The organism is Nocardia sp. NPDC051570, from assembly GCF_044454005.1.
In the GTDB taxonomy this organism is placed as follows: Bacteria; Actinomycetota; Actinomycetes; order Mycobacteriales; family Mycobacteriaceae; genus Nocardia.
Genome location: NZ_JBITDI010000008.1, coordinates 145,597 through 201,631 on the forward strand (window position 1 = coordinate 145,597; position 56,035 = coordinate 201,631).

The 56,035-nt window shown below is 67.6% G+C and carries 55 protein-coding genes, 2 pseudogenes and 1 riboswitch (2 of these 58 running past the window's edge); of the genes and pseudogenes, 28 read left to right on the plus strand and 29 right to left on the minus strand.

The genetic code is table 11. The features are described from left to right. On the plus strand, positions 1-1,126 hold the 3' portion of the coding sequence (locus ACIA76_RS21610) for an NRAMP family divalent metal transporter (RefSeq protein WP_397153633.1). Its footprint begins 626 nt before the window's first position; the window shows 1,126 of its 1,752 coding nt (coding positions 627-1,752); its start codon lies off the left edge, out of view; it ends in the stop codon at positions 1,124-1,126. A gap of 348 nt (positions 1,127-1,474) precedes the next feature. Here the strand turns inward: ACIA76_RS21610 and ACIA76_RS21615 are convergent, their stop codons facing one another. Beyond that, positions 1,475-1,771, minus strand: a complete 297-nt coding sequence (locus ACIA76_RS21615) for a hypothetical protein (RefSeq protein WP_397153634.1) — start codon at positions 1,769-1,771, stop codon at positions 1,475-1,477. A 392-nt stretch (positions 1,772-2,163) separates the two neighbouring features. Here ACIA76_RS21615 and ACIA76_RS21620 point away from each other — a divergent pair, with 392 nt between their 5' ends. The 3 genes from ACIA76_RS21620 to ACIA76_RS21630 all read left to right on the plus strand — a co-directional run bounded on the left by ACIA76_RS21620 (position 2,164) and on the right by ACIA76_RS21630 (position 5,453). Next, positions 2,164-2,499, plus strand: a complete 336-nt coding sequence (locus tag ACIA76_RS21620; protein WP_397153635.1) for an Lsr2 family protein — start codon at positions 2,164-2,166, stop codon at positions 2,497-2,499. Positions 2,500-3,212: 713 nt separating this feature from the next. After that, positions 3,213-4,514, plus strand: coding sequence for a diguanylate cyclase domain-containing protein (locus ACIA76_RS21625; RefSeq protein ID WP_397153636.1), 1,302 nt, complete (start codon positions 3,213-3,215; stop codon positions 4,512-4,514). 150 nt (positions 4,515-4,664) lie between these two features. Further along, positions 4,665-5,453 carry an SAM-dependent methyltransferase gene (locus ACIA76_RS21630; RefSeq protein WP_397153637.1) on the plus strand — a complete coding sequence of 263 codons (789 nt, stop codon included), beginning with the start codon at positions 4,665-4,667 and terminating at the stop codon, positions 5,451-5,453. A gap of 5 nt (positions 5,454-5,458) precedes the next feature. Here ACIA76_RS21630 and ACIA76_RS21635 read toward each other — a convergent pair whose 3' ends face one another. After that, positions 5,459-6,508, minus strand: a complete 1,050-nt coding sequence (locus ACIA76_RS21635) for a hypothetical protein (protein WP_397153638.1) — start codon at positions 6,506-6,508, stop codon at positions 5,459-5,461. Positions 6,509-6,858: 350 nt separating this feature from the next. On the opposite strand from ACIA76_RS21635, the gene ACIA76_RS21640 reads away from it, so the two are divergent. The 3 genes from ACIA76_RS21640 (at position 6,859) to ACIA76_RS21650 (ending at position 9,823) form a co-directional block, all read left to right on the plus strand. After that, positions 6,859-7,758, plus strand: coding sequence for an alpha/beta fold hydrolase (locus ACIA76_RS21640; RefSeq protein ID WP_397153639.1), 900 nt, complete (start codon positions 6,859-6,861; stop codon positions 7,756-7,758). A gap of 80 nt (positions 7,759-7,838) precedes the next feature. Further along, complete coding sequence (locus tag ACIA76_RS21645) at positions 7,839-8,192, plus strand: hypothetical protein (protein WP_397153640.1); 354 nt, start codon at positions 7,839-7,841, stop codon at positions 8,190-8,192. 359 nt (positions 8,193-8,551) lie between these two features. Then, entirely contained in the window at positions 8,552-9,823 is a 1,272-nt protein-coding gene (locus tag ACIA76_RS21650; RefSeq protein ID WP_397153641.1) for a PucR family transcriptional regulator, read from the plus strand. Here the strand turns inward: ACIA76_RS21650 and ACIA76_RS21655 are convergent, their stop codons facing one another. Beyond that, the gene (locus ACIA76_RS21655; protein ID WP_397153642.1) at positions 9,824-10,024 is read right to left on the minus strand and encodes a hypothetical protein; all 201 of its coding nucleotides are present in this window, start codon (positions 10,022-10,024) and stop codon (positions 9,824-9,826) included. 369 nt (positions 10,025-10,393) lie between these two features. Between ACIA76_RS21655 and ACIA76_RS21660 the strand changes: the two genes are divergently transcribed. From ACIA76_RS21660 to ACIA76_RS21695, 8 genes are all read left to right on the plus strand, one after another. Then, complete coding sequence (locus tag ACIA76_RS21660) at positions 10,394-11,293, plus strand: Scr1 family TA system antitoxin-like transcriptional regulator (RefSeq protein WP_397153861.1); 900 nt, start codon at positions 10,394-10,396, stop codon at positions 11,291-11,293. 37 nt (positions 11,294-11,330) lie between these two features. Beyond that, positions 11,331-12,155: an SAM-dependent methyltransferase gene (locus ACIA76_RS21665; protein WP_397153643.1), complete on the plus strand. Its 825-nt coding sequence runs from the start codon at positions 11,331-11,333 to the stop codon at positions 12,153-12,155. 68 nt (positions 12,156-12,223) lie between these two features. Continuing rightward, positions 12,224-12,613 carry a hypothetical protein gene (locus ACIA76_RS21670; RefSeq protein WP_397153644.1) on the plus strand — a complete coding sequence of 130 codons (390 nt, stop codon included), beginning with the start codon at positions 12,224-12,226 and terminating at the stop codon, positions 12,611-12,613. Positions 12,614-12,885: 272 nt separating this feature from the next. Beyond that, positions 12,886-14,970: an acyltransferase family protein gene (locus ACIA76_RS21675; RefSeq protein ID WP_397153645.1), complete on the plus strand. Its 2,085-nt coding sequence runs from the start codon at positions 12,886-12,888 to the stop codon at positions 14,968-14,970. Positions 14,971-15,370: 400 nt separating this feature from the next. Beyond that, positions 15,371-17,218 carry an SCO2524 family protein gene (locus tag ACIA76_RS21680; protein ID WP_397153646.1) on the plus strand — a complete coding sequence of 616 codons (1,848 nt, stop codon included), beginning with the start codon at positions 15,371-15,373 and terminating at the stop codon, positions 17,216-17,218. Between the two features lie 7 nt (positions 17,219-17,225). Beyond that, positions 17,226-18,143: an SCO2523 family variant P-loop protein gene (locus ACIA76_RS21685; RefSeq protein WP_397153647.1), complete on the plus strand. Its 918-nt coding sequence runs from the start codon at positions 17,226-17,228 to the stop codon at positions 18,141-18,143. Beyond that, positions 18,143-19,153, plus strand: coding sequence for an SCO2522 family protein (locus tag ACIA76_RS21690; RefSeq protein ID WP_397153648.1), 1,011 nt, complete (start codon positions 18,143-18,145; stop codon positions 19,151-19,153). The genes ACIA76_RS21685 and ACIA76_RS21690 overlap by 1 nt, the downstream gene beginning before the upstream one ends. A 2-nt stretch (positions 19,154-19,155) precedes the next feature. Then, positions 19,156-20,127 carry an SCO2521 family protein gene (locus ACIA76_RS21695; protein WP_397153649.1) on the plus strand — a complete coding sequence of 324 codons (972 nt, stop codon included), beginning with the start codon at positions 19,156-19,158 and terminating at the stop codon, positions 20,125-20,127. Here ACIA76_RS21695 and ACIA76_RS21700 read toward each other — a convergent pair whose 3' ends face one another. From ACIA76_RS21700 to ACIA76_RS21755, 12 genes are all read right to left on the minus strand, one after another. Continuing rightward, entirely contained in the window at positions 20,128-20,949 is an 822-nt protein-coding gene (locus ACIA76_RS21700; protein ID WP_397153650.1) for a hypothetical protein, read from the minus strand. A 21-nt stretch (positions 20,950-20,970) separates the two neighbouring features. After that, positions 20,971-21,432, minus strand: coding sequence for a GNAT family N-acetyltransferase (locus tag ACIA76_RS21705; RefSeq protein WP_397153651.1), 462 nt, complete (start codon positions 21,430-21,432; stop codon positions 20,971-20,973). Between the two features lie 124 nt (positions 21,433-21,556). Further along, entirely contained in the window at positions 21,557-22,372 is an 816-nt protein-coding gene (locus ACIA76_RS21710; RefSeq protein ID WP_397153652.1) for an alpha/beta fold hydrolase, read from the minus strand. 161 nt (positions 22,373-22,533) lie between these two features. After that, the gene (locus ACIA76_RS21715) at positions 22,534-23,553 is read right to left on the minus strand and encodes an NADP-dependent oxidoreductase (protein ID WP_397153653.1); all 1,020 of its coding nucleotides are present in this window, start codon (positions 23,551-23,553) and stop codon (positions 22,534-22,536) included. Between the two features lie 174 nt (positions 23,554-23,727). Further along, positions 23,728-24,873, minus strand: coding sequence for an acyl-CoA dehydrogenase family protein (locus tag ACIA76_RS21720; RefSeq protein ID WP_397153654.1), 1,146 nt, complete (start codon positions 24,871-24,873; stop codon positions 23,728-23,730). Between the two features lie 119 nt (positions 24,874-24,992). Continuing rightward, positions 24,993-25,805: a lysophospholipid acyltransferase family protein gene (locus ACIA76_RS21725; protein WP_397153655.1), complete on the minus strand. Its 813-nt coding sequence runs from the start codon at positions 25,803-25,805 to the stop codon at positions 24,993-24,995. A gap of 123 nt (positions 25,806-25,928) precedes the next feature. Further along, positions 25,929-27,422 (minus strand): GTPase HflX, encoded by a 1,494-nt coding sequence (gene hflX / locus ACIA76_RS21730; RefSeq protein ID WP_397153656.1) that lies wholly within the window; start codon positions 27,420-27,422, stop codon positions 25,929-25,931. Positions 27,423-27,519: 97 nt separating this feature from the next. Next, positions 27,520-28,401, minus strand: a complete 882-nt coding sequence (gene dapF, locus ACIA76_RS21735) for a diaminopimelate epimerase (protein WP_397153862.1) — start codon at positions 28,399-28,401, stop codon at positions 27,520-27,522. Positions 28,402-28,412: 11 nt separating this feature from the next. Then, positions 28,413-29,240, minus strand: a complete 828-nt coding sequence (locus ACIA76_RS21740) for a TrmH family RNA methyltransferase (protein WP_397153657.1) — start codon at positions 29,238-29,240, stop codon at positions 28,413-28,415. Further along, a complete protein-coding gene (gene miaA, locus ACIA76_RS21745) occupies positions 29,237-30,175 on the minus strand; it encodes a tRNA (adenosine(37)-N6)-dimethylallyltransferase MiaA (RefSeq protein ID WP_397153658.1) in 939 nt (312 codons plus the stop codon). Before miaA ends, ACIA76_RS21740 begins: the two co-directional genes overlap by 4 nt. Continuing rightward, positions 30,172-30,969 carry a hypothetical protein gene (locus ACIA76_RS21750; RefSeq protein ID WP_397153659.1) on the minus strand — a complete coding sequence of 266 codons (798 nt, stop codon included), beginning with the start codon at positions 30,967-30,969 and terminating at the stop codon, positions 30,172-30,174. Before ACIA76_RS21750 ends, miaA begins: the two co-directional genes overlap by 4 nt. A gap of 39 nt (positions 30,970-31,008) precedes the next feature. After that, positions 31,009-32,679, minus strand: a complete 1,671-nt coding sequence (locus tag ACIA76_RS21755) for a hypothetical protein (RefSeq protein WP_397153660.1) — start codon at positions 32,677-32,679, stop codon at positions 31,009-31,011. 6 nt (positions 32,680-32,685) lie between these two features. On the opposite strand from ACIA76_RS21755, the gene ACIA76_RS21760 reads away from it, so the two are divergent. Together ACIA76_RS21760 and ACIA76_RS21765 are read left to right on the plus strand one after the other, a co-directional pair. Further along, entirely contained in the window at positions 32,686-32,868 is a 183-nt protein-coding gene (locus ACIA76_RS21760) for a hypothetical protein (RefSeq protein ID WP_397153661.1), read from the plus strand. A 236-nt stretch (positions 32,869-33,104) separates the two neighbouring features. After that, positions 33,105-34,541: a DUF349 domain-containing protein gene (locus ACIA76_RS21765; protein ID WP_397153662.1), complete on the plus strand. Its 1,437-nt coding sequence runs from the start codon at positions 33,105-33,107 to the stop codon at positions 34,539-34,541. A 2-nt stretch (positions 34,542-34,543) separates the two neighbouring features. On the opposite strand, the gene ACIA76_RS21770 is transcribed toward ACIA76_RS21765, so the two are convergent. Continuing rightward, on the minus strand, positions 34,544-35,122 hold the full coding sequence (locus ACIA76_RS21770) for a hypothetical protein (protein ID WP_397153863.1): 579 nt from the start codon (positions 35,120-35,122) through the stop codon (positions 34,544-34,546). Positions 35,123-35,217: 95 nt separating this feature from the next. Then, positions 35,218-36,756, minus strand: a complete 1,539-nt coding sequence (miaB, locus tag ACIA76_RS21775; RefSeq protein WP_397153864.1) for a tRNA (N6-isopentenyl adenosine(37)-C2)-methylthiotransferase MiaB — start codon at positions 36,754-36,756, stop codon at positions 35,218-35,220. Positions 36,757-37,016: 260 nt separating this feature from the next. Between miaB and ACIA76_RS21780 the strand changes: the two genes are divergently transcribed. From ACIA76_RS21780 to ACIA76_RS21810, 7 genes are all read left to right on the plus strand, one after another. Next, positions 37,017-37,745 carry an amino acid ABC transporter ATP-binding protein gene (locus tag ACIA76_RS21780; RefSeq protein ID WP_397153865.1) on the plus strand — a complete coding sequence of 243 codons (729 nt, stop codon included), beginning with the start codon at positions 37,017-37,019 and terminating at the stop codon, positions 37,743-37,745. Between the two features lie 46 nt (positions 37,746-37,791). Then, complete coding sequence (locus tag ACIA76_RS21785; protein ID WP_397153663.1) at positions 37,792-38,619, plus strand: glutamate ABC transporter substrate-binding protein; 828 nt, start codon at positions 37,792-37,794, stop codon at positions 38,617-38,619. Positions 38,620-38,659: 40 nt separating this feature from the next. Beyond that, positions 38,660-39,337, plus strand: coding sequence for an amino acid ABC transporter permease (locus tag ACIA76_RS21790; protein WP_397153664.1), 678 nt, complete (start codon positions 38,660-38,662; stop codon positions 39,335-39,337). After that, the gene (locus ACIA76_RS21795; protein WP_397153665.1) at positions 39,334-40,227 is read left to right on the plus strand and encodes an amino acid ABC transporter permease; all 894 of its coding nucleotides are present in this window, start codon (positions 39,334-39,336) and stop codon (positions 40,225-40,227) included. Before ACIA76_RS21790 ends, ACIA76_RS21795 begins: the two co-directional genes overlap by 4 nt. A 175-nt stretch (positions 40,228-40,402) precedes the next feature. Then, positions 40,403-40,606 carry a hypothetical protein gene (locus ACIA76_RS21800; RefSeq protein WP_397153666.1) on the plus strand — a complete coding sequence of 68 codons (204 nt, stop codon included), beginning with the start codon at positions 40,403-40,405 and terminating at the stop codon, positions 40,604-40,606. A 172-nt stretch (positions 40,607-40,778) separates the two neighbouring features. After that, a complete protein-coding gene (locus ACIA76_RS21805) occupies positions 40,779-40,988 on the plus strand; it encodes a hypothetical protein (protein WP_397153667.1) in 210 nt (69 codons plus the stop codon). Positions 40,989-41,054: 66 nt separating this feature from the next. Beyond that, positions 41,055-41,220, plus strand: a riboswitch (FMN riboswitch). Between the two features lie 76 nt (positions 41,221-41,296). Continuing rightward, the gene (locus ACIA76_RS21810) at positions 41,297-41,743 is read left to right on the plus strand and encodes a 6,7-dimethyl-8-ribityllumazine synthase (protein WP_397153668.1); all 447 of its coding nucleotides are present in this window, start codon (positions 41,297-41,299) and stop codon (positions 41,741-41,743) included. Positions 41,744-41,971: 228 nt separating this feature from the next. Here ACIA76_RS21810 and ACIA76_RS21815 read toward each other — a convergent pair. From ACIA76_RS21815 to ACIA76_RS21830, 4 genes and pseudogenes are all read right to left on the minus strand, one after another. After that, positions 41,972-42,124: pseudogene (locus ACIA76_RS21815) on the minus strand (recombination regulator RecX); the annotation flags it as partial. 78 nt (positions 42,125-42,202) lie between these two features. Continuing rightward, positions 42,203-42,712, minus strand: a pseudogene (recX, locus tag ACIA76_RS21820) (recombination regulator RecX); the annotation flags it as partial. Positions 42,713-43,663: 951 nt separating this feature from the next. Continuing rightward, the gene (recA, locus tag ACIA76_RS21825; RefSeq protein WP_397153669.1) at positions 43,664-44,707 is read right to left on the minus strand and encodes a recombinase RecA; all 1,044 of its coding nucleotides are present in this window, start codon (positions 44,705-44,707) and stop codon (positions 43,664-43,666) included. Between the two features lie 156 nt (positions 44,708-44,863). Then, complete coding sequence (locus ACIA76_RS21830; RefSeq protein ID WP_397153670.1) at positions 44,864-45,898, minus strand: Lrp/AsnC family transcriptional regulator; 1,035 nt, start codon at positions 45,896-45,898, stop codon at positions 44,864-44,866. Between the two features lie 96 nt (positions 45,899-45,994). On the opposite strand from ACIA76_RS21830, the gene ACIA76_RS21835 reads away from it, so the two are divergent. Then, positions 45,995-47,434: an MFS transporter gene (locus tag ACIA76_RS21835; RefSeq protein WP_397153671.1), complete on the plus strand. Its 1,440-nt coding sequence runs from the start codon at positions 45,995-45,997 to the stop codon at positions 47,432-47,434. Positions 47,435-47,576: 142 nt separating this feature from the next. Here ACIA76_RS21835 and ACIA76_RS21840 read toward each other — a convergent pair whose 3' ends face one another. After that, entirely contained in the window at positions 47,577-47,771 is a 195-nt protein-coding gene (locus tag ACIA76_RS21840; RefSeq protein ID WP_397153672.1) for a DUF3046 domain-containing protein, read from the minus strand. Between the two features lie 48 nt (positions 47,772-47,819). After that, positions 47,820-48,983, minus strand: a complete 1,164-nt coding sequence (locus ACIA76_RS21845; protein WP_397153673.1) for a glycosyltransferase — start codon at positions 48,981-48,983, stop codon at positions 47,820-47,822. 91 nt (positions 48,984-49,074) lie between these two features. On the opposite strand from ACIA76_RS21845, the gene ACIA76_RS21850 reads away from it, so the two are divergent. Then, positions 49,075-49,641 carry an HD domain-containing protein gene (locus tag ACIA76_RS21850; RefSeq protein ID WP_397153674.1) on the plus strand — a complete coding sequence of 189 codons (567 nt, stop codon included), beginning with the start codon at positions 49,075-49,077 and terminating at the stop codon, positions 49,639-49,641. On the opposite strand, the gene ACIA76_RS21855 is transcribed toward ACIA76_RS21850, so the two are convergent. Then, a complete protein-coding gene (locus tag ACIA76_RS21855; RefSeq protein WP_397153675.1) occupies positions 49,626-50,336 on the minus strand; it encodes a PIG-L deacetylase family protein in 711 nt (236 codons plus the stop codon). The two genes, ACIA76_RS21850 and ACIA76_RS21855, sit on opposite strands and share 16 nt — an antisense overlap. A gap of 162 nt (positions 50,337-50,498) precedes the next feature. Here ACIA76_RS21855 and ACIA76_RS21860 point away from each other — a divergent pair, with 162 nt between their 5' ends. Beyond that, positions 50,499-50,852, plus strand: coding sequence for an STAS domain-containing protein (locus ACIA76_RS21860; protein ID WP_397153676.1), 354 nt, complete (start codon positions 50,499-50,501; stop codon positions 50,850-50,852). Positions 50,853-50,870: 18 nt separating this feature from the next. Here the strand turns inward: ACIA76_RS21860 and ACIA76_RS21865 are convergent, their stop codons facing one another. From ACIA76_RS21865 to ACIA76_RS21880, 4 genes are all read right to left on the minus strand, one after another. Next, the gene (locus ACIA76_RS21865) at positions 50,871-51,317 is read right to left on the minus strand and encodes a response regulator (protein WP_397153677.1); all 447 of its coding nucleotides are present in this window, start codon (positions 51,315-51,317) and stop codon (positions 50,871-50,873) included. Next, a complete protein-coding gene (locus ACIA76_RS21870) occupies positions 51,317-52,927 on the minus strand; it encodes a CHASE3 domain-containing protein (protein WP_397153678.1) in 1,611 nt (536 codons plus the stop codon). The genes ACIA76_RS21865 and ACIA76_RS21870 overlap by 1 nt, the downstream gene beginning before the upstream one ends. Beyond that, positions 52,924-54,147 carry a PP2C family protein-serine/threonine phosphatase gene (locus ACIA76_RS21875; protein WP_397153679.1) on the minus strand — a complete coding sequence of 408 codons (1,224 nt, stop codon included), beginning with the start codon at positions 54,145-54,147 and terminating at the stop codon, positions 52,924-52,926. Before ACIA76_RS21875 ends, ACIA76_RS21870 begins: the two co-directional genes overlap by 4 nt. A gap of 233 nt (positions 54,148-54,380) precedes the next feature. Then, positions 54,381-54,554 (minus strand): hypothetical protein, encoded by a 174-nt coding sequence (locus tag ACIA76_RS21880; RefSeq protein ID WP_397153680.1) that lies wholly within the window; start codon positions 54,552-54,554, stop codon positions 54,381-54,383. A gap of 323 nt (positions 54,555-54,877) precedes the next feature. Between ACIA76_RS21880 and ACIA76_RS21885 the strand changes: the two genes are divergently transcribed. Then, positions 54,878-55,591: a class I SAM-dependent methyltransferase gene (locus tag ACIA76_RS21885; protein WP_397153681.1), complete on the plus strand. Its 714-nt coding sequence runs from the start codon at positions 54,878-54,880 to the stop codon at positions 55,589-55,591. 4 nt (positions 55,592-55,595) lie between these two features. On the opposite strand, the gene ACIA76_RS21890 is transcribed toward ACIA76_RS21885, so the two are convergent. Then, positions 55,596-56,035: the 3' portion of a hypothetical protein gene (locus tag ACIA76_RS21890; protein ID WP_397153682.1), read on the minus strand. The gene runs 436 nt beyond the window's last position; 440 of the gene's 876 nt are visible here — the last part of the coding sequence; its start codon lies off the right edge, out of view; its stop codon occupies positions 55,596-55,598.

Consider the following 56,035-nt stretch of genomic DNA (forward strand, 5'->3'; position numbering starts at 1 on the left):
GCTGGCGTTCATGGTGCATCCGAGCGTGTCCGAGTCCGCCAAGGGTCTGATCCCGTCGTTCCCCGGCGGGCTGAACTCCACGCTGCTGTTGCTGATCGTCTCGATCGTCGGCACCACCGTCGCGCCCTGGCAGCTGTTCTTCCAGCAGTCCAACATCGTGGACAAGCGGATCACCCCGCGCTGGATCCGCTATGAGCGCATCGACCTGTGGGTGGGCATCGTCGTGGTGATGCTCGGCGCGGTGGCGATCATGGCGGCCGCGGCGTTCGGACTGGCCGGTACCGACGCGGTGGGGAACTTCACCGATGCCGGAGCGGTCGCCGGGGCGCTGCACGATCACCTCGGCCCGACCGTCGGCGCGCTGTTCGCGATCCTGCTGCTGGACGCATCGCTGATCGGCGCCAACGCCGTGGGCCTGGCCACCACCTACGCCCTCGGCGACACCGTCGGCAAGCGGCACTCGCTGCACTGGAAGATCAGTGAGGCGCCGGTGTTCTACCTCGGCTACGCGCTGCTGCTGGCGGTCGCCGCGGCGGTGTCGTTCAGCCCCGATCACGTGCTGGGCCTGCTCACCCAAGGCGTGCAGGCGCTGGCCGGGGTGCTGCTGCCGTCGGCCACGGTATTCCTGGTGTTGCTGTGCAACGACAAGGCGGTGCTCGGACCGTGGGTGAATACGGCGCGGCAGAACATCGTCGCGGGCGTGATCGTGTGGTCGCTGGTGCTGCTGTCGCTGGCCCTGACGGCGGCCACGTTCTTCCCCGAATTGTCCACGGCCAGTTTGCAATTGTTCTTCGGGGTGGGTGTGCTGGTCGGGCTGCTCGGCGGCGGTGTGATCGTCCTCGCGCGGAACCGGGGCGAGCGCCGAGCGGCCGAACGCACGGCGGCCGAGCTGGGCGGGCTGGATCCCGATCAGATCGAGGAGCTGGAGTCGACTCCGCTGTCGCGGGCCGAGCGCCGGACGATCCGGGAGCAGGACCGCGATTCCTGGCGCACCCCGGCATTGGAAACTCTGGAGCGCCCGGCGTTTTCGCCGCTGCGGCTGGGCGGCATGATCGCGCTGCGGGGCTATCTGGCCATCGCGGTGATCCTGGTGGGGGTGAAGATCTTCCAGTCGATCACCGGCTGACCTGACCTACATCACATAGCAAGGCAGGCAAACTCACGAGTTTGCCTGCCTTGTTTCATTGGTGCACCGGCTACTCGGATCGTAGATTCCACGGCACCGACCCGGATCCGCGACCACGCCGCGCGTCATGACCGCAATCGTGCAGGGCGGCATCGCGACCAGCATCGGCGGCGAATCCACCGCCCGCGCAACGCAGGAACACGGCTATCACCTGACGGCACAGCGGCACAGCGGCACAGCGGCACAGCGGCACAGCGGCACAGCGGCACAGCGGCACAGCGGCACAGCGGCACAGCGGCACAGCGGCACAGCGGCACCGAGATCTTCCCGCGCCTGGCGAGACCGCGACTACCGACGAGATTCTCGCGCTGCCGACCGCACGCGACCCAGCCGTGCCCGGCGATCTGCAGCGGTGTCGATCCCCCATCGGATCAGCGCACCCGCGACGGCGGTATAGAGCATGAACGCGAGATAGATCAGAATCCCGCCGTATTCACCGCCCCAGAACGACAGGCGAGGCAGCGCGGCGACGGCCGCGAGAAACAGAACGAGACCGAGCACGGCCACCGGGACGCCCAAAGGACCGGCCGCCGAACCGAGCTCCGGGGGCGGGGCGATGCGCAGCGGGGGGCGTTCGATTGTCACGATCAATTCTCCGATCCCCGAACAGCGAATAGTCAGCAAACCCTTCAGTCGAGGGTCGCCACTTCCCGACCGAATCGGAAGAGAATGTGACGGCAAACACATCCTCGGCGCGTCGTACCAGGTAGCCGGGCGGTCCGGATGCTCTCGACCCCGGCGGCGACCCATTCGGACAGCGCATCCCCGATCGCCCGGCCCTGCGAGCGGGAGCAATCACATATCGGAATGCCGACGCTTCGGAACCCGGCCGGAATTGTTGCGGACGCCGATTGTTTTCACGTTTCGGCATTCGCCACCGGAAACGCCGAATTGCGTCGGATTCGCTGTGTACGCGAGCCTTGCGGTACGGTGTGGACAATCCCAGCCGATCCATGTCCTTGTGAAGGGGCTCGCTCATGGCCAAGAAGGTCACAGTCACGCTTGTCGACGATTACGACGGTAAGTCCAAAGCGGATGAAACCGTGCAGTTCTCGATCGATGGCGTGGCCTATGAAATCGATCTCTCCACTCTGAATGCCGGTAAGCTCCGGGGGGCGCTCGAGCCCTGGACGGACAAAGGCCGCAAGGTCGGCCGGCTCAAGGCGGGCGGCACCACCCGCCCCAAGACCGCGGCCGACCGCGAGCAGACCGTGGCCATCCGGGAATGGGCCAAGAAACACGGCTTCAACGTCTCGGCGCGCGGCCGTATTTCCTCGGAGGTCGTCTCGGCGTATCACAAAGCCAACAAGTAATGTGATTCCACGTTCGGATCGGGCTCGTCCAGCAGTGGAGGCAATGCCGCGGACCCGCGGCATTGCCCTCGATCGCCGAACTCACACCCGGCAATATCCGCGGGCATGTCGCGGTCGGCCGGGATCGCGCCCCGCAGGCCGGGGCGCCGCCGCCCAGCTCCGTCGGCGAATGCTCCCAGCGCCACCGCATTATGGCCGTACCAAGCCGTAATAGCCATGGGCGCGCCATTTTTCGTCTGATCGTGCGGATGCGCGTGCAGATCCCGTTGCAGCGTAAAGAACCCGCGGTCGGCGACGAGCGCGGTCCGTCGGCCGTGCTGGCCGGGACCACTGGAATCGCAGGCGAATTCGACGGTCGACGAACGAATTCACCTGACCGATGCCCGCATTCGCGATCCGCATCGCGCGGTCACTTCCGTCGACGCCGGTGGACCCGCGCGAACAGGGCCGATAGTCGCCGGATCCGATCGGCGCCACGGCGAGCCGGACATACCGCCACCACCGGATCTCGCAGCGCGGCCGCCGCCTCGGCCACGGACGCCCGGATGCCGAACGCCCTGTTGCCGGCGTCGAATCGGTGACGATCGCACCATTCGGAAGCATGCCGGCGCGAAACAACTCCCCCGGCGCGGTAGCCTGGTGATCTGGTTCGGCGCCACGCCGTTCCCGCAATTCGGTGAATGCAGGTCGGATCTGGGCGGGGGTGGGTTTGCATGATACGCAAGAGCGATATCGCGGCACTGGCACGACAATGGCGAATCGCGGTCGCCGAGACCGGATTCGTGCCGATGTCGATGCGCGAACTCGAACTCCTGCTGCTCGGGCTGACCGAGCGGCTGTTCGCGGCGGCGACGACCGAACCGTTCGATCCGGCCGACGCCGCGGAGGTGGGCGCCGAGCTGGTGCGGGCGAATCTGACCGATCCGCAGGTCCTCACCCGGTCCGCCTACGCGCTGACCCCCCTCACCGAACTCGTTGCACCGCACGGCGATCGCATGGTCGCGGTCTTCGGTGAGCTGGCGCGCGGCTATACCGAGACGCTGCTGACCGCCCGCGCCCGCGATCAGGAGATGCTGCATACCGCGATGGCCGACGCCCGCCACGCCGCCGAGATCCGGTTCCGGGTGATGTTCGACAATGCCGCCGTGGCCATCGGCATCGGCGATACCCGGGGCCGCGTGGTCGATGTCAACCCCACCCTGGCCGCCATGCTCGGGGTGCCCGTGCAGCAACTGCGCGGACGACCGGTCGTGGAACTGATCCACCCCGACGACCGCGGGCAGATGCAGACACGCGTCTACGAGGAACTACCCACCGCGGGTTCGGGCACGGTGCGCCTCGAACTGCGCTACCGGCGCCCCGACGACAGCGTCGGCTGGGCCGCGTGGGCGATCACCCTGGTCCCCGAAACCGGCGGGCGGGCAGCCTATCTACTCGTGGTCGGCGAGGACACCACCCAGCGGCGGGAGCTGCAGGCCGAACTGCACCGCCAGGCCCGCCACGATCCGCTGACCGGTCTGCCCAATCGACGCCATCTGGTCGACACGCTGGCGCGGATCATCGCCGAGGCCGAACCCGGCGATCGGGTCGGGCTGGGCTTCGTGGATCTGGACGGCTTCAAGATGATCAACGACACCCACGGCCACGGCGTCGGCGACCGCCTGCTGACCGCGGTGGCCAACCGGCTGGCCGCCCATGCGCTCGGCGCCATGCTGGCCCGGGTCGGCGGTGACGAATTCGTGGTGCTGTTCGCCCCGCCGTGCGATTCGGTGCGGGTCGCGGGAATCGTCGAGACGATGCTGGGCGCACTGTCGGAACCGATTTCGGTCGACGATCGCCTACTGCGGGTCACGGCCTGTATCGGCGCGGTGGTCACCCCGGTTGCCAATGCCGATGCCGAACGGTTGCTCGATGCCGCCGACGCCGGGCTCTACCGCGCCAAAGCGGCCGGACCCAACCGCTGGGTGCTCCACGGGATCGATGTCAGCGCGGCGGCCTTTCCCGGTTTGACCTGACTGTGATACCAAGTCCCGCAATCGTTTACGCATGCGGGACCGCTGGGCGAACGAAACCGGCTGGGCGGCAACGCACGAAAGAGGCGATGCGTTTCCCATTCGCGGGGCGTGGCGGCTTGTACGCTTATCAGGTACGTCGAAGGAGGTGCGGTGCCAGGGCATAGGCGAGTACCGGAAGGCGTCGATCCGACCAAACCGAACGCGGCTCGCGTGTACGACTATCTACTGGGCGGTAAAGACAACTACGAGGTGGACCGCGTGGTAGCGCAGCGGATGCTTGCCACCGCGCCGGACAACCGCACCCTGGCGTGGTTCAGCCGCCAATTCCTCATCCGCGGTGTCGAGTTGGCGCTCGATGCGGGCGTGCGGCAATTCCTCGATCTCGGCGCGGGAATTCCGACCTCACCGGCCGTGCACGAGGTGGCGCACAAGCACGATCCGGCCATCCGGGTGGTCTCGGTCGATTACGACCCGGTGGTGTTCGCACACTCCAACGCCATGCTCTCCGGCGTGGCGGGCGTCCACCCGATGCTCGCGGACGTGCGCGATCTCGATCTCGTCGACCGGCTGCGCGGGGAGAATCTCGTCGACTTCGACCAACCGGTCGCGATACTGCTCGTCGGCGTCCTGCATTACATCATGGCCGACGAGGCCCCGGCCGAGATGCTCGCGCGATTCCGTGATGCGATGGCGCCGGGCAGCTTCCTGGCCTTCACCCAGGGATCCGACGACAGCGATCGCGGATTCATGGACCAGGCCCGCCGCGACACCACCGGCACGACGGCCCAATTCTGCTTCCGCTCCGCGGCCGAGACGACCGCACTCCTCGACGGATTCGACATCCTTCCGCCGGGAGTGGTGACCATTCAGGACTGGCTCGGTGGGGAGCTCCCGCCGACGCTGCTGCGGATCCTGGCCGGAATCGTCCGCAAACCGTAATCGGGTTACGGCGCGTCGGCGAGTTCGGCGGCGCGCGCCACCAACGCATCGGCTATCGGCCGGGGTCGGCGGCCGAGCCCGCAGGCGCTGGCCACTCCGCCGACCCGATGCCCCAGCGCCTGCTCGGCCAGATGCAGCAGATGCACCTGTTCGTCCCGCGACGGGATCTCGTGGACGATTCCGGCGTAGAACGCGGTATCCGGGCCGAGCGCCAAATCCCGCAGCGGCGTATAGAAATTCGCGTTCGACGGCGGCGGAATCTCACCGGCGGCCAGCGGCCCGTGCACGAATTCCAGCGGACGTCCGGCGGGCCAGTGCCTGGCAACGGAATTCGCCAGGGCGACCAGCGGCCGGGCGTTGCGGAACGTTGCCCGGGCCTTGTTGTTCATGCTGCCGAGGCACAGATGCACACCGAAACGCGTACCCGCCGGGGATGCGGCCGCCACCGCGGCAATTCCCTTTCCCAGACCCAATGCGGTCTCGACTGGTCGATGAAATGGCTGCGCCTTGGCCATCGCCACCATTTCGGCGGTCGCCTCCAATTGGATGACCACATCGTCGCCGGCCAACTCGCGCACGGCCGTGATATCGCGAACCATGGCATCGGCGAACGCCCGCTCATATCTGCGCGCCCCGGATACGCCCAGTGCGATGAACGCCAGCGTGAAGGCGGTGGGCATGCCGATCTGCAGCGCGAGATCGGTCCGATCGCGCTCCCGGCACTGTTCCCGGAACACCGGCAGCGCCTCGCGCGCCTCGTCGAGATAGCCGAGATTCATTGCGCCGCCGCATAATTCGGTGCCGGTGGCGACGCGATGCAGGGTGCGCTCACTGCTGGTATCCCAGCTGCCGGGCGAGCTGACCTCCAGCACGCCCTGCGCCACCAGATCGGCGACGATGACCTGAAGATAGGTTTCGTAACGACGCACCTCACCCGTGGGCAGGGTGCGCAACCGCGCGCTCGCGCCGCCCAGCATGGCGCGCATGGCGTCGTCGGTACTCTCGGCCGGGAAACTGCCCACGAAATGCACAGCCCGCCTGGCGGTGTCACCCATCCTCGAAGGGATTCCTCTCCTGTGTGGTGTCGCCACCCCGGTTGTCCGAAGGCTCACTCTACCGAGTCGCCCTGCGGCCCAACGGATACGAAAATGAAACATTCCACTCCAGCGGGTTTGCCGGAGCCTTGCATGTCGACCATCTTGGGCTATAGCCTGCCTCATTGATGCCCGAATAAGGATGTCGGACAGGCGGTCTTCGGATCTCACCCATGGGAGCGCATCGCGTGCGAACCTCGGTCAGGAACTTCGCCGCAGCAGCGGCGGCAGCATTGCTCTGTTTCGCTCCCGGGGTCGCCCGGGCCGATGACACGTCATCACAGAGCAATTGTCAATCATTCTTCTATCCCGTGCCGCAGGGGCAGCTGGGCTCCACGCTGTGCCAGCCCGCGAGCGGACCCTCCAACACGGTGATGGTGCTGATGGCGGGGTCCAACTACAACGGCACCTATTGGGACTTCCAATATCAGCCGGATGTCTACAGCTTCCGCCGCGCGATGAATGCCGCGGGCTACGCCACTCTCGTGGTCGATCGGCTCGGCAACGGCGAGAGCACCCACCCGCCGGCGCTGACGCTGACCGCGACCGCCACCGCCCAGGCGCTGCACCAGATCGTCGGGTCGGCGCGCGGCGGCATCGCGGGCGCACCGCCGTTCGCGAAGGTCGTCATCGTCGGCCACTCGCTGACCTCGGGCACCTCGGTCATCGAGTCCTCGTCGAACCACGATGCCGACGGGGTGATCCTCACCGGCTATTCGCACGCGCTCAACATCCCCGAGACGCTCGGCGTGGTCTCGACCTACTATCCGGCCGTCCACGATCCCGAATTCGCCGGGCGCATCACCGATCCCGGCTATCTGGTCACCCGCCCGGGCACCCGCATGCACGACTTCTACGATCCGGCCGATGCCGATCCGGCGGTGGTCGCGCACGACGAGAAGACGAAGGAGGTCTTCTCGCTGACGGAGTATCCCGACGGCCTGGCCTCCACGCTGCCCGGCATGTCGAGCTTCATCACCGCGCCGGTGCTCATCGTCAACGGCAGCAAGGACCGTTTGTCCTGCGGTACGAACTATTCGGTCTGTACCGATTCCGCGACACTGCACGACGAGGAGGCACAGTACTTCTCCCCCGCCGCCAAGTTGCAGACCTTCGTACTGCCCGGTAGCGGGCATTCGGTCAATCTCGCCCGGAATACCCGCGCCTATCAGCTGGCCGTGATCAACTGGATGCAGACCTACATCAGATAACGGAGGGCCCGTTGTCCATCCGGCCCGCCATGCCGCGAGTAACGTTGTCGAGAAGGTCGCCCTGGGATAAGGAGTCGGTCATGGCTCACGAGTCGATGGAGGAGCACTCGGGTCTGGCCTATCTGGGCCGACTATCGCGCTGGCAGACGATGCTACAGCAGTTGACCAGCGACGATCCGACCTATAAGGATATCGTCGACCAGAAGTTGATCGCCGCCGCCGAGGCACTCAACCGCGGCATCGACGAGCGGACCGTCCAGGTGCTGGGTCGCTACACCGATTTCGAGATGGCCGAAATCCGAAGCGCCGCCGAGGAGTTCCGGGTCGACGATGCCGAATTCGATCGCGAGGCCGGGACGCACACCCTGCTCCAGTACGACGACGGCGACGACGACGATTTCCCCACCGGCCGTCCGCCGCTGCGCCCGGTCTGACGGCCGGATCCGGAACGCGCAACTCCTCGCCGAATCCGGCCGCCGCGCCCGTCAGGGTACGAGCAGCCTACCGAGGAAATCGGATACTGCGCACATCAGGTTCTCGATGAAATGCGGGATCATCACGAATCCTTCCTTTTGGGATCTTTTCTGCGAGTACGGATCTGGCCGTTCTGAACTGTGATTCGGCGCGGAGCGGCCCATGGATGGGCGGGCCGGTCGGTTTGCGGGATTCGTTGTGAGGGTTCACCAAACCGTCCGCCCGATTGCTACCGAACTGTCACGATCGATGACCGAAACCGACACCCGGCGGTCTCGAGACGGTTACCTTGGCACGAAATCCGAAGGAAGGTGTGGACATGTCCATTGCCACCCCGGACCGGCCCGGCCTGACGGTCTCCGGACGACCGATGTCGACCGCACTGCAGGACGTCTGGGCATTGTCGCGGCAGATGGTCGGCCACTTCGTGCAGAACGTCGCGCCCTGCGGCACATTACCCGGGGAGGCCATCCAGGGTGATGTCACCACGGTCACCCGGGTCTGCCTCGAATTGGCCGTCAGCATGCTCGACGGTCAGGACATTCCGGAGAAGACGGAACGACTCGCCGAGGCCGCCGCCCAATGGGCGCGCGAGGGCGTGCCCATCGACACCATCCACCACGCCATCCACGAGGGCTTCAAGATCGGCTTCGATCTGGTGGTCGCCCATGCCGCCGATCGGCATCGCGCGGCCGGTTCCAGCGATCACGACACGATGCTGACCCTGAGCCTCGCCGACTACGAAAACCTGCTCGGCGGAGCCAAACTCGTGGTGGAGATGCTCGACACCATGACCTCCGCGGTATCGATGGCCTATGTGCGCGAGTTGCGCGCGGTGGTCAGCGAACACCACACCGCGGTGCACACCCTGACCTCCGCACTGCTGGGCGGACATCCGACCTCCACCATGGCCCGCGAATGCGGTATCGAGATCGCCGAGTGTTATCGCGTGCTGGCGCTGGCCCTGCCGCCGCATCCGGAGGAGGCCGATCCGATGCTGGACGCGAAGGTGGTGGCGCGCCGCAAACTTCGCCGGGTGCAGGCCGAGGTGGCCACCCACTGCGGGGAATCGGCGCTGTCGCTGCTGAGTGTCGACGGCGGCACCCTGCTGATCCCGGCCGACCGCCTCGCCGACGACGATCTCGACGAGCTGATCGGCCTGCTGTCGCGCGCGGCACGGGTAGAGCTCACCGCCACGGTGGTCACCGCCGCGACCGAGGCCGTCCCGACCGCCGCCGATCAGGCACACGAACTGCTCGATATGGTGAGCCGGCTGCAGTCGGTGCCCGGGCTCTACCGCTTCGACGATCTGGCGCTGGAGTATCAGCTGACCCGGCCGGGCCCCGGACGCGAATACCTCGCCTCACTGCTCGATCCGCTCGACGCCCATCCGGAACTGCTCGAGACGCTGCAGACCCATATCGCGCACAACCTCAACCGGCAGCGCACCGCGCGGCTGCTGCACGTGCACACCAATACCGTCGACTACCGGCTCAAGCGCATCGGCCAGCTCACCGGCTTCGATCCGGCCCAGGCCAGCGGCCTGTGGTACCTGCGGTCCGCGCTGGTCGCGCGGACCTATCGCGGCTGATCAGAGCGCGCGGCCGGAGTCGGGCCGAATCCGCCCGGCCTCCACCAGCGTTCGATAGGCCGCCTGTTTACGTGGACACTCGTCTCGCAGACAACCGCGATGGCGCTGCATGGTCAGATGGGCCTCGTTCACCGACAAAGGCTGCTCCGGCGCCTCGTGCGGCCAGCCGAGCGGCCAGATCGAGGACTGGAATCCGGTCACGACATCCCTCGTCAATCGTCGTCCAGGCCGGCCGATAGGTAGGCCACCGCGGCTACCCAGCGCGTGCATGAAACAGCATGCTCCGCAACGAGTATCCGGCGTGCGACAGCCTCGGTGAGCGGTCCGTCCGCTCCGTCACAATGTTGCACATCGCCGAAACGGCAAGGCGCAGAACACATTCGCGTGGTAGTCGTCATGTCGACTCCCCTCCCACCAGACGCCGCGATGGCTCCCCACCAACCCGCTGCACATCTGAAATTGTGATATTCTGTACGTGATAAATGCTAGCGTGATTATCACGCAAGCGAAAGAGGTTGGGGCAGAAGGGGTTACAGGCGAACTGGCCGGATGGCGGGTCCGTCGTTCACCATGGGTACGCGACTGCGCACGGCGCGAAAACTTTTGTTAGGCCGAGAGATCGAACATATGATCACCGCCGCCGGCGTCAGTCAGAGCGAGGCCGCCAAGATCATCGATACCTCTCAGAGCCGGATCGCCATGCTCCTCACCGGAGCCAGCTCGATCACCGTCGGCGATCTCGAACGCCTGGCCACCCAACTCGGCTTCACCGAGTCCGGCTATCTCGAGACCCTCGAGGAGCTGCGCCGCGACAATCACAAGCGCGGCTTCTGGAATACCGGCTACCGCCGCGCCTATCTCGAGGATCTGCGGCTGCTGGTCGATCTCGAGAACTACGCCAGCCTGCTGCGGGTCACCGAGGCCGAGATCATGCCGGGCCTGCTGCAGTGCGAGTCCTATATCCGTGCCCTGCACGAGCCCGAACATCCCGATGACGCCGATGCGGACCAGGCCGTCGAGGATTCGGTGCGGGCGCGGCTGGCCCGCCAGGAGATCCTGACCAAGGACCATCCACCCCAGTTCCGCGCGATTCTGTCCGAATCGTGTCTGCGGCGCGAGTACGGCGGCCGCGCGGTCATGCTCGAACAGCTCCAGCATCTGCTCACGCTGTCGCGGCGCGGCAACATCATGATCCAGGTGCTGCCGTTCGCCGTGACGGCGCACGGCGCGGGCATGGAGGATCGGTTCACGCTGGTGCGGGTGCCCTCCCCCGGCGCGGCCGGCGATCTGGACATGGCGATCGTGGAGAGCCAGGGCGATATTCGCTATATCGACGACAAGCCGGCCGTCACCGCCCGCGAGACGGTGTGGTCGCGGCTGTCGGCCGCGGCGCTGGGCGCCGAGGATTCGCGTGCCTTCATCGAGCACGTCACGCGCTCGGTGCGCCGCAAGACTTTCACCACCGGGTGAACGAAGAAGGGGTACGAAAGCAGAAGGGGTATGGGGAATGAGCGAGAACGACTTTCAGTCGCGTGATATCGATGTGAGCCGCCCATCGGCGGCGCGCATGTATCACTACTACCTCTCCGGGGAGGCGGTCTTCGACGTCGACAAGGTGTTCGGGGAGAAGATCTTCCAGATCTTCCCCTATGCCGACGTCTGGGCCCATCACAACCGCGGTTTCCTGCAGCGGGCCACGAACTTCATGGTGGCGCGAGGCATTCGGCAGTTCCTCGACATCGGCTCCGGGTTGCCGACGGTCGGCAACACCCATGAGGTGGCCCGGCAATCGGCACCGGACACCCGGGTGGTCTATGTCGACAACGATTTCGAGGCCGTCACCCGCGCGCACGAATTGCTCGCGCAGCAGGACGCGCTGGACACCACCGCCATCATCGAGGCCGATCTGCGCTGCCCGGATCTGATCCTCGGAGATGCCGACACCCGCCGGCTCCTCGACTTCGACCAGCCGATAGGTCTGCTCATCATCAGCGTCTGGCCGTTCGTTCCCGATAGCGATCACCCGTATGAGCTGATGGCACAGTTGCGCGACCGACTGCCCGCCGGCAGCTATGTGGCGATGAGCCACGCCTCGCTGTGGGAGGCCTCGCCGGAGGTCAAGGAGCGCATACTCGCGCTCACCGAGCTGTACAAACAGACCTCGGATCCGGTCGTCAACCGCACCCGGGACGAATTCGCCGCATTCTTCGACGGTTTCGAGCTGGTCGAGCCGGGCCTGGTACACGCGCCGGAGTGGCGGCCCATCGAATCGGTGGATTCCCAGGATCCGGCACGGCCGTGTAACTTCGCCGCCGTTGGCTACAAGCCATAGGCGACACGCAGGCGCGTGGACGTCAGCCTCCGCGCGCCTGGGCTTTACTCCGTAGAAAGGCAACACCAATGACGCTGCTACCGACCTTCGTCGCGGCCGAATTCCGCAAGGCACAAGCCAGCTCCCCCAACCAGAACTGTGTGCGCATCGCACGCAGGGACGGTTGGACCGCGATGTGGGACGACAAGCGCGCCTCCGATCGCATCACTCCCACCACCGTGCTGCCCGCCGATGAGCTGTTGCTGTTCACCGATGAACAGTTCGATGCCTATCAGGCCGGCGTGCGTGTGGGCCGGGTCGAGGCCGCCCCGCTGACGGTCACCCGCCGCACCGACGATATGTACGTATTCCGTGCTGCCACAACGCAACCCGTGCCGGATGTCGAGCTGATCTTCGACCAGGCCGAACTCGACGCCTTCCACGACGGGGTGCGTAATCGTGAATTCGACCGCGGCTGAGGCGTTCGGAACACACGGCCATCCAACGACGTTGTCCTTCAACAACTTTAAGCCCGGGGGCGGTATGAGCGCAGACATTCGGTGATATTCATCGGCCGGGCGGCCCGCGGGTCGTCACCCGTCACAGGGGCCCGGCGAAAACCGGGGCGGCTACGGGGCGTCGATGGGCCGGAACCATCGGCTGCGTGATAAAGAAATGTCGTGCCGCATCTACTCGCCGTTCACTCACCGGTCGTCGATTCGTGCCAGCGCCCGCGGGTGACCGCGGCGCGATGACGATCGAGACGGCGACGATCGCGGCCGCCGGCACACGGACCGGCGGCTACCGTCGCGATCTGGACGGTTTGCGCGGCATCGCCATTGCCCTGGTCGTGGTGTTCCACATCTGGGTGGGGCGGGTGTCCGGCGGCGTGGACGTCTTCCTGGTGCTGTCCGGCTTCTTCTTCACCGCCTCCCTGCTGCGCCGCGCCGAGCCGATCGCGGCGGAGCCCGCCGCAGCGCGGCTGTGGGTCGGGATCACGCTGCGGCGGCTGGCGCGGCGGCTGCTGCCCGCGCTGGTGGTGGTGCTCGCCACGGTCGCCGTCGCGACGCTGCTGCTGCGGCCGGTGACGCAGTGGGCCGAGGTGGCCCGCCAGACGCTGGCCTCGCTGCTCTACTACCAGAATTGGCAGCTGGCCCTGTCGTGGACGGACTATCTGGCCGCCGATCCGTCGGTGAGCCCGCTGCAGCATCTGTGGTCGATGTCGGTGCAGGGGCAGTACTATCTGGCGGCGCTGCTGCTGATCGCGGCGACGACCACGCTCTGCCGAATGCTGCGGCAGCCCACCGCGATTCGGCCGCTGCTCGCGGCGGTGATCGTCGCCGCCGCGGCGACGTCGTTCGGCTATGCCGCCCATGGCGTTTCGACCCATCAGGGCTGGAGCTACTACGACAGTGCCGCGCGCGCTTGGGAATTGCTGGTCGGTGCGGGCCTGGCGCTGGCCCTGCCGTATCTGGCGCCGCCGCGCGCGCTGCGGGCGGTCCTCGCCGCGGTGGGCCTCATCGCGGTTCTGCTGTGCGGCTGGCTCATCGACGGCGTACACCGGTTCCCGGGACCGGCGGCGCTGCTGCCGGTCGGCGCGACCGCGGCGCTGATCGTGGCGGGCGCCCATATCGATTCCGGGCGCCTGCCGATCCCCAATCGGCTGCTGGCCGCCGCGGGGCCGGTGCTGCTCGGTGAGCTCGCCTACGCCCTGTATCTGTGGCACTGGCCGATTCTCATTCTCACCCTCGGCGAACTCCGCGTCCCGCGGGCCGGAATGTCGGTCGGGATCGGGGTTTTCGCGGTCTCGCTCGCCCTGGCCTTCCTCACCCACCGACTGGTGGAACAGCCGTTGCGCGACAACGTCATCCGCCGCGCCGCGATCCGGTACCGCCGCGCGCTCGGGGCGTTCGTCACGACCACCGGGATCGCGATCATCGCCTCGATCGTCGCCTGGCAGGCCGTCCTGCACGCCAATCCCCCACGCCCCGTCGTGGATCTGGACGCGCTGCGCTATCCGGGTGCGCAGGCGCTGACCGACGGCATGGCGACACCGCCCGCGCCGATGCGGCCCACGGTCTACGACGCCCCGGCCGAGCTGCCCGCGCCGACCCGCGACGGCTGCATCGCCGACTGGAACACCCGCGCCGTGGTCACCTGCGCCTACGGCGATACCGCGGCGGCCCGCACGCTCGCGGTCGTCGGCAATTCCCATGCCGAACACTGGATGCCCGCACTGCAGACGCTCGCCGAGCGGCATCACTTCCGCCTGCTGGTGCATCTGAAGATGGGCTGCCCGCTCACCCTCGATCAGGAGGCCGACTACAAGGGCGAACCCAATCCGGACTGCGGCGACTGGTCGCGCGAGGTCATCGATCTGCTCGGCGCCGAGCGGCCGGACTGGGTGTTCACCACCGGCACCCGGCCTGCCGACGAGGGCGGCGACGAGACCCCGGACGACTATCTCGATGTGTGGTCGGCGCTGTCGCAACGCGGGCTGAATGTGGTGGCCGTGCGTGATACGCCGTGGTTGCGGCGCAACGGCATTCGCTACCGCGCCATCGACTGCCTGGCCGACGGCGGCACCCCGGCGGGCTGCGGTATGCGCCGCGCCGACGCGCTCGCGCCGGTCGATCCGGCCGCCGCCCGCGCGGGTGCGTTCCCCAACGTCTTCCCCATCGATGTCACCGACGCCTTCTGCGATCGCGACGTCTGTCCCGTCGTGATCGGCAACGTGCTGGTCTACCACGACGAACATCACCTGACCTCGAGCTACTCGCGCACGCTGGCACCGGAATTGGAGCGCCGCCTGCGACCGATCCTGCGCTGGTGGTAATTCGCCATTCCGGCAGAAACGGCCGAATCCTGGCCGCGATGTAATTGCATCCGTCTTTGCGGACCACCAGGTTCGGTTACGGGAGAGCGTATTCCCGGCAACGGTTCGCGAGGCCCGGTCACGACCGAGTGCATTTCTGGCCAACAAACCTCGAGATCGGGCCACGGTGCAATTACATTCGGGCCCAGACGGATTCATTCCGAATGGCAGTATCCGAGTTCACTCACCGCAACCCCCAGGTCACGGCGGTCGGACCCGCTGGTCCGGCTGTTCGACCCGGAAGTTCCCGACATGTTTTCCACCTTGATAGCAAACTCTCTGGCAGAGCGGGCGTACTGAGGGCACACTTTAAGTGCGACATTCGGCGAACGCCGAATGGCAGGGGGCAAGGAATGAACGGATGAGGATTCGCCCACGGCAACAGCTGTTGGATCTCTGGCGAGCCGTGCTGGACAGCTGCTATCGAGGCGGCACATGGAATTGGGGCGGTCGCGACGGCGCCAATTCCATCAGCGATGCCGAACAGCTGTTGTGCCTGCTGTATCCGGCCACCGAAATCGAGGCGTTCGCGCTGGACCGCCCCGACGACATAGCCACCGACGTGGAACAGGCGCTGGCCGGATTCGGGGAACGCACCCGCATCGGCGGAGTGCTGGTCGGGCTGATCGAGGACTATCTGGCGCGCTACACCACCGACGGCGAACCGCAATTCGGCGCGCGCGGCTATCTGCGCGCCGAGGACGAGGCCCGGCCCACCGAGGCGCAGCTGGATATCGAGGTCGTCGACTCGTATTCGATGTCGTTGAGCCTGTGCATCGCCTCGCTGCGCTTCCTGCGCGGATTCCGGCGCTTCGTCTCCGGCGAGGTGCGCCGCGAGGCACGGGAACTCGAACCGCGGATCGACGCCGTCGAGCGGTTGATCCGCGCCCGGCTCACCGCGGCGATGACCGGGCTGGTGCGCAGCTTCGTGATTCACACCCCGGAGCCGAAATCCGATGCCGGGCAGGCTATTCTGCACATGATCAACCAGGGCGGCGGATCCACCGAGGAGCTGATCACGACGCTGTCGGCACGGCTGGAGCGATTGCGCGTACAGGCGGCCAACGAGGTCCGGCTCGCCCAGGCCACCGAGGTCGACGTGGCCGACGATCTGCGGCTGTTCGAATGTGGTTGGAGCTGGGGCATTTTCCGCAAGGCCGAGTCGATCGAGTTGGTGCACAACCATGTCGCCGACGCCGCCGGACATGCCGAATCCCGGCCCTACCTGTACTTCACCGCGGTGGCCCTGGATGGCGTCAGAGATCTGACCTCCCAACGCATTCGAGAGCTCGACCTGCTCGACGAGACCCAGCGCTATCTGGCCGACGCGCTGCAGCTGCGCCTCGAGCTGACCGAGAAGTACTGGTCGACCGTGGCCCGCTTCGGCACCGGCCGCTGGCCACTCGAGGACATCCCCTGGCGCACCTCCGACGGCGAGGAATCGGACTACTTCAGTCTCGCCGTGGCGGCCATGCTGATTCAGGATCTGGTGGTGCGCGAGAGCACCGACGATCTGGCGCGCACAGTGGCGGTCTTCGACCAATTGGCCAGGCGCGGTCGCGTCATCAGCCGATTGACCACCCACGATCCGGCCGCGACCCTGCACTATCCAGGCGTGCGGCTGCGACTGGCGGGCAGCGAGGAGATCGAGGGCGGGCCGCAATTGCTCTGGTACGTACCGGATTTCGTGACGATGATGCTCAAGCGCACGCTGCAGGCCGCACGGCTGCGCACCGATGTCGCCACCCGCGACCAGCTCATGGCGCTGGCCGAATCCGCCATGGACCATCTCGATCGGCGCATGCTGCGGCACGGCCAGGCGGCGGGACTGTGGGACGACACCTACGCGGTGCTGGGCCCGGCCGGACTCGCTGCCGAGGAACCGTCGTGGTTCATGACCGAGCGCGTCATGGAATGTCTGGTGGTGGCCTACGACACCTTCCGGCAGCCGCCGCTGGCGCCACAGTCGATGATGCAGCGCGCGGTCGAATTGCTCAGTGAGGCCGAACATCTGCACAATCAGGAGCGGCTGCTGGTCAGCGACGGCTATCTGTCGCCGAAGTGGGCCGCGCTCAACCGGATCGCGCAATCGCTCGATCGCGCCCGCGCCCAGCTGACCGAGCGCCCGGGCACGGCGTTCAGTCTCGCCACCGAGGCCCTGGTCCAGCTCGACGAGCTGGCCTACGCCCGGCAGGACGCCCAGCGATGAGGGCCGAATGATGCTGGTCTTCTCCACATCCGACAAGGGTGGCACCGGTCGCTCGGTGACCAGCTGCAATATCGCCTATCGGCTGTGCCTGTCCGGGCGCAATGTCGTCTACGTCGACTTCGACTTCGGATCGCCCACCGCGGGTGCGCTTTTCGAGATCAGCTCGGTCGAGCGCGGCGTGGCCGGGGGTGGGGTGCATTCGTATCTGCTCGGCCAGAGCGGCACCGCGGCCCGGGTCGACGTCGGCGCCTCGACCGATCGAATCGAGTTGCGGCGCATCGGTCCCCGTGCGGGGCGGCTGGTGCTGCTGCCCGGCGACGAGGGCGGCGCGGAATTCCTCATCATGGACAACACCGTGGTGCGGCGGTGCGCCGAACTGCTGGTCGCGCTGGAACAGGAATTCAAGGTCGTGGTCGTCGATCTCAGCGCGGGCCGGTCGGTGGCGCTGGAGATCGCGCTACAGGCCACGGCGCTGCCCCAATTGCGCCGCCGCACCGCGCGCTGGCTCATCTTCCACCGCTGGACCCGTCAGCACATCCTGGCCGCCTCGGGACTCGTGCACGGGCCACACGGCCTGCTGGAAACCGGCCGCGCCTGCGGGCACGATCCGGACGAGCTGCTGGGCTCGATCCGCTATGTCCGCACGGCCCTGGCCGCCGCCGATTCGCATCGCACGGCCGAGCGCCCCGCACAGGCCGCCTGGCTGCAGGAGCAGGACGCCGCGCTCAAGCGGCTCGCCTCGGCCAATCACCTGGGCGCCACCGCGGTGCTGGGCGCCACCCCGATCGAGCCCGTGCTGCAGTGGCGCGAGCAGATCGTGCTCGACTCCGATGTCAACGCCAAGATCGCCAACGAGGAGACCGCGCTGGCCTATGCGGAACTGGCCCGGCGCCTGGTCGACAACGCCACCTGGGAAAGGCTCTGATGCCCGACACGCAGACCTACACCGAGGCAACCGAGCAGCCGTGGATCGAGCCGGTGCCCATGTCGCATATGTCCATCGAGGTCGGACACTTCTATCTCAACGACATCCTGGGCGATGCCCGACATCTGAAGTCGGAGTTCCGCCGGATGGCCCCGCTGGTGGCGGCCTTCGTGGAATCGGCGCGGGTGCGGTTCGGCACCGATGCCCGGGTCAGCACCTGCTATCTGCTCGACGATTACTTCCAGCCCGATACCGACGCCGCCGAGGCGCTCGGCGCCCTGCTGGCCGCCGCCGACGAGGCCGGGCTCGTGATCGACTATCTGGCACGGGAATCCGGCTGCTGGCAGAGTTCGGCCTTCGTCGACGGGGTGCCGCTGGGCGAGCCGATTCCGGTGGCGGAGATGGTGGCCGCGCGCATCGTCGCCGAGCCCGCGCCGCCCGATACCGGCAGCCGTCCGCCCACCGCCGAATCGGGCTGGCTGTGCAACGGGCGTCGGTCCTCCGACCGCGAACCGGCACAGGCCATGCGCGGCAGGACATTCCGGCCGCCCGAGGAGTTCGGCCGACGCGAGCATTCGATCTTCCTCGATGTGCAGCTGTGGAGCACGCATGTGACCGATCAGGGGACGGTGACCCGGTGGTCGTGCCCGTTCCTGGCCGCGGTCTGGCATCTGCTGCGGCTGGGGATGCTGCGCTATCACGGTGCGTCCGTGGTGGATCCGTATCCCTGGCAGCCCGACGATCCCTGGCCGCGGCGCTGGCACGATGTGCCGCCGGTGGTGCGGCTCAATCCCGAGGCGGCGCCGTTCGCGGCGTATCACACGCTGTCGATGCTGCCCAAGCGCTATATCGCCATCGAGCATTCCGTGCGAGTGATCCTCGACCATCTGGATCTCGACGACGATGTGGTCTCCCAGATCATCGCCCGCGGCGCCGCCGAAGCGGCGCCGACCGCGGTGCCCCGCAAGGTTTCCGAACGCCTGTCGCATCTGTTGCTAGACGGGTCCTAGCCATGGTGTCCACCACGCCCCTGGTCGTGCTCGGCGAGGTGCGCACATGCCTGCTGCCGACGGCCGGGGCGCTGGGACGGGCCGAGGCGCGCGAACTGCTGACGCTGATGCCGGGCCGGGCGGTGCGATGGCGGGAAAGGCCTGGGACACTGGCGATTTCGCCGACGATCGCGGTCGGCGTCGACTGCGATCTGCCGATGGGTGAACATGCGGCCCGGATCGTGGGCACGGTCGCGACCCGGGTGACGCTGGTGGGCGGGCGGGTGTTGCAATCCTCGGCCCGCGCCCGGGTGGTGCGCGCGGCCGAGCGGCGGCGCCAGCCCTGGTCGCACTACATCAGCCAGAAGGGCGTGACCGAGGTGATCAGCCGCATCTCCGATCGCGAGGTGGCCGAAATCGCCTTGGCCGAGGGCTATCTCGCCGACAGCGGCCGCCCCGGCGCCCTGGACATGGCCTCGATCAGCGAACGACTGCTGGCCCATATCCGCGCCGATGCGCGGCTGGATCAGTCGCCGCCGATGCAGGCGAGCGCGACGCGGCTGCGCTGGATCGCGCGCATCGGCCGGCGCGCGGGCCAGACGGTGACGCTGCGCGTGGACGACGACACCACCCGCTCGCTGCGGTTGACCGTGCGCGAGGAGTCGGATCTGGATGCGGCGCAACGGTTCTGCGAGGATGTCGCGGTACACGACTGGCTGCTGACGGTGATGGCCGCGGCCTTCGAGGAGGCCGACCGGTTCGGGGCGTCCAGCCGCGAACGCCTCGACATCCTGGCGCCACTGCTGCAGCACATGACGGGTCTGTGGATGCCCGGCGCGCACACCCCGTCGACGCTGCGGGCGTTATGGAAGGAGCTGCAGAACGAGCCCGGCTTCTCCCGTCAATGGAGCACGCTCACCGACCGGCTGCGCGACAACGTCTCGGTGGCGATGCTGGACGCGTTGCGGCACAAGGCCTTCGATACCGAATGGTGATCACATCCGGAACCACTTGCGGACCAGCAGCGCGAAGAACACCGACATCGAGACCGTGCCCGCCCAGGATTCGATCGCATACAGCGGGCGCGCCGCCGCATGCAGATTCTGGGTGTCGCCGGGGCCCAGCGGATTCAGGAAGCTGGTCGCGCACATGTAGATCGTCTCGGTGACCGAGGCGTTGCCCGCCAGCAGCAATCCGAGGACCGTGAAGACCACCAGCTGTGCCGCCACCCAGCCGAGCAACCAGAATGGCCGATATCCGTAGCCGCACAGCACATAGGAGCCGCGTCCGGCCCAGCGCCGCCAGGCCTGCGGCGTCGCGCGGGTGCGGGCCCGCGCCAATTCCAGCCCGCATCGATCCTCGGCGTCGACATCCTCGTTGATCCGGTACAGCGCGGTCGCGCGGCGGAAGGTCAGCACCGCATGCGCGAGCAGGCCGAGCGTGGACAGTTGCGCGCCGAGCCGCTCGTACACCTCGGCCAGCACGGTGGTCTGGATCGCGCTGAGCCGCAACGGTCCCCGGAATTCCACCTCGGCCGCCACCAGCGCCGCGAGCAGCGCGCTGGGCACCCGCCACCCCTCCTCGTCGCGCGCGGGATCGCGGGCCGCCGCGTACAGATGTTCGAACACCAGGCCCTCGACGGCGCGGCGCACGCCGGGCGGATTGTATTCGGCGAGAACGGCTTCCACGTGGGTGTTCAGCCGGTCCAGCAGTTCCCGTTCGGGGCCCTCGTGGCGATCGATCTCGGCGGCGTAACCGGCCGCGCGGCGGGCGATGCGGGTGGCGATCGAGGCCACGAACGGGGTGAGCTCGGCCATGATCGTCTGCGGACGCCGCGGTCAGGCGTGCAGGTGGAATTCGTAGACGTCGCGCGGCTCGCCGGAACCGAAGTACCGCTCGTCGTGCGCCACGAAGACGAAGCCCGCCTGTTTGAACAGATTGGAGGCGGCCAGATTGTCCGGTCGCACGGTCAGGTATTCGACCTCGACACCGTTTGCCCGGCTGCGCTCGAGAGTGTGCTCGAGCAATGCCCGGCCGTAGCCACGGAACTGGAACCGCTTGGCCACGGCGAAGGTGAACAGCAGCGCCCGCCCGGCCTTCTCGAGGGTCAGCGCATAGCCGATGACCGCCTCGTTCAGCTCGGCGACGAGCCAGTCCGATCCGTGCAAATCGTACAGTTGCCGCAGCATGAGGTACTTGTACGGCTCGTCGAAGACCTCGTCCTCGATGGCCGCGATGGCTTCGAGATCGGTGAAGCAAGCCTGCCGGTATTCCGGCTGCGGAACCTGCGTGCTCTCCATGTGCTCCCTAGCGCCAAGGGATAAGCCGTTCGTTGTCCAGCCTAGACTCCTTACACCGAACGAGATCAGTGTAGGCACCTACTATTAGGTCGTTGTCGCACTGCGGAAAGTTACGCCCGGATCGCTATGCGCCGAGTTCGTGCACCCGGGTGATCTCGATGCCGTCGAGGATGGTGCGTGCGACCAGTTCCGGGGCGTCCGACATCGGCACATGGCCGCAATCGGGCAGGGTGACCCAGCGGGTGTGGGGCGGGAGTTGATCGCGGTGCTGGCTCACCGTAGGCAGCAACATCAGGTCATGGCTGCCGAAGGCGACCGTGATCGGAATCCGCAGTCGCTGGCCACCCTCGAAGCGCAATGAGCGGGCGTGGTGCACGACCAGTCGCAGCGCCCGGTGCGAGCGGTCCAGATCGCGGATCATATCGATCGCGGCGCGTTTGGGGATGCGCTCGGGATGGCGGGTCACCATGGCCAGCCCGGCCATGCGGATCGGCGCGAGGTGCAGGGCGAGGCCGCCGACGCCGCGGGTGCACAGACCGAATGTCAAGGCGGACTGGAACTGTGCGTACAGCAATCCGGGCATGCCCACGCCGCGCCACAGTCCGGCGGGCGCCAGCGCGACCACCGATCGGGCCATGCCGAGTTTGGCCGCCTCGAGCGCGAACCAGCCGCCCATCGAATTGCCGACCAGATCCACCGGCTCGTCGAGGCCCAGCCGATCGAATTCCGCGGCCAGCTGCCGCATGGCCCAATCGATGGTGAATTCCGGACCTTCCGGAAAGGGCGTGCGGCCGAATCCCGGGAAATCCAGGGCGATGACGCGGCGGCGCTCGGCGAGCCGATCCAGGACCGGAAGCCAGTTCCCCACCGCCCCGCCCGCCCCGTGCAACAGCACCAGCGGCGCACCGGTACCGCGCTCGATACGATTCCATCCGGTCATCGGCCAGCTCCTTCGATGGCGAACGGGGTGAGTGAGTGCACCCCGACTACCAGAATGGCCGAGTCCGGGCGCCGCCGCCATGGTCGGTCCGCGCATGTCGAATGCGACGATTCGGTCTAGTGCACAAGGCAATTCGGCCCGATCGGTGCAGTCGGCTCCGGTCAGTCGGCGACCTCGACGATGAGCTTGCCGAGGTTCTTGCCGACCAATAGTCCGCCGAACGCCTCGACCGCATGCTCGAGCCCGTCGACGATGTCCTCGAGGTAGTGCACGCGTCCATCGCGGATCCACCCGCCCATCTCCGAGAGGAAATCCCCGAACTGATCGGGCGCGAATTCGGATTGGATGAAGCCGCGCACGGTGAGGCTCTTGCGCAGCACGGTCGACATGAACCGGCCCAGCCGATCCGGACCGGGCGGCAGCTCGGTGGCGTTGTAGTCCGCGACCAGGCCGCACACCGGGATGCGGGCGAAGGGGTTGAGGCGCGGCAGCACGGCGTCGAAGACCGCACCGCCCACATTCTCGAAGTAGACGTCGATACCGTCGGGGGTCGCGGCCGCGAGCCGGTCGGCGAAATCGGGGGCGCGGTGATCGAGCGCGATATCGAAGCCGAACCGATCCTTCAGCAGCGCAACCTTTTTCGGCCCACCGGCGATGCCGACCGTGTGCGCGCCCTTGATCTTGGCGATCTGACCGACCGCCGATCCGACCGGGCCGGTGGCCGCGGCGACCACGACCGTCTCCCCCGGTTGCGGGCGGCCGATGGTGAGCAGTCCGGAATAGGCGGTGAAGCCGGGCATGCCGAGCACACCGAGCGCGGTGGTGACCGGTGCAACCGTGGCGTCCAGCTTGCGCAGCTGCCGCAGCGGCTCCACCGAATGGCTGCGCCATCCGCCGTAGCCGAGCACGGTGTCGCCGGGGGCCAGGGCGGGGTCGGTGGATTCGAGCACCCGCGACACGGTCGCGCCGACCATGGGCTGCCCGATGCGCACCGGCGGCGCATAGGAGGGCGCATCGCTCATCCGCCCGCGCATATAGGGGTCCAACGACAGATACAGCGTCTGCAGCAGCGCCTCGCCCGCGCCGGGTGCGGGGAGTTCGACGGTTTCTGTCCGGAAGTTCTGCTCGGCCGGCATTCCGCTCGGCCGAGAGGCAAGCACGATCTGCGTTGTCTGCACCATCAGCCCATCAAACCAACTCCCGCCCCACCTCGGCGTGCCGGGCCTCGACACGCCACGCGGGTCGGTGAACGGACCGAGCGGCCAACGGGGTGATCGTCGCGGGTAACCAGGTCGATACCGGCGCGAGCTTCGACGATCCGACGGTGGCGGGAGATCGGCTGCGGGGCATGGCTGTTACGACAGCTTCAGCGAACGGCCGATGATCTCCTTCATGATTTCGGTCGTGCCGCCATAGATGGTTTGGACGCGGGCGTCCATATAGGCCTTGGCGATCGGGTATTCGCGCATGTAGCCGTAGCCGCCGTGCAGCTGCAGGCATTTGGTGATCAGGTCGAGTTGTTCCTCGGTACTCCACCATTTGGCCATGGCGGCTTCCTCGACGGTCAGCTTCTCCTGGTTGAGCAGTTCGATGCAGCGGTCGACGAAGACGCGGACGGCGGTGGTCTTGGTCGCGAGTTCGGCGAGGACGAAGCGGGTGTTCTGTTGGGCGCCAATGGGTTTGCCGAAGGCCTTGCGGTCGCGCACGTATTGGATCGTGCCCGCCAGGCTGCCCTCCATCGCGGCGGCGGCCATCACGGCGATCGACAGTCGTTCCTGCGGCAGGTTCTGCATGAGGTGGACGAAGCCCTGCCCCTCGGTGCCGAGCAGGTTCTTGCCGGGCACCCGCACATCGATGAAGCTCAGCTCGGCGGTGTCCTGGGCCTTCAGCCCGATCTTGTCCAGATTGCGACCGCGTTCGAAGCCGGGCATGCCGCGCTCGACCACCAACAGCGAGAAGCCCATCGCCCCCTTCTCCGGATCGGTCTGTGCCACCACGATCACGATGTCGGAGTTGATGCCGTTGGTGATGAAGGTCTTGGCGCCGTTGAGGATCCAGTCGTCGCCGTCGCGGACGGCGCGGGTCTTGATACCCTGCAGATCCGAACCGGTGCCGGGTTCGGTCATCGCGATGGCGGTGATGATCTCGCCGGAACAGAAGCCGGGCAGCCAGCGGCCGCGCTGTTCGTCGTTGGCCAGCTCCAGCAGATAGGGCGCGATGACGTCGTTGTGCAGCCCGAAGCCCAGCCCCGAATACTGCGCCCTGGACACTTCCTCGGTGATGATCGCGTTGTAGCGGAAATCCTTCACACCCCCGCCGCCGAACTCCTCCGGCACCGCCATGCCGAGGAAGCCCTGCTTGCCCGCCTCCAGCCAGATCTCGCGGTCGACGATGCCCTGTTCCTCCCACCGCGCGTGGTTCGGTGCGGCGTGCTGATCGAGAAACTTGCGAAACGACTCCCGGAACAGCTCGTGTTCGGGCTCGAAAAGGGTGCGCTCCATGTCACATACGGTACCCGGAACTCGAATCGTCGTTCACTTGAGATCGCATAAAAATGCCCTCACCTTTGTAGGTGAGGGTCAGATCGACATCGTTGGCGACCTGAACGCCGGTAAACACCTCAGACTCCGACGGCCCCGCGCACCCGTCCCCACAGCGTGCGGCCCGAGTCGCGCCCGCGCTCGTCGAGCAGGAACTTCAGCTCCTCCTCGAGCGCCTTGCGCACCACCGCCTGGAGTTCGGCGGCGGCCGCGTCGACATCGCCGGCGTCGCTCCACGGTGTGGTCTCGATCGGCGAACCGACCGAGTAGTAGAACCGCTCCGGCCGGGGAATCCAGGTCGGCCCGAGCCCGCGCATGAGCGGCGGGGTGAGCTCGCGGCGGATACCCAGCGCCTCGACGGCCCGGCGCAGCGGCCACATGACCGGATGGTCGCCGTCGAAGACGACATCGAACACATCGTCCGCACCGATCATGGCCACCGGCAGAATCGGCGCGCCGAATTCGATCGCCATCCGCGCGAATCCGGTGCGCCCCTCCCACTTGAGCACATACTTCTCGCCCTTGCGGCGCATGGCTTCCCGGCCGCCGCCCGGGAAGACGATGACCGCCTCGCCGTTGGCCAGCAGCGTGCGGCAGTTGGTGCGATTGCCGCGCACGCTGCCCATCCGGTGCACCAGATCGCGCACCGGCGGCAGCCGCATCAGCACGTTCTCGGCGAGTCCGCGCACCAAACGTCCACGCCGGGCCAGAATCTCGTGCACCAGCAATGGCGCGTCGACACCGCCGAGCAGGGTGTGGTTGCCGACCAGCAGCACCGGCCCCTCGTCGGGAATGTTGTCCAGCCCGTAGAAGCGCGGGCTGGTCCAGGCACGCACGGGGGCGGTCAGCGAATCGGCGATCAGCCGATCGAGATCACCCCACGAGATGTGCAACGGCGCGCCATCGCTGAGTGGCGTTGCCGGAGAATCGTTTCCAGACAAAAGCACCCTCCCTGCAGTCGTTTTCAATAACGCCATCGTAACGAAAACGGCAGGGTGATACCGATTATGGAAGCTTCAGTCCGAAAGGCCCGCGGCCCCCGTGGTGCTCGCGAACGCGAACTCCGACAGTACCCCGACCAACGCGTGCGGTACCCGGGCCCGCACCAGCGTGCCGCCCTCCTCGTGGCTGGATTCCAGGATCCGGCCGTCGGAGTGCACGCGGGCGAGCAGATCGCCGCGCGTATAGGGCAGTAGCACACTGACCTCCACATCCAGCTTGCCGAGGATGTCGCCGAGCCGAACGCGCAGCTCGTCCAGGCCGCTGCCGGTGCGCGCCGAGACGAACAGCGCGCCGGGCAGCTGGGCCCGCAGATGGGTCAGCTCGGTCGCGTCCAGTGCGTCGATCTTGTTGACCACCATCAGTTCCGGCGGCGCGACGTCATCGGATTCGCGCAGCACGTCGGTGATCACCTCGCGCACGGCCTTGATCTGCTGATCGGGCATCGGATCCGAACCGTCCACCACATGCAGCAGCAGATCGGCGCCGGTGACCTCCTCCAGGGTGGACCGGAACGCCTCGACCAGCTGGGTCGGCAGATGCCGGACGAAGCCGACGGTGTCGGTGAACACGACCTCGCGACCGTCCTCGAGGGCGGCCTTGCGGGTGGTCGGATCCAGGGTCGCGAACAGTGCGTCCTGCACCAGGATTCCCGCGCCGGTGAGCGCGTTCATCAGGCTGGACTTGCCCGCGTTGGTGTAGCCGACGATCGCCACCGACGGGATGCCACTGGCATCGCGGCGGCCGCGCTTGGTGTCGCGCGCGGTCTTCATCTCGCGGATCTCGCGGCGCAGCTTGGCCATTCGCTCGCGGATCCGGCGGCGATCGGTTTCGATCTTGGTCTCACCGGGACCACGGGTGCCCACGCCGCCGCCACTGCCACCGGCACGACCACCGGCCTGCCGCGACATCGACTCACCCCAGCCGCGCAGGCGCGGCATCATGTATTCCATCTGGGCGAGCGAGACCTGCGCCTTACCCTCGCGGGAGGTGGCGTGCTGGGCGAAGATGTCCAGGATCAGCGCGGTGCGGTCGATGACCTTGACCTTCACGACCTTCTCCAGCGCGTTGAGCTGGGCGGGGGTCAGTTCACCATCGCAGATCACGGTGTCGGCGCCGGTCTCGAGGACGACGGCGCGCAGCTCCTCGGCCTTGCCCGAGCCGATGTAGGTCGCCGGATCGGGCTTGTCGCGGCGCTGGATCAGTGCGTCCAGCACCTCCGAGCCCGCGGTCTCGGCGAGTGCGGCGAGTTCGGCCATATTGGCATCGGCCTGCGCCGCCTTACCCTCGGTCCAGACGCCGACCAGCACCACGCGCTCCAGGCGCAGCTGCCGGTACTCGACCTCGGTGATATCGGTGAGTTCGGTCGAGAGCCCGGCGACGCGGCGCAGCGCACTGCGCTCGTCGAGCTGCAGCTCGCCGACGGTCGGTTCCGGCGCCCAGCCGTTACCGCCCTGCTCCTTGTCGAGTTCCTCGACCGGCGTGAACTCGTACGTCTCTGATTTCCTCATATGCCTCCATGGTCCCACGACTCAACGACATGACGCATCCGAGTTATTTCCCGGCCGAAAGCGGGCCGCGAACATAGGGGGTGCAGGGGTGAGTCCGTCAGAGGCTCGCCCACCACGCGCGGGCGAGGCGGCCCGAGGCGACCAGGACCGAGGGGCCGCGCAGGGTGGCGCGGCCCGCATCGATGCCGACGGTCACCTCGCCGCCGGGGATCCGCACGCGGACCTCGCCGGTATCGGTCTCGAGGGCGAAGCCCTCGCGGGACAGGGCTGCGGCGGCCGCGGCCACGGTTCCCGTTCCGCAGGAACGGGTTTCGCCCACGCCGCGCTCATAGACGCGCATATCGACCGAGCGGGCGGGGTCGAGGGCGGTGAGGATCTCGATGTTCACCCCGTGCGGGAACAGCTCGGGATCGAAGCCCGGCGGGACGCTCAGGTCCATCGTGGCCAGCGCGGCGGCGGTCAGCTCCGAATCCACACAGGCCAGATGCGGATTGCCGACGTCGATGCCGAGGCCGGGCAGCGCGCGGCCACCGACCGTCGCGGTGGAATCGCCCAGGGTCCGCACCCGGCCCATGCCGACGGTCACCTCGCCGACGACATCGTCGTAACCGTGCACGGTGACCGGCCGGGCCCCGGCCCGGCTGCCCACCACGAATTCGTCACGCTTATCCAGGCCGGTCGCGACGAGATAGTGGGCGAACACCCGCGTCCCGTTCCCGCACATCTCGGCGATGGAACCGTCGGCATTGCGGTAGTCCATGAACCAGTCGTCGGTGGCCACGCCCTCGGGCAGCGCGTCGAGCACCCCGGCCGCGCGCAGCGCACCGGCCCGCGCCACCCGCAGCACCCCGTCGGCCCCGATGCCGCGCTGCCGATCACACAGCGCCGCAACCCGATCCACGGTCAGCTCGAGCGCGACGTCGAGATCCGGCAGCACGACGAAGTCGTTCTGCGTGCCATGGCCCTTGGTGAATTCGATATCCATATCCCCTACTGGAACGTCCTGCGCTGCCGGAAGATTTCATACAGGGCGATCGATGCCGCGCACGGCGCCGCGACCGCCCCCTCGACCGGGATCGAGACCAGCTCGTCGCAGCCCTCGCGCCACACCGGGCCCAGGTCGTCGGCCTCGTCGCCGATCACCACGATCGTCGCATCCCGGAAGTCCTGCTCGTACACCGCCCGGGTCGCCGCGCCCGCGCGACCGGGCACGATGCCCACGATCCAGGTCGCGATATCGCGCCCGGCCTGCCGATCGCAGAAGTCGTGCACGGGCGCCGCGCCGGGCACACGGAACACCGGAATGCCGAACAACGCGCCCTCCGAGGCCCGCACGCAGCGCGGATCGTAGTGATCGGCCCCGGTCCCGCTGATCACCACCGCCGCGGCCCCGAAGCCGTGCGCGGTGCGAATCACGCTGCCCAGCCGCAGCGCGGATCCGGGCCGTTCGATCACCACGACGACCGGCGGATGCCGATCCCCCGGCGCGCCCGGCGCGAAATCGTCCAGGCTGGGGGTGCGGATCCGCGCCACCGCGACCAGATCCGGTGTGCCCGTGGCGGATTCGTCCAGTTCGGCCATCAGCTCCGGCACCAGGCCGATATTCGGCGCGCCGCTGTCGCCGAGCAGTTCCCGCGCCCAGCGGGGCAGTTCCGGCGGACCCAGCCGGTACAGCAGGGTCTCGAGCGGCCAGTCGCCGGTGACGGCCGCGGTGAGCGCGGCGCGGCCGTGCACGAGGAATCGGCCGTCGCGATGGCGTGTGGTGCGGTTGGTGAGGTAGGCCTGCCATTCACCGACCGCGGCATTACGGGTGGTCACTGCCGAACTCGTTCCTGATCGTCGCCGGATGCGTGGGCGCGCACCTGTGCCAGCGCCGTGTCCACCAGCCGCGGATCGGCGCCGTCGACCCATCGCACCCGCGGGTCCCGGCGAAACCATGATCGCTGGCGCCGCACATAGCGGCGGGTGCCGATGAGGGTGCGCTCCTGCGCATGTCTCAGGTCGTATTCGTTGTCCAGGTAGGCCAGGACTTGTGCATAACCGATCGCCCGGCGCGCCGTCTGGCCCGCGCGCAGGCCGCGGTCGAGCAGGCCGCGCACCTCCTCGACCAATCCGTCTGCGAACATCTTCGCGGTGCGCGCCTCGATGCGCGCGTCGAGTTCGGCCGTCTCGCGATCGACTCCGAGAATCAGTGCACCCCACCGCGGTTCACCGATCTGTGGTTGCGAGGCGGCGAACGGACGGCCGGTGAGTTCGACGACCTCGAGCGCGCGGACCATGCGGCGGCCGTCGGTGGGCAGGATGGTGTCGGCGGCCACCGGATCGGCCGCGCGCAGGGCCGCGTGCACGGCCCCGACCCCACCCTCGGCCAGCAGCGCCTCCCATTTCGCCCGCACATCCGCATCGGTGGCCGGGAAATCCCAATCATCCAGCAGCGCTTGGACATACATCATCGAACCGCCGACGATCACCGGGACGCGCCCGCGCGCCAGGACGGCCTCGACATCGGCGCGGGCCGAGGTCTGATACGCCGCGACGGTGGCGGTTTCGGTGATCTCGAGGACGTCGAGCTGATGATGCGCGATACCGCGGCGCTGCGCGGGCGGCAGTTTCGCGGTGCCGATATCCATGCCGCGATACAACTGCATGGCGTCGATGTTGACGATCTCGCCGTCCAGGCGCTGCGCCAATTCCAGTGCCAGATCCGACTTTCCGGTGGCGGTCGGCCCGATGACCGCGATGGGCTTGCTCATACCGCACCGCCCGGGCGCCACACGCTCACCTGATAACCGACACCGAAAGGTGCTGCGGAATAACGGGTTTCTACCTCGGGTGCGGTATCGAACAGACCCGCGAGCACTCCGAAGGCGGCCCGGCCGGACACCTCCAGCTCCGCGCACAGCTCGATATCCAACCGCGCCAGGGCCTCCCGATCCCCGGCCGCGAGCGCCCGGTCGATATCGGCCTGCACCGCCTCCGCACGCGGATCCAGATAGCCGGGCGCGCGCAGCGACAACGTGGCCGCGCCGTCGGCGACCACCAGTACCCCGCAGTCCTCCTCGCGCGCGTCCAGCTCCGCGCGCAGCGTCGCGCCCACCTCGCGGCAGCGCTCGGTGGGCGCGTCCGATGCCACGATCCGGGCCTGCGCCACGGCCGCGGGCGCGACCTGCCCGCGCACCCAGCCGCCGATCAACACCGGTAGCGGCAGCATCGGATCGGGTGCGGCCCCGCCCAGCACGGCCAGCGGCAGGCTCGGGTCGGCGGCGGCACCGGACAGCGCGAACCGCGAAAGCCCGGCCCGCACATCGGCCCCGAAGCCGCGGAAGGTGCCCACTGTCTCGGGTCCGAATACCGCCGGGTGAGCGCCGGCGCCGACGATGATCCAGTGCCCGGCCCGCTCGGCCAACGTCCGTCCGGCCGACAATACGGCCGCGCGCAGCGCGGGCACCTCCGCGGCCGGATGCGCCGGATCCACCAGCGGCCGCCCACCACACAGTTCGGGTATGAGGATGGGCGGCGACGGGATCAACGCGGCGACACGGAACACGTGCTCAACCGTAGCTGGCGGCTCCGGCGGGCCCGACGCTCAGTTGGCCGGCAGGCGGGTGGTCGTGGCCTTTCCGTTCTCGGACACGGTCAGCCCCATGGATTTACCGCCGCCGTCCCATTCGTCGTAGTCGAAGGCGGCGCTGCCGCCGGGCGTCACCGGCACCGCGTCACGGGTGAAGGTACGGGTGCCGGCGGTGTCGATGCGCTCCATCCGCACGGCCACCGATCCCGCCTTACCGGATGCGCCGGTGTCGATGGTGAAGACGTTGCGGTTCAACGGCAGCGTGACCGTCGCCGTCCCGCCCGGGCCGACCGGCACCTCGCGCGCGGCGAAGATGTAACCGGCCTGCTGATAGTTCTCGCCGATCTCGATGGCGGGCGATTGGGCATCGGTGGAGGTGTAGCTCACCCGGTCGCCGTCGACAGCCGTATCGATGGTCGATCGGGAGCCTGGGGCGAGCATGATGTCGTTCACATCGACCGCGAACGCGTCGCCGATGATGCCCACATGGGTGCGGTCGGGTGCGGTCAGCCCGGATCCGTCGACGGTGATCACGAAGTGGGTGTTCGCGGGCAATGTGTAGTCCGGCTCGATGGCGTAGTCGGCGGTGCCCGCCCTGGTATCGACGAACCGCGCGCCGGGAATCTCGTTGACCCGCTTGCCGTCCGCGTAGCCGATGCGGCGCCCCTGGTCGTCGGTGATCAGCAGATGACCGTGCCGGATCGGATCGCCCTCGAGATAGACCGTGACCGGCGGTCCCATCGGGGCGGCGCTGCCCCGGGGAATCTGTGCGGTGTAGGGGAATTCGTGGGTTCCCAGCTGCTTGCTGACCGGGTCGAGTTCCAGGGTCGCGGACTCGGCGTCGCCCCGGTACTCCGCGGCCGCCTCGTTCGGATTCGAGGCCGTCTCGTACTGCCAGGTGTTCGCATTCCGGTCGACATCGATATGACGGGTGACGCCGGGAAAGTTGTTGTCGTAGACCAGGATCGCGACCCTACCCTCGCCCTTGTCCTCCACCGCGTACGGGGTGACGGCGTGACCGCCGGTGTGGTCCGACTTGTAGAAGCCCAGCGAATACGTCTCCGGCCCACTGGGTTTCAGGTCGGCGACGAGCCGATCGACGATCTGCGCGGGCGTTCCCTTCACCTGGGCGTCCTGCAGTTCCGGCAGATACTGGCCCACGAACTGCTGCGCGATCATCTCCTGCAGCCCGGGATTGCCGTCCAGATTCAGCTCGCCCGCCCGGGCAGCGCCGAACTGGCCCGCGTCCAACCGATGTCCGTACATGAGCAGGCTGGTCATCGACATGCCCTGGCAGTGGCCCCCGTTCATATCCTCGTTCTGCTTCTGCATCCACGCCTCGGCCTGCGGGGTGAGCGCGCAGCCGCCGTCGACGATGTTGTCGCAGATCTTGTCGCCGAACAGTGCGCGCATCGCGTTCGGGGTCAGATTCGTCGGATTGTGCTCGTTGCCGTAGTTGCGGAAGGTGAAACCGTCGGCCGTGGGACGGAACCCGATATCGGCCAGCAACGGTCCCGTGGGCGTGTAGTCGGGCACGCCGCCGCCGTCGGCACCCGAATCGCCCTTCCCCGAATTCCCCCCGGCACGGGCCGCGTCCGGATCCGAGGCGTGACCACCGCAGGCGGCCACCGACAGCGCGAGCAGAACAACCGCAGCCCCGCTGCGGAGAGTCGAAGAAGGAGGCATGCGGCAATGATGATCGATCGCGACCGCCGACTCGAGCATCTGGGCGACATGTCGGCTATCGAGGGAAATCTCGTCCTCCGCCGAGACCGATCAGCCATTTGCCGGAATTCCCACGGCGCGTGGACAATCTCGGGCAACGATGTTGGTAACAGTTCGGCAAACGCCGCGGCCGGCACCGACGCGAGCTGATCGACCGATCAGTTTCCGCAGGCCGGGGCCCGATCCGGCCCAGAACCGTACGGCCCGCTCACGATCTGCCCCGCAACCCCCAACACCGCACTTCCCACCGCTATTCGCACCTCACAGCAACCCCGGTCGCAGCGCCACCCGTAACAAGACACGGCAAATCTGCCTCTTGGCTGGTTGAATGGGGATGAGCTAGGGCGTAACCAGGCAGCCGTGACGCGCGGCAGGGACGAGGAGCGATGACCGAGAACAGCGGAACCGAGAAGGCCACCCACCCGGACACCGGCACGGCGCAGCAGTCCAGCAACTCCGCCGCGACACGACCCACGCCCGCCGATGCGCCCAAGCCCGGTACCCCGAAACCGGGAACCCGCAAGCCGGAATCCCCGAAACCGCATGCGATCAAGCCCATTCCCGGTCCGGCACAGGAACATCCGCATCCGGTGGTCGTTCCGACGGTGAGCGATCCGAGCAAGTGGGGTCGCGTCGACGAGGACGGCACCGCCTGGGTCAAGACCGCCGAGGGCGAGCGCAGCGTCGGATCCTGGCAGGCCGGCGACGCCGCCGAGGGCCTGGTCCATTTCGGCCGGCGCTTCGACGATCTGGCCACCGAGGTCGCGCTGCTCGAGGCCCGGCTCGCCGCCGGGACCGACGCCCGCAAGACCAAGGCCACCGCCACCGCCCTGGCCGAATCGCTGCCGACCGCCGCGGTCATCGGCGATATCGACGGCCTGGCCCAGCGGCTACAGGTCATCATCGAACACTCCGACGAGGCCGCGGCACAGGCCAAGGAGGAGAAGGATCGCACCCGCCACGAGCAGACCGAGCGCAAGGAGACGCTCTGCGCGGAGGCCGAGCAGATCGCGTCGGAATCCACGCAGTGGAAGGCCGCGGGCGATCGGCTGCGCGAAATCCTCGACGAATGGAAGACCATTCGCGGCGTGGACCGCAAAGTCGACGATGCGCTGTGGCGGCGTTTCTCCAAGGCCCGCGAGGGATTCAATCGCCGCCGCGGCGCGCACTTCGCCGAGCTGGACCGCGAGCGCGCGGCCGCGAAGACGCGCAAGGAGGAGCTGTGCGTGCGCGCCGAGGAGCTGTCGACCTCGACCGATTGGATCGGGACCGCCTCGATCTTCCGCGACATGCTCACCGAGTGGAAGTCCGCCGGCCGCGCCCCGCGCGAGGCCGATGAACAGCTGTGGCGTCGCTTCAAGAGCGCCCAGGACGTCTTCTTCGCCGCGCGCAATGCCGCGGCCACCGAGCGTGACGCCGAATTCGAGCACAACGCCACCGCCAAGGAAGAGCTGCTGCACGCCTACGAGCATCGGATCGATCCGGGTTCGGATCTCGACTCCGCGCGCAACGCACTGCGCGAACTGCAGGAGAAGTGGGACGCCCTGGGCAAGGTCCCCCGCGAACGTATGCAGGACCTCGAGGGCAAGCTGCGCGCGATCGAGAAGCGCGTGCGCGAGGCCGTCGACGCGCAGTGGCGCCGCAGCGATCCCGAGGCCATGGCCCGCGCCGCCCAATTCCGTGAGCGCGTGGCCCAATTCGAGGAGCAGGCCGCCAAGGCCCAGGCCGCGGGCCGCACCCGCGATGCCGAGAAGGCCCTCGAACAGGCCAAGCAGTGGCGCGAATGGGCCGAGGCCGCGGAGGGCGCCGTCAGCCAGCGCTGAGGCTACTTGTCACCGTGCAGCCAGCGCCGGTGCTGCTCCTCTTCTCGGGCGGCGGCGATCCGGCGCTGCTCCTCGGCCTCGAGCTGCATCGCGGTGCGACTCCACACCACCTTGATCCAGTGGAAGGTCAGCACGACGATCGCCAGCGTCGCCAGGATCAGACCGATTCCTGGTCCGGCGCCGCGATAGTCGCCTATGCCCGGGGTCTGCCGATGCCAGATCGACAGCACGCCGAAGACGCTGCCGACGGCCGAGCCCGCGACCGCGACCCACGCCAGCGCCCATCGGCGGGTGACCAGCGCGAGCGAGGAGAAGCAGATGCCGAAGACCACGACGAACCATTCGAACACCCGCGACGGCAGCCCGATGTGCTCGACCTGCGCGGTGTGGTCGTAGAGCACCACATCCAGCCCGCGCGCCGCGCCGGCATGCGGTAGCACCAGCGACAGCAACAGGACGAATACCGCGGACGCCACCACCATCGCCCGATATCCGGGATCGATCTCCCCGGCGATCTTGCGTTCGACCGCCTCGAGCTCGTCGTGATACTGCTCGAAGGTCTTGGTCTCGGCCGGATTCATGTTCTCCTCGTTCGGCTCGTCCTGCGCCGGTTGGTCCTTCTCACGATCAGCCACGATCCCTCACCGCCTTGCCGTATCGGGTGGTCCCGCGATCATCATGCGCCGCAGCCGGTTCCACATGCGGAGGCCGCGGGTTCCGGATCCGGGGCGCCGATGCGTGGAAGGCCCAGTCCCACACCGATCGGCGCGGTCTTGGGGGTGGTGCCGCGTTCGTGCGCATCGCCCGCGCGTGTGCGGCGGTGGTCGCGGATCGGAGCGTCGGCGATCAGGTGATGCGGCGCCGCCTCGGTGATCTCGACGGTGACGATATCGCCGGGCCGGATCGCGCCCTGTGCCGTCGGCCGGAAGTGGACCAGTCGCCCGTCGCGGGCGCGGCCGCTCATCCGCGCCGTCGCCGCGTTCTTCTTCCCCGCGCCCTCGGCGACGAGCAGTTCCACCTCGCTGCCGATCAGCGCCCGATTCGATTCCAGCGAGATCTGTTCCTGCAGCGCGATGAGCCGGTCGTAGCGCTCCTGCACGACGGCCTTGGGCACCTGATCGGCCATGGTCGCGGCCGGGGTGCCGGGCCGGATCGAGTACTGGAAGGTGAAGGCGCTGGTGAATCGCGCCTGCCGCACGACGTCCAGGGTCTCCTGGAAGTCCTCCTCGGTCTCGCCCGGGAAGCCGACGATGATGTCGGTGGTGATGGCCGCATGCGGCATCGCCGCGCGCACCTTCTCGATGATGCCCAGATAGCGCGCCTTGCGATAGGACCGGCGCATGGCCTTGAGCACCCGATCCGATCCCGACTGCAGCGGCATATGCAGCTGCGGGCAGACATTCGGGGTCTCGGCCATCGCCTCGATCACGTCATCGGTGAATTCGGCCGGATGCGGCGAGGTGAAGCGCACCCGCTCCAGACCCTCGATCGGACCGCATGCGCGCAGCAGCCGCGCGAAGGCGCTCCGGTCGCGAAGCTCATCGGGGTCGGCGAAGTTCACGCCGTAGGAGTTCACGTTCTGCCCCAGCAGCGTCACCTCGAGCACGCCCTGATCGACCAGCGCCTGCACCTCGGCGAGCACATCGCCGGGGCGGCGGTCGATCTCCTTGCCGCGCAGCGCCGGAACGATACAGAAGGTGCAGGTGTTGTTGCAGCCCACCGAGATCGACACCCAGCTCGCATAGGACGATTCGCGCCGGGCGGGCAGTGTGGAGGGAAATGCCTCGAGCGATTCGAGGATCTCGACCTGCGCCTGCTCGTTGTGCCGGGCCCGCTCGAGCAGCACCGGCAGCGAACCCAGATTATGTGTCCCGAACACCACGTCCACCCACGGCGCCCGGCGCACGACGGTGTCGCGATCCTTCTGCGCCAGGCAGCCGCCGACCGCGATCTGCATGCCCGGCCGCTCGGCCTTGATCGGGGCCAGATGTCCCAGCGTTCCGTACAGCTTGTTATCGGCGTTCTCGCGCACCGCGCAGGTGTTGAACACGACCAGATCCGCGGTCGAACCGGGCACGGCCTTGGTATAGCCGGCGTCCTCGAGCAGGCCCGACAGGCGTTCGGAGTCGTGGACGTTCATCTGACAGCCGTAGGTGCGGACCTCATAGGTTCGCGCCGACTCCGATGCCGCCACCGAACCTGCCTCGAGCTGCATCGACGAATTCACTCATCCAGCGTATCGGTTCACCGAAACCGCATACCCACCCCGCCTGCCCACGACGGGAGCAGCAGTGATACCGATCACCGATGTCAAGCTTCGGTTGATCGTTATCCGAGCTGCGTCGACGCGTCCCGCAAAGTTGAGCATTTCCTGTGATTTCAACTTAAGGTCGAGCCATGACCGACGCTGCTGCCGACGCAACACCCGGCACTGTCATTGATCCGAACGCCACCGCGCCCGTCGACGCACCGCCGATGATCGCGATGCACAAGGTGGACAAGCACTTCGGCGCGCTGCACGTGCTCCAGGACATCAACCTCGAGGTGCCCAAGGGGCAGGTGGTGATCGTTCTGGGTCCCTCCGGTTCCGGCAAGTCGACACTGTGCCGCACCATCAATCGGCTCGAACCGATCGATTCCGGCACCATCGCCGTCGACGGTGTCCAGCTACCGGCCGAGGGGCGCGCGCTGGCCAAGCTGCGCTCCGATGTGGGCATGGTGTTCCAATCGTTCAACCTGTTCGCGCACAAGACGATCCTGGAGAACGTCATGCTGGCGCCGGTCAAGGTGCGCCGCATCGATAAGAAGCAGGCGCGCGAGACCGCGATGACACTGCTCGAGCGGGTCGGCATCGCCGATCAGGCCGATAAGTATCCGGCCCAGCTGTCGGGTGGGCAGCAGCAGCGCGTGGCCATCGCGCGGGCGCTGGCGATGAATCCGAAGGTCATGCTGTTCGACGAGCCCACCTCCGCGCTGGACCCGGAGATGGTCAACGAGGTGCTCGAGGTGATGGTCCAGCTGGCCAAGGACGGCATGACCATGCTCGTGGTCACCCACGAGATGGGCTTCGCCCGGCGCGCCGGGCACCGGGTGCTGTTCATGGCCGACGGTCAGGTCGTCGAGGACACCGATCCCGAAACCTTCTTCACCGCACCGAGATCCGACCGTGCCAAGGATTTCTTGGGCAAGATCTTGAGCCACTGACCGGTGACAATCACCCCCACATACCTCACCAGAGAGAAGGAATTCGATGAGGATCACTCGTGCGCTGCGGATAGGCATCGGCGCCCTGGCCATCGCGGCGGTCGCCACCGGCTGCGGCGGCGGTAGCTCCAAATCCGTATCGCAGCACGCCGCCGACGGCAAGTTGACCGTCGGCATCAAGTTCGACCAGCCGGGTATCGGCCTGCGCGATAAGGACGGCTCGTTCTCCGGATTCGATGTCGATGTCGCCAAGTACGTCGCGGGCAAGCTCGGTGTGAAGCCGGAGAACATCTCGTTCAAGGAGGCTCCGTCGGCGCAGCGCGAGACACTGATCCAGAACGGCCAGGTCGACTTCATCGTCGCCTCGTACTCGATCACCGATCAGCGCAAGGAGAAGGTCGATTTCGCGGGCCCGTACTACATCGCGGGCCAGGATCTGCTGGTGCGCGCGGACAACACCGATATCACCGGTCCGGATGCGCTGAAGGGCAAGAAGGTCTGCTCGGTCAAGGGTTCGACCCCCGCGCAGAACCTGGAGAAGAACTACAAGGACGCGCAGCTGCAGACCTATGACACCTACTCGCTGTGCATCGAGGCGCTGAAGTCCGGCGCGATGGACGCGGTCAGCACCGACAACGTCATCCTCGCCGGTTACGCCGCGCAGTCGCCCGGTCAGCTCAAGCTGGTCAACAAGCCCTTCACCATCGAGAAGTACGGCATCGGCGTGAAGAAGGGCGATAAGGAATCTCGCGACAAGATCAACGACGCCATCGACGCGATGATCAGCGACGGGACCTGGAAGTCCGCGCTGGAGAAGGATTTCGCGGGCACCGGATTCCAGGTGCCGCAGCCGCCCACCGTCGACCGGTACTGATCCATCCCGGTTCCCTGCTACCGCGAGGAGCACGTCCGCCGTGTTCGACCTGATCTCCAGATACGACTCCCAACTGCTCGACGCGTTCTGGATGACCATCAAACTGACCGTGCTGTCGGGAATCTGCGCGCTGATCCTCGGCACCGTCGTCGCCGCCATGCGGGTGTCGCCGGTGCCGGTGGCGCGCTGGCTCGGCACGGCGTACGTGACCGTCTTCCGCAATACCCCGCTCACCCTGATCCTGGTGTTCTGTTCCATCGGCCTGCTGAGCACGATGCGCATCGAACTCGCGCACGGCTCGAATTCCATCCAGGACAATGCCTTTCGGTGGGCCGTGATCGGATTGAGCGTCTACACCGCCTCGTTCGTCTGCGAATCGCTGCGCTCGGGCATCAACACCGTGCCGCTGGGCCAGTCCGAGGCCGGGCGGTCACTCGGCCTGACCTTCGGTGAGAATCTGCGGCTGATCGTGCTGCCGCAGGCATTTCGCTCGGTGATCGCGCCGCTGGGCAGCGTCCTGATCGCCCTGACCAAGAATTCGACGATCGCTTCGGCCATCGGCGTGCACGAGGCCGCGTTCCTCATGGCGTCGATGAACGAATCCGAGGCGCAGATCCTCGTGATCGGCGCGATCTTCGCCTTCGGATTCGTCATTCTCACCCTGCCGACCGGACTGCTGTTCGGTTGGCTCGCCAAGCGATTCGAGGTGGCTCGATGAGCTCCGGTGTCTCGGTTCTCTATGACGCGCCGGGCCCGAAGGCCCGGGTGCGGCACAACATCTACTCGGTGCTGGTCGCGATCGTGGTCGTCGCCGTGGCGTGGTTCGTCTATCGCGGCTTCGCCGATAAGGGCCAGTTCACCGCCGAGAAATGGAAGCCGTTCCTCGACGGCGAGGTGTGGAAGACCTATCTGCTGCCCGGTCTGCGCGGCACGATCATCGCCGCGGTGCTGTCGATCGTCTTCGCGCTCGTGCTCGGTATGGTCTTCGGCGTCGCGCGAATGTCCGATCATCGCGGCGTGCGCTTGGTGGCCGGGATCGTCGTCGAATTCGCCCGTGCCATCCCGGTACTGGTGATGATGATCTTCCTGTTCGCGTTCTTCGCGCAGAAGCAGGTGTTCCCGTCCGATCAGCTAGCGCTGGCGGCGGTCGTCATCGCCCTGACCATCTACAACGGCTCGGTCATCGCCGAGATCGTGCGCTCGGGCATCCGCTCGCTGCCGAAGGGGCAGACCGAGGCCGCGACCGCGCTGGGCCTGCGCAAGGGTCAGCTGATGCGGTTGATCCTGCTCCCCCAGGCGATCACCGCCATGTTGCCCGCGATCGTGTCGCAGATGGTTGTGGCGCTGAAGGATTCGGCGCTGGGCTATCAGATCACCTATCAGGAGATCGTGCGGCAGGGTCAGCAGCTCGGTGCGGCCGAACAGAATACGGTGCCGTCGCTGATCGTCATCGCGGTCATCATGATCGTGTTGAACTGGGCGCTGTCCAAGATCGCCACCTGGCTGGAGCGCCGGCTGCGCTCTCGTCGCCGCGGGCGCGGCGTGGTGGCCGCCGACGCGGTCCTCACCACCGCGGCGCCGGGATTGGACCTGACCCCCGCGAAGTGATTCACGATGAGCCGAACCCTCGTGAGCGGCAGGGGTTTCGGGAATTCTGAACGGGCACTGCTTCCGGTCGCCGGTCTCGCCACTGCCGACGACCGGGAGCGGTTGTCCAACGATTAGCTCGCCACGCCGACCGGGTGATTGCATTCGCACCGTTCGGTCTCCAATCTTGGCTGCTATGTCTGCCATCTGTCCCGCCTGCTCCTGGTCGTCGCCGATGTTCGTCTCGGCGCACGGTTCCGTCCGCTATCTGCGTTGTGTGTGCGGACGCTGGCTGGTAGCGCATCGAGGCGGGGTGGATATCGTGGCCAACCGCGGTTCCTGCACCACCGCATCCGCACCCGCCGAACATCTCGAACTGATCCCGTTGCCCGAGGGGTGATATCGACGTTCCCGGTCTTCCGCGTGTCGCCGTCGATGAGCTGGACACTTGTGGCTGAGTAGGGTTGGGCTGTGGGCATACTCGACCATCTTGTGCTGGCGACACCGGATCTGCTCGAGACCGTGGCCAGGGCATCACCTCCGCGGAAACTCTCGCCGCACCACGCGCATTGGTGACCCTCGTCGCCGATCAGCTCCGGAAGGCCCATCACCCGGACGTCTCAGCGAAGCCGGTGAATGTCGACCTCGACGCCGAGCTCATCGGCGCGTCGGTCGGAGGCCTGGCCCAGGGAACGCTCGCCGGTTACTGCAGTGCCGCCGGGGCCGTCGAACTCCTCGACCATCTCCTCGATCGCGTGCTGGGACCGTACTCCGGCAACTGAGCCCGGATGCCGTGGCGGACAGCCGATCTTGCGCCCGGTTCCTCGAGCTTGGTACCGTCCGGGCGTACACGTTCTCAGGGCGGGGTGGAATTCCCCACCGGCGGTACTGGTATCCGGGCCGTCCCGGTGTCCTAGCCCGCGAGCGCCACGCCATCCACGGATGTCGTGGGTCCAGCAGATTCCGGTGTGATTCCGGAGCCGACGGTCATAGTCCGGATGAAAGAGAACACGGAACCGGGCTGCCCGTCCATGGGTGCTCCCTGTTCGCGTTGTTATGCCCTGGGTGACAGCGAACAGGAGGAATCTTCATGTCACCCATCTCGAATCGCATCGCAATCGTCGCCGCCCGCTGGCACGCCGATATCGTCGACCGGGCCGTGACGGCCTGCCGCGCGGCACTCGCCGAGCACGGCTTCCCCGACGTCGAGGTGATCAAGGTCCCCGGCGCCTTCGAAATCCCGCTGCGCATCAAACGATTGGCCGCCAGCGGCCGATACGCGGCACTGGCCGGCTGCGCACTGGTGGTCGACGGCGGTATCTACCGCCACGATTTCGTGGCCTCGACCGTGGTGGACGCACTCATGCGCGTCCAACTCGATACCGATGTCCCGGTATTCTCGGCGGTCCTCACCCCGCACCACTTCCATGAGCACGGGGAACATGTGGCGTACTTCGCCCGTCACTTCGATATCAAGGGCGCGGAATTGGCCAATGCCATTGCGGCCACGCTGAAGCTGGACGCCGTCCCGGCCTGATGACGACGTACCGTGCCCCGGGTGCCGGGGCACGGTACGGGCGGGCGCGGGATCGGAGGCGGCAGCTTGTCGCCGGTGCGCTCGTGCCAGCGAATCACGTTGCCGGTACTCGTCGATCGCGATGCTGGTCGCAGCGTTCACCTTCGAGCGCCAGCGCGCGAAATCCCGTCTCCTCCATCAGAAATCGCAGCATTCGTGCGCGAGGACGGACAGCTCGTGCGTGCGGATCTATTCGGCTTGCGCCAGTTCGGCTTTCACGAGCGTGTAGGCGGCGGACTGGTTGTAGCCGCGGCGGGCGAGCATATCGACCAGGCGGCGGATGACCTTCTGGCGGTCCAGGTCGCGCGACATCGTGCGGAGTTTGCGGCGGATCAGTTCGGTGGCGGCGGATTCGTCCGGGGCGGTATCGGGCCGGGTGACGGGGCGGGCATGGTCCGGTGCGGGCTCGCGCTGCCGTTCGGTCTCGAGCCCGGCCTCCTTGACCGCGGACATCACGACCGCATGCGCCGTCGAGGGGTCGTAGCCGCGGCGCGCCAGCATGCCGACCAGGCGGCGGATCGCCTTGTCGCGGTCGAGATCCGGCGGCAGGCTCCGCAGTTTGCGGTGGACCAGTTCGGCCGCGCGGGTGTGTTCGTCGTCGGTGGTGATACCTGCCAGGGCCGGTTCGGCGTCCGCCGGTGCCACGCCCTTGCGGCGAAGCTCCTGGGCGAGGGCCTTCTTACCCTTTCCGGAGTAGGTATGCCGGGAGTGCACCCACTGCTCGGCGAAGGCCGCGTCGTCGATGAGGCCGACCTCGGTGAGACGGTTCAAGACCCGCTCGGCGACCTCGGCGCGAAATCCCTTGGCCGCCAACTTGTCCGCCAGCTCCGCCCGGCTGCGCGCCCGATCGGTCAGCAACCGCAGACACACGTCCTTGGCCTGCGCCTCGGTACCGCCCCCGGCCGGTTCGGCCGCCGCGCCCTCACCCCGTCGCCGCGACCCCCGACGACCGCCATGCCCCGATCCGGGCCGCCGCCGACCGTCCGCCTCATGCGACGAATCCCGCCCGGAATCGACCTCGAACCGTTCATCCGAGCACTCGACATCATCCGCCCGCACCGAACCACGCCGCCCACGACCGATATCAGCCCCATCCCGCACGGGCACATCGGCCGCGAACGATCGCTCGACATCGTCCACACCCACCACGTCACGACGCCGATCACGGCCGAAACCGGCCGCATCCCACTCGAACCCGCCCATCGTGTCCGGGCGCTCGGCGTCGTCCACACGCGCCATATCACGACGCCAATCACCATCGAATCCGGCCGCATCCCACTCGGACTCGCCCATCGTGTCCGAGCGTTCGGCATCGTCCACACGCGCCATATCACGACGCCGATCACCACCGAAACCATCCGCATCCCACTCCGACTCGCCCATCGCATCCGAACGCTCGGCATCGTCCACACGCGACGGATGACGAGGTTGGCGTCGAACGGAATCGGGTGCATCCCATTCGTTCGGGTCGGCAATGGGGGGTCGTTCGCGGTGATCCGCGCGCGATGGGGTGTGGGTGGAATCGGCTGGGGCCGAATGGGTTCCGGCACGACCGTCGATCGATCGTCGTCCGCGGCGGGTGGCGGATGCGGCGCCCTCGGTCGGCTCTGCACCAGGGAACCCCGCGTCTCCCTGGTGCGGAGCCTCGGCGGCGCTGTCATCGACCGGGCCGTCGTCTGAGCGCCAGAGGCCGCGGGAATTCCCTTCGGCTCCTGGGCGTTTGGGCGCGGATCGCACCCGTCGGGGTGAGTCCGAGCGGGAGCGGGCGCTACCGGCTTCCAGATCGGCGAGTTGTCGGCGCAGGCGCTCCACCGCATCGAGCCGAGTCGCGCCGGAGCCCTGGAGGGGATTGGGCCCCGGCGCTTCCCGGTCCAGCATCGGCTAGAAGTCGACGGGCGCCTCGGCACCCGCGTCTGCGGTGACATCCGCACCGATACCGAGCTTTTCCTTGATCTTCTTCTCGATCTCGTCGCGCACGTCGGTGTTCTCCTTGAGGTACTTGCGCGCATTCTCCTTGCCCTGGCCGAGCTGGTCGCCCTCATAGGTGAACCAGGAGCCGGACTTGCGGATGAAGCCCTGATCGACACCCATATCGATGATCGAGCCCTCCTTGGAGATGCCCACGCCGTACAGGATGTCGAATTCGGCCTGCTTGAACGGCGGCGCGACCTTGTTCTTGACGACCTTCACGCGGGTGCGGTTGCCGACCGCGTCGGTGCCGTCCTTGAGGGTCTCGATCCGGCGCACATCCAGGCGGACCGAGGCGTAGAACTTCAGCGCCTTACCACCGGTGGTGGTCTCGGGCGAGCCGAACATCACGCCGATCTTCTCGCGCAGCTGGTTGATGAAGATGGCGGTGGTGCCGGAGTTGTTGAGGGCGCTGGTCATCTTGCGCAGCGCCTGGCTCATCAGGCGGGCCTGCAGACCGACGTGACTGTCGCCCATCTCGCCCTCGATCTCGGCGCGCGGCACCAGCGCGGCCACCGAGTCGATGCAGATGATGTCCAGCGCGCCGGAACGCACCAGCATATCGGCGATTTCGAGCGCCTGCTCACCGGTATCGGGCTGGGAGACCAGCAGCGCGTCGGTATCGACGCCGAGCTTGCGGGCGTAGTCCGGATCCAGGGCGTGCTCGGCGTCGATGAATGCCGCGACACCGCCGGCGGCCTGCGCATTGGCGATGGCGTGCAGGGCGACGGTGGTCTTACCGGAGGATTCCGGACCGTAGATCTCCACGATGCGTCCGCGCGGCAGACCGCCGAGACCCAGGGCGATATCCAGCGCGATGGAACCCGTCGGAATCACCGAGATGGGTTGGTGCGCCTCCTCGCCCAGGCGCATCACGGCACCCTTACCGAAACTCTTCTCGACCTGCGCGAGTGCGAGCTCGAGCGCCTTGTCGCGGTCGTAAGCCTGTGGTGCCATCGTCTGGATCCCCTTCTCGACGGGTGGGTCTCTTATGTGGTTGATGCCCACCGTAGAGGGCGGCACCGACAAGTTCTGACGGCCAGCTTAGACGAACACGTGTTCGAGGCAAGCGACGCGCCCCACGACACGCAAAAGCCGTCGGCATCACCCCGGCTACCTGCGGTTCGGCTCGGGAACCAGGGTGACGCGATCGGTATGCATCAGCGCCTGGGCCTGTTTGAACACCCGCAGCGCCGGGGTGACCTCGACATCGGTGATGCCGTCGAGCGAACCCAGCTTCTCTGTGACATAGCGGTACAGATGCGCGGTATCGCGGCACACGATCGAGGCGGCCAGATTGGTCGGGCCCGTGGTGGCGGCGACGAACGCGGCCTCGGGATGCATCGCGACGGCGCTGCCCACCGCGTGCAGATCGGCCGGGCGGGTGCGCAGCCACAGCGAGGCCCGCACGGCGTGACCCATCCGGTCGATGGCGAAGTCCATATCGAAGTACAACACCCCGGATTCGACGAGCTCGTCCATGCGCCGCGCGACTCGCGTTGGGCTCCAACCGGTCTCGGCGGCGATGCGGGCGTAGGAGGCGCGCGCGTCGCGGGCCAGGATCGCCAGCATGGTCTCGTCGGCCGCCGACAGATCCACCGGCGTCCCCGGGCCGTCCTGGCGGATCGGCGGCCGTTCGCCCAGCGCCTCGCGCTGTTCGGCGGTGAGCAGGCGGTCGTAGTGCGGCCACTCCGATTCCAGCGGGAAGCGGTGGATCACCTCGTGTGCGCGGATCTCGACCACCTGCGCCGCCTTCGGCAGGGTGTGCAACAGCAGCGCGTCGCGCCGTTCGATCGACTGCGGCCGGCTCACGCAGACCACCTCGGATCCGGTGGACAGCAACGACACCCAACTCACATCCGGGAACCGGGCCAGCGATTCGGCCAGCCGCAGCGCCTTGTCCGGGGTCGAGCGCAGCCGCAGTATCCAGCGGGTGTGCCCGAGCGGCACGGCGTTCACCAGGCCCGAGACATGAATGATGCCGCGCTGCCGCAGCGATCGATAACGCCGCGCGACCGTCTGCTCGGAGACGTCGAGGATCGTGCCGAGCTTGGCGAACGGAATGCGGGCATCGGTGACCAGCGCGTGCACGATCTGCTTGTCGAGCAGATCCATATTGGAGGAATCGACGAGATCTTCTGGCCGCATGGGTGGAATCCAACGCTGATCAATGGATGACTAGGTGGATATTCAAGCATGCCACAGGCTTGCCGTCGATATCGTTCGTTCGCTCTGGAGGTCGCTGTGCGGAAATGGCTCCCCTTGTTCGCGGCGTGTCTCGGCACGCTGATGCTGCTCATCGACGTCACCGTCGTCAATATCGCGCTGCCCGAGATCGCCGGCGATCTCGGCACCGGATTGTCCGGACTGCAGTGGGTCGTCGACGGGTATGCGCTGGCCTTGGCGGCGCTGCTACTGGTGCTGGGCTCGCTGGCCGACCGGGTGGGCGCCAAGCCCACCTATCTGATCGGACTGGTGGTGTTCGCCGCCGCCTCGCTGGCCTGCGGTGCGGCGCAATCGGTTTCGGTGCTGGTGGCGGCGCGGGCATTGCAGGGCATCGGCGGTGCGGCCATGTTCGCGACCACGCTGTCGCTGCTGCACGCCACCTACACCGGGCGCGATCGCGGAATCGCCTTCGGCGTCTGGGGCGCGGTATCGGGCGCGGCGGCCGGGATCGGGGTGGTGCTCGGCGGCATGCTGATCGATCTGCTGTCGTGGCGGTGGATCTTCCTGGTGAACCTGCCGATCGCGGTGGTGGCGGTCGTGTTGTCCGCCCTCGTCTTCCGACCCTCTCCTCGGCATACCGGGCGCGCGGTGGACGTCGCCGGGATGGTCGCGTTCGCGGTGGCCGCCACGGCACTGGTCTACGGCATCATCCGCGGCGGCGAACACGGCTGGGACGATGGGCAGGCGCTGGCGGCGATGATCGGGGGCGTGGCCGCGGTGCTCGCCTTCGGGATGATCGAATCACGCAGTGCCGCACCGATGTTCCCGCTCGCACTGCTGCGCAATCGCGAATTCGGCGCGACGCTGATCGCGGCCGCGGGGATGAACTTCGCCGCCTTCGCGAGCAGTCCGTTCGTATCCCTGTGGTTGCAGCAGTCGCTGCACCTCTCACCGCTGCGGGCGGGGCTGTCCATGCTGCCGATGGCGGCGACGGCATTCCTGGTATCGGGTGTGTTCGGGCGGTTCCTGCACGATCTGGCGCCGAAGTGGACGATCGGCGGCGGACTGGTGACGATCGGTGCAGGCACCGCGCTGCTCGGGATCGTCGATACCGAATCCGATTGGAGCGCACTGCTTCTCGGATATGTGGTGATCGGCATCGGGGTCGGCGTGATGGCGCCGTCGCTGGTGGCGGTCGGGATGGCGGCGGTGTCGCCGCGGCAGAGCGGGACGGCCGCCGGTGCGGTCAATACCGCGCGGCAGCTCGGCCTGGCGCTGGGAGTCGCGGTGCTGGGCACGGTGTTTCGTGGCTCGGCCGGTGCTGGGCCACGAATCGGGTTGTCCCAGTTCGTGAACGGACTCGACGCAGCGGTCGCGGTGGCCGGGGGTGTGGGGATCGCGTTCGGTGCACTGGCCTTCGCGCTGTTTCCCTCGGCGCTCGCGGGCGGTGGATCCCCGAAACGCCGAGGGTCGAGTGCTCGTGAGTTGGTTCGGAACAGCTCGTCCAGCAGCCGGTAGCACTCCAGCCGGACGGGATCGGGGCCGCGCTTCATCCAGTGGGCGCCGTCGACGAATTCCACGACACCGCTGCGCCCTTCGTGATCGCGCGAACGGGTGGGCGAATCGCCCAGCAGTGCGGCGACTGTCGGTGGTAGCGATATCACCAGCGGACTCGCGGGACGTCGAATTCGGCGCACAGCGCACGCCACACCTTGCGTGGTTCCACGCCGCCCTCGATCGCCTGGGCGCCCGTCCGCCCGCCCAGCGCGGGCAGCGTGTGATCGGTGAGCAGGGCATCGCCGCGGGCCACGCCGAATTCGCCGTGCACAAGCTCCCGGAAGTCAGTCAATCGCACCGCACCGAGGCTACCGGGTGGCATGGACCGTGCCGCGGGGGCCGCGATTCAGCGCGCACCCGCGGTCTCGCGGACCCGGTGGCAGATTTCGACCGGATCGGCGACCTCGGCCATCGTGGCCGCGGCCCGTTCGGCGGCCGTCCGGTAGGACGGATCGTCGAGTATTCGGCCCACCGCTTCGCGCACCGACTCGGGCGTGAACGGCCGCACGAGGATCGAACCGCCTTGGCGGGCGGCGCGATTGGCGAGTTCCCACTGGTCGCCGCCGCCGGGGATCGTCACGATCGGAACACCGGCGAGCAGCGCCTTGGCCAGCAGGCCGTGGCCGCCGCCACCGATCACCACGGCGGCCTCGCGCAGCAGGACGTCCTGGCGCCCCAGACCGGCGGTGGCCCAGGACGGCAGATCCGCCGGGGGCGAGTCGAGCGTCGAGACGGCCACCCGCACACCGGCGCCGCGCAGGGCCGCGAGCACCTCCTCGGCCATACCGGATACGCCGGTGTGCGCGGTCGACGGGGCGACCATGACCAGGGGCGCGTCGCCGGGCGGTGGGGCGAGCACATCGGTCGTGGGTTCCCACAGCAGCGGGCCGATCAGATGGGTTTCGGCGGGCCAGTCCGGGCGCGGGAGCTCGAGGGCGGGCAGGGTGGCGATGAGGCGGGCGTCGGGTCCCGGATCCTGTTCGGGCAGGCCGATACTCGCGCGGGCGGCCGTGCGCTGACGTTCGCCGCGCCCGAGGGCGCGCGCGGTCATGCCGCGCAGCACCGCGTCCCGGGCCCGGCCGCGCAGCCCCTCCCCCGGGGCCAGTCCACTTCCGATGGGCGGCAACGCCTTCGACGGGAGATACAGCGGATGCGGCGACAGTTCCACCCAGGGCACGCCCAGTCGTTCGGCGGCCATACCGCCGCCGGCGGTCAGCACATCCGACACGACCAGTTCCGGGAGCATGGCGCCCAGATCCGGCAGGATCTCGGTGGAGATATGCGCGGCCCGTTCGTGGATGCGCTGTCCGGCATCGCGATCGTCGTCCTGCGGGCGCGGCGCCAGCCCCTTGAGCCGCCGCACCCCGATCCCGGCCGACCGCGCCGCCTCGAACCAGCGCGGCCCGGTGAACAGCACGGGTTCATCGCCCGCGGCCAGCAGGCGCAGGCATAACCCGATGGCCGGAAACGCATGCCCCGGATCCGGTCCCGCGACGATAGCCACTCGCATGCCGAACAGCCTGCCACAACGAGGTCCCCGCATCCCGGCCCCGGGTCGTGGGTCGCCCCCTGTTCATCGAGTGTGGTTAGGGTCTCGGCGCATGAGCGGTGTTCGGGTGGTCGGGTCGGTGGACGAGTTGATGGGATTGCTGGCCGGGTGTGCGGATGCTTGGGATACCGCTGATCGGTCGGGGGATCCGGTGGACATCCTCGATCATGATCGGCAGTGTGCGGAGTTGTTGCGGCGGGACCATCCCGAGGATGAGGAGCTTCAGGTGGCGGGGCTGGTTCATGATGTCGGACATGTGCTGAGGCCGGGGGATGATGCGGGGCATGGACGGCATGGCGCCCACGCCGTGCGGGAGTTGCTCGGGATGCGGGTGGCTCGGCTCGTCGAGCTGCATATCGTCGCGAAAAGGTATCTGGCGGCGACGGATTCGGATCATGCGGCGCGGCTGTCGGATTCCAGTCGGCGCACCCTGGTCGCGCAGGGCGGGCCGATGACCGTCGAGGAGATCACCGCATTCGAGGCCGATCCGGATTTCGCGGCGGCCGTCGCGCTGCGCCGCGCCGATGACGCGGGCAAGGTCGTCGGGCTCGCGGTCGCGCCGCTCGAATCCTGGCGGCCGGTCGTCGAACGGGTGGCGGCCGCTCAGCCCGCGAAGTAGTAGAGCTCGAAACCCACCGCGCGCTCGGCCGGGAAGTCGGGCCGGGGCGCGGTGGCGCGGTCGACGATGGCGCGGGCCTGATCCTCGACCGGATCCGCGCTCAGGGCAGCGAGGTAACGGCGGTGAGCGACAAGTGATTCCACCGCGGCGTCGATGGTGTCGGTGACGTCGACGGCATGGGTGGCGCCCGGGGCGATCACCGCGGCCCAGCGCGGGGTCCAGACCGGCAGATCGGCCAGTTCACGGAAGATCCACTCGTTGCCCGCATCCGAGATCGCGTCGAGACCGGAGCGGCCGACCGCGCGGTGGTCGGCACTGTTGGCGAAGCCGGGCATCCAGACATCGCCGAAATGGGCGAGGACGACCAACTCTGGGCGGTGGCGGCGGATCGCGCGGGCCAGATCGCGGCGCAGCGTCGGACCCTCCTCCACCCGGCCGTCGGGATATCCGAGGAACTCCACCTCGCGCACGCCCACCGCCCGCGCGGCGGCGATCTCCTCGGCCTCGCGCAGCGGACCGGCCTGCTCCGGCGGCAGTCCCGCGATCCCGGCCTCACCGCTGGTCACCAGCACGTAGCGAATATCCTTGCCCTGCTTGGTCCAGCGCGCGATCGCCGCGATCGCGCCGTATTCGATATCGTCGGGATGCGCCACGATCACCAGGCCGCGCTGCCAGTCCTCGGGTACCTGCTGCATGGGTCCCATTCAACAGGGTCGGCTCCGCTGATGTGTGGTGATGATTACCGAGTCGTTCGCCGGGTAAGTAGAGTCAGGGAGACAGTCCCCTGGCGTCGCGTCGCGCGCGGCGGAAGTTCGATGCTCCAGAGGTGGAACGTGGTGTATACGGAGGGCCAGTCTGTGAGCGGTGAAGGCACATCCCGGATGCTCGACGTCACGGTGCGCGCCGAGGGCTCCACGACCGTGATCACGGTCAGCGGCGAGATCGATATCGCCTCGGTGCCGCATCTGCAGTCCGCTCTGGAACAGAGTGGGCGAGACGGCAATCCGCTGGTGGTGGACATGACCAATGTCGGATTCATGGGTTCGGCCGGGCTGAGCGCGCTGATGGTCGCCTCCGAGGCCGCCAAACCTGCGCTGCTGCGGGTGGTGGCGTCGGATGCGGTGCGCCGACCGATCGAGGTGACCGGACTGGACAAGCTGCTGGCGATGTTCCCCACTCTGGACGAGGCGCTCACGAGCGCGTCGAACTGATCGCGAGAACGCCGATACCTACTGCTGGTAGGACGGCAGACGGACCACCTGGACGAAGAATTCGTCGATCTGCTTGATGGCCGCGATGAACTGGTCCAGATCCACGGGTTTGGTCACATACGCGTTGGCGTGCAACTGATAGCTGCGCAGGATGTCCTCCTCCGCCGCGGAGGTGGTCAGCACCACGACCGGGATATGTGCCAGCTCCGGATCGGCCTTGATCCTCCCCAGCACCTCGCGCCCATCGTATTTGGGCAGATTGAGGTCCAGCAGAATCAGATCGGGCCGCGGCGCCTCGGCGTAGCGGCCCTGCCGATACAGGAAGTCCAGCGCCTCCTGACCGTCGTGCGCGACGTGCAGGCTGTTGCGAAGTTTGTTGTCCTCGAACGCCTCCCGCGTCATCAGTTCATCGGCGGGGTCGTCCTCCACCAGCAGGATGTCGATCGGACGGCCGGGGGTGGTCATCAGGAGGCTCCTTCGATGGCGGCAATGAGATCCGCACTGCGCGTGGGGGTTTCGGTGCCGATCAGGGTGAAACAGAATCGGGTGCCCTCGGTGTAGCCGGTATCGATCCAGATTCTGCCGCCGTGGAATTCCACGATCTTCTTGCAGACGGCCAGGCCGATGCCGGTGCCGGTGTACTCGTCTCGGCTGTGCAGCCGCTGGAAGATGACGAACACCTTCTCGGCGAATTCGGCCTCGATGCCGATTCCATTGTCGGACAGCGTGATCAGCCAGCCGCCCGCCGGATCGGGATCGCAGGTGATGCGGATCTCGGGCGGTTGATCCGGGCTGCGGAACTTCAGGGCGTTGCCGATCAGGTTCTGCCACAGCATGGCCAGCAGCACCGGTTCGCCGATGATCTCGGGCAGTTCGTCGGGTCGCTCGATCCGGGCCCCGGCGTCCTCGATCGCCGAGGACAGATTGTTCAGCGCCTTGTCCAGTGGTTCGTGCAGCGCGATGGGCTTACTGTCGCCGGTGATCCGGCCCACCCGGGAGAAGGTGAGCAGATCGTTGATCAGCGCCTGCATCCGCTTGGCGCCGTCGACGGCGTAGTCGATGTACTGCTTACCGCGGTCGTCGAGCCTGTCGCCGTAGCGCTTCTCCAGCAGCTGACAGAACGAGGCCACCTTGCGCAGCGGCTCCTGCAGATCATGCGAGGCGACGTAGGCGAACTGCTCCAATTCGGCGTTGGAGCGGCGCAACTCGATCGCCTGGGCGTCGAGCGCCTCCTTCTGTTCCAGCAGGACCGCCTCCTGTGCGCGCGCGGAACCCAGCTTGGACACGATCTCCTGGCGCATATCCTCGACCGCGTCGGCCACCGCGGCCAGATCCGCGGGTCCGTGCGCGACGATGCGATGATCGAATTCACCGCTCGCCACCCGCAGCGACGAGTCGGCCAGATAGCGCAGCGGCCGCGCGACCAGCCGGCGCACCAGCACGGTGAACAGGACACTGGTCAACAGGAAGACCACCAGCAGACCGATCAGCACCACATTGCGCACCGTGCGGGCATGGTCCAGATCGGCGTTGTCGGCGGCCAGCGCCGCGGCGAGATCGTTGTTCTGATGGTCGAATTGCGCGCGGATACCGTCGAAGATGTCCTTGCCCCGATCGGCGGTCGCGCTGCCGACCGAACGGGCCTGCGGCAGCGACTGAATCGAGGTCAGCGGTTCGGCGTAGCCGCGCCGCCACTGATCGGCGGCCCGCTCGATCTCGGTCACATCGGTCAGCAGCGCCGGGCGGTCGGCCAGCAGTTCGCGCAGCCGCGCGGCCGACTTCTGTTCCAGCTGTTTGCCGTCGGTATAGGGCTGCAGGAATTCGGGGTCGACGGTGATGGCGTATCCGCGCACCCCGGTCTCCTGATCGACCAGACCGCTCTGCAGGCGATAGGCCTCCGCGGCGGCGGGCAGGGTCCGGTCGAGCAGACGGTCGCTGATCGTGGTGGTGGCCGAGATCACCTGCGCGCCCGCGGCCGAACCGATGATCACCAACAGGATCATCGAGGCCAGCACGATCTGGAACCACGCCTGCACCGTCAGCCGACCGGCCATCCGGGATTCGGTCGGGGTCATCGGATCGCTCCCCCGTCGCTCCATCGCAGATACAGAATCGCCAAGTCGTCGTCCAATCCGCCGGTCGCGCCGGCCAATTCCTCGATCCGGCCGATGAGTTCGTCGACGAAGGTCTCGGGCTGTTCGACCACCACCGCGCGGGCGATCTCGAGCATGCCCCGCTCACCGAGGCGTTCCCGATCCGCGCCGATGCAACCCTCGAACAGGCCGTCGGTGAACAGCATCAGGCCGCCGTCGATCGGCAGTCGCAGTTCCTCGATGGGCCATTCGGCGCGGTCGGGCAGGAATCCGAGCGCGGGTCCGCCGGGCACCTCGATCCAGTTCAGTTCGGTCCCCGACCGCAGCACCATGCCCGGATGGCCCGCCCGCTGCACCCGCACGGTCCGCGTGCCGGGTTCGAGGATCAGGCTGGTCGCGGTGGCGAAGGTCTGGCGGTCGGTGCGCTCGGCCAGCAGCACCCGCTCCAGCACGCGCAGCTGGCGCACGCCCGTCACACCGCTCAAAACCAGTGTGCGCCAAGCCAATCGCAACGCCACACCGGTGGCGGCCGCATCCGGGCCGTGACCGGACACATCGCCGATCACGGCGTGCACCGTGCCGTCGGCGTCCTGGACCACATCGTAGAAGTCGCCGCCCAGCAGGGCATGCGAACGGCCGGGCCGATAGCGCGACAGCACCGAGACGACACTGTCGACGGGCAGCAGCGGGGTCGGCAGCAGGCCGCGTTCGAGACGCGCGTTCTCCTGGGCGCGCAGCTGACTGGCCTGCAGTGCCGCACTGGTGCGTTCGGCCTGTTTGCGTTGGATGGCATAGCGCACGGCGCGGCCGAACAGTTCCGGTTCGACGCGGCCCTTGACCAGATAGTCCTGTGCGCCCGAGGAGACCGCGGCCAGGCCGGTCCGTTCCTCGTCGAGTCCGGTCATCACCACCACGGCCGCGTCGGTGTATTCGCGGATGCGGGCCAGCGCCTCGAGGCCCTGCGCATCGGGCAGGTGCAGATCCAGCAGGACGCAATCGGGCATCTCGGCCTCGAGGCGTGATCCGGCCTCGGCCAGCGAGCGCACCCATTCCAGCCGCAGACCGGGCGCGCCGTCGGTGACCAACTCCCGCACCAGCAGGGCATCACCGGCATCGTCCTCGATCAGCAGCAGCCAGGGTTCTTGCCAGGTCCAACCGGGATCGACCCCGAGACCGGGTTCGCCGAAACCTTCACGCCGCACCGTCACCACCGGCGAGGACGCGGATTTCCGGACAGACCAAAACCCTTGGCCTCCGATCACATCGAGGGCGGCTTCAGCGCACGCCGACTGGCTCAACGGCCGCTTTCTGGACCGAGAGGCAGCAGTGATGGTAGCCGATCTTGCGAACCACTCGCATCATCGCCGTGCCGGAAACCGAAAAGCGCACGGGCCGTTCGGCATCGCTACCGAACGGCCCGTGCCCGCGAGGGTCGCTACATCTTGCCGACCGTCGACTTGTTCGACCCCGACACCGCCTTGTACAGCAGGTACAGCCCGAACACCACCAGGCTGATCACCAGGATCGGGAACAGAGCCTTGACCAGCGCCCCGACCACGAGCAGCGCCAGCCACGCGAGCGCGACGACGCCCAGGATCTTCCAGAACATGTCCATTCCTCCCGAAGTCTCCGAACCGCCGTCATCGCGATCCGACACTTCGATACTGTCAGTCCGCACCGGGAAAAGCACCTGGTCAACGGGGAAATCGGGGAAAGTTCAGGGATTACCCCGAGTCCCGGAATCGGCCGCGGGCAGCTCCACGTCCGGTACATGCCCGGCCAGGCGGTGGTCGCGGCGTGCGAGCGGCGCCGGTGCCACTACGATAACGGGTGTTCAGCGGGTCGGTGAGTGATTCCCGTCCGGGTGCAGATGCCTTGGGGGCGACCGTTTTCGGGTTACCCTCCCCTGGTAGGCGCGAGGGAGTGACGGGTATGGATTCAACGGACGGTATCAGTCAGGTCGGGCAGGACGGCGCGTCGGTGTACTCGCCCTGGATGCTCGCCATGTACGACTTTCGGGTGCTGTGGTTCAACTGTGGTGTGGTCTGGCGTTGCTCCCCACGGCATACGCTGGCCCTGTACAACCGCAATATGAGCGCCGATCATCTGGATATCGGCACCGGTAGCGGGTGGCATCTGTCTCATGCCGGCTACCCCACGGCCAGTCCGAAGGTGACCCTGGTCGACTTGAATCGCCAGCCTCTGGAGGTGTCGAGTCGGCGGCTGCGCCGGCGTGGCATCGACCCGGTGATACGGATCGGGAGCGTGTTGGCGCCGTTACCGGTGGATCGCCGCCGGTTCACATCGGTGTCGGCGACCTGGCTCATGCATTGCGTGACGGGCGGGTGGGACAGCAAAGGCAAAGCGTTCCAGCACATTTCGGATGTGATGGCCGATGACGGCGTGTTCTTCGGGGCGACCGTCCTGGATTCGGGAGTCTCGCATACGGCGCTGAGCCGCGCGGAGATGAGGCGGCTCCGCGCGCACAACATCTACCGCAACGACACCGACGACCTCGACGGACTGGTGGCCGCGCTAAAGCGGGCGTTCACCGAGGTGGATGTGGACACGCGTGGCTCGGCGGCGGTGTGGACGGTGCGCGGGCCGCGCCGCGCACCGCAGGAGAACACCACCGAGCCACGCTGACGGGTCACCGCGTCCGATCCGACGCCGGGACGAGCAGGATCGCGATCACCGAACCGGGCCCCACAGGTCCGGCGGGCAACGCGAACAGCGCGGCCCGAAACAACGAACCTTCGATCGAAATCGTCTGCTCCACAACAGGGTTGGTGGATGCCGCCCCGATCAGGGCCTCCAGGTCGATCTGGGTGAGCACATGTTTCAGGCGGGGCTCGTCGGCGAGCAGGGCGTCGGCGAGGTCGCCGGAGGCGTTCATGACGACCCGGTGGGCCACGTCGACCATGACCAAGGTGGCGTCGGTATAGCTGACCAGGGTGCCCAGCCGGGTGTCGAGATCGCGGCGGGGTAGTTGCGTGGTGAGCCCGTAGACGGTGCGGCCGGGCCCTGGTGCGCCGAGAGTGGTTGCCGAGGACCATAAGTGCGTCCAGCTGCGTTCGGGGCGGACCGACC

Excerpts from the sequence above, each read along its gene's own strand:
- ACIA76_RS21620 (WP_397153635.1), top strand. The coding sequence starts at position 2,164 with ATGGCCAAGAAGGTCACAGTCACGCTTGTCGACGATTACGACGGTAAG.
- ACIA76_RS21625 (WP_397153636.1), top strand. The coding sequence starts at position 3,213 with ATGATACGCAAGAGCGATATCGCGGCACTGGCACGACAATGGCGAATC.
- ACIA76_RS21635 (WP_397153638.1), bottom strand. The coding sequence starts at position 6,508 with ATGGGTGACACCGCCAGGCGGGCTGTGCATTTCGTGGGCAGTTTCCCG.
- ACIA76_RS21645 (WP_397153640.1), top strand. The coding sequence starts at position 7,839 with ATGGCTCACGAGTCGATGGAGGAGCACTCGGGTCTGGCCTATCTGGGC.
- ACIA76_RS21650 (WP_397153641.1), top strand. The coding sequence starts at position 8,552 with ATGTCCATTGCCACCCCGGACCGGCCCGGCCTGACGGTCTCCGGACGA.
- ACIA76_RS21660 (WP_397153861.1), top strand. The coding sequence starts at position 10,394 with ATGGGTACGCGACTGCGCACGGCGCGAAAACTTTTGTTAGGCCGAGAG.
- ACIA76_RS21665 (WP_397153643.1), top strand. The coding sequence starts at position 11,331 with ATGAGCGAGAACGACTTTCAGTCGCGTGATATCGATGTGAGCCGCCCA.
- ACIA76_RS21670 (WP_397153644.1), top strand. The coding sequence starts at position 12,224 with ATGACGCTGCTACCGACCTTCGTCGCGGCCGAATTCCGCAAGGCACAA.
- ACIA76_RS21675 (WP_397153645.1), top strand. The coding sequence starts at position 12,886 with ATGACGATCGAGACGGCGACGATCGCGGCCGCCGGCACACGGACCGGC.
- ACIA76_RS21680 (WP_397153646.1), top strand. The coding sequence starts at position 15,371 with ATGAGGATTCGCCCACGGCAACAGCTGTTGGATCTCTGGCGAGCCGTG.
- ACIA76_RS21685 (WP_397153647.1), top strand. The coding sequence starts at position 17,226 with ATGATGCTGGTCTTCTCCACATCCGACAAGGGTGGCACCGGTCGCTCG.
- ACIA76_RS21690 (WP_397153648.1), top strand. The coding sequence starts at position 18,143 with ATGCCCGACACGCAGACCTACACCGAGGCAACCGAGCAGCCGTGGATC.
- ACIA76_RS21695 (WP_397153649.1), top strand. The coding sequence starts at position 19,156 with ATGGTGTCCACCACGCCCCTGGTCGTGCTCGGCGAGGTGCGCACATGC.
- ACIA76_RS21700 (WP_397153650.1), bottom strand. The coding sequence starts at position 20,949 with ATGGCCGAGCTCACCCCGTTCGTGGCCTCGATCGCCACCCGCATCGCC.
- ACIA76_RS21705 (WP_397153651.1), bottom strand. The coding sequence starts at position 21,432 with ATGGAGAGCACGCAGGTTCCGCAGCCGGAATACCGGCAGGCTTGCTTC.
- ACIA76_RS21710 (WP_397153652.1), bottom strand. The coding sequence starts at position 22,372 with ATGACCGGATGGAATCGTATCGAGCGCGGTACCGGTGCGCCGCTGGTG.
- ACIA76_RS21715 (WP_397153653.1), bottom strand. The coding sequence starts at position 23,553 with ATGGTGCAGACAACGCAGATCGTGCTTGCCTCTCGGCCGAGCGGAATG.
- ACIA76_RS21720 (WP_397153654.1), bottom strand. The coding sequence starts at position 24,873 with ATGGAGCGCACCCTTTTCGAGCCCGAACACGAGCTGTTCCGGGAGTCG.
- hflX (WP_397153656.1), bottom strand. The coding sequence starts at position 27,422 with ATGAGGAAATCAGAGACGTACGAGTTCACGCCGGTCGAGGAACTCGAC.
- miaA (WP_397153658.1), bottom strand. The coding sequence starts at position 30,175 with ATGAGCAAGCCCATCGCGGTCATCGGGCCGACCGCCACCGGAAAGTCG.
- ACIA76_RS21755 (WP_397153660.1), bottom strand. The coding sequence starts at position 32,679 with ATGCCTCCTTCTTCGACTCTCCGCAGCGGGGCTGCGGTTGTTCTGCTC.
- ACIA76_RS21760 (WP_397153661.1), top strand. The coding sequence starts at position 32,686 with ATGATGATCGATCGCGACCGCCGACTCGAGCATCTGGGCGACATGTCG.
- ACIA76_RS21765 (WP_397153662.1), top strand. The coding sequence starts at position 33,105 with ATGACCGAGAACAGCGGAACCGAGAAGGCCACCCACCCGGACACCGGC.
- ACIA76_RS21770 (WP_397153863.1), bottom strand. The coding sequence starts at position 35,122 with ATGAATCCGGCCGAGACCAAGACCTTCGAGCAGTATCACGACGAGCTC.
- miaB (WP_397153864.1), bottom strand. The coding sequence starts at position 36,756 with ATGCAGCTCGAGGCAGGTTCGGTGGCGGCATCGGAGTCGGCGCGAACC.
- ACIA76_RS21780 (WP_397153865.1), top strand. The coding sequence starts at position 37,017 with ATGATCGCGATGCACAAGGTGGACAAGCACTTCGGCGCGCTGCACGTG.
- ACIA76_RS21785 (WP_397153663.1), top strand. The coding sequence starts at position 37,792 with ATGAGGATCACTCGTGCGCTGCGGATAGGCATCGGCGCCCTGGCCATC.
- ACIA76_RS21795 (WP_397153665.1), top strand. The coding sequence starts at position 39,334 with ATGAGCTCCGGTGTCTCGGTTCTCTATGACGCGCCGGGCCCGAAGGCC.
- ACIA76_RS21800 (WP_397153666.1), top strand. The coding sequence starts at position 40,403 with ATGTCTGCCATCTGTCCCGCCTGCTCCTGGTCGTCGCCGATGTTCGTC.
- ACIA76_RS21810 (WP_397153668.1), top strand. The coding sequence starts at position 41,297 with ATGTCACCCATCTCGAATCGCATCGCAATCGTCGCCGCCCGCTGGCAC.
- recA (WP_397153669.1), bottom strand. The coding sequence starts at position 44,707 with ATGGCACCACAGGCTTACGACCGCGACAAGGCGCTCGAGCTCGCACTC.
- ACIA76_RS21830 (WP_397153670.1), bottom strand. The coding sequence starts at position 45,898 with ATGCGGCCAGAAGATCTCGTCGATTCCTCCAATATGGATCTGCTCGAC.
- ACIA76_RS21845 (WP_397153673.1), bottom strand. The coding sequence starts at position 48,983 with ATGCGAGTGGCTATCGTCGCGGGACCGGATCCGGGGCATGCGTTTCCG.
- ACIA76_RS21850 (WP_397153674.1), top strand. The coding sequence starts at position 49,075 with ATGAGCGGTGTTCGGGTGGTCGGGTCGGTGGACGAGTTGATGGGATTG.
- ACIA76_RS21855 (WP_397153675.1), bottom strand. The coding sequence starts at position 50,336 with ATGCAGCAGGTACCCGAGGACTGGCAGCGCGGCCTGGTGATCGTGGCG.
- ACIA76_RS21865 (WP_397153677.1), bottom strand. The coding sequence starts at position 51,317 with ATGACCACCCCCGGCCGTCCGATCGACATCCTGCTGGTGGAGGACGAC.
- ACIA76_RS21870 (WP_397153678.1), bottom strand. The coding sequence starts at position 52,927 with ATGACCCCGACCGAATCCCGGATGGCCGGTCGGCTGACGGTGCAGGCG.
- ACIA76_RS21880 (WP_397153680.1), bottom strand. The coding sequence starts at position 54,554 with ATGTTCTGGAAGATCCTGGGCGTCGTCGCGCTCGCGTGGCTGGCGCTG.
- ACIA76_RS21885 (WP_397153681.1), top strand. The coding sequence starts at position 54,878 with ATGGATTCAACGGACGGTATCAGTCAGGTCGGGCAGGACGGCGCGTCG.